This window comes from Chthonobacter albigriseus (genome assembly GCF_013839445.1).
Lineage (GTDB): Bacteria > Pseudomonadota > Alphaproteobacteria > Rhizobiales > Pleomorphomonadaceae > Chthonobacter > Chthonobacter albigriseus.
Genome location: NZ_JACDIT010000001.1, coordinates 1078056 through 1133444, shown reverse-complemented (window position 1 = coordinate 1133444; position 55389 = coordinate 1078056). Strand labels below are relative to the sequence as shown.

The following is a 55389-nucleotide window of genomic DNA, read 5'->3' as shown; positions in this document are numbered from 1 at the left end:
CGTAGGCGCTCATCAGGAAGACGAAGTCGCGGTCGACCCGGCGGAAGGCGGGGTCCTTCGGATGCACCACGAAGAAGCCCATCATGCCCATGGCCATCTGGACCATCTCGTCAGCATGGGGGTGGTACATGAAGGTGCCGCTCTTCTGCAGCACGAACTCGTAGACGAAGGTCTTGCCCGGCTTGATGTGCGGCTGGGTGAGGCCGCCGACGCCGTCCATGCCGCAGGGCAAGAGCTGGCCGTGCCAGTGGATGGTGGTGTGCTCCGGCAGCTTGTTGGTCACGAAGATGCGGACCTTGTCGCCCTCCACCGCTTCGATGGTCGGCCCCGGCGACTGGCCGTTGTAGCCCCAGAGGTGGGCTACCATCCCGGGGGCGAACTCGCGGACGACGGGCTCAGCGACGAGATGGAACTCCTTCCAGTCGCCGTTCATGCGCCAGGGCAGCGTCCAGCCGTTGAGCGTGACCACCGGGTTGTAGTCAGGGCCGGTGGTCGGCACGAGCGGCGGCTGCATGGTGGGCTCGGCCATGGTCGGGGCCTCGGGTATCGAGGCGGCCTGGACGCGCCCGGAGACGACGCCCGCGCCGACGAGGGCGCCCGCGCCTGAGCCCCCGAGGAGGGACCTGGGGGATAGGGCCTTGGGTTCGTCCCCCCCCAGTGTCCGCCGGGGTCGGCGACGGCGCCCGCGCCGCCGGTCTCCGCCCCGGAGCGGCCGCCGCTTCCCCCGCCGCCGATCAGCGCGGCCTGGAAGTCAACCTCTGCGATGAAGAAGTCGCGCTTGGCTTCGATGGCCGCGACGTTGCTATCGATCGTCTCACGCTCCGTGTTCAGGAGGTCGAGGATGTCGATCAGCATGCCGTTGTATTCGAGGAGAGACTCCTCCTCGATCAAGTTGCGGAGCGGGATCACCCGGTTTTGGTACTGACGGGCAATGTCGTGGGTGGCCCGGTAGGCGCGGTAAGCCTCGCGCGCTTCGGATCGGACGTTGACGGCCTGCTCCACCAGGCGATTGACCGCCTGCATGTAGGTTTCCACTGCGCGGCGGCGGCCGGTCTCACCAAAGTCCCAGATCGGGATCTCGACGTGGAGCTCGAGCGAACCGGTCTCCTCCCGCTCCGTCTCGCCGTCGTCCCGCACCCATTCCGTGGTGCCCGTCCCGGTAAGTTCCAGCACCGAGAGGAAGCGTGTGGCGTTGGTAAGGCCGAGCTCCTTGGCCGTGGCGTCGAGCTCCAGCCGCGCCGCGATCAGATCGACCCGCCTGCGAACCGCATCGGCCTCGACCTCGGCGACGCTGCGGATCTTCGGCAGCTTCGGAAGGCTCGACGGCAGCTTGAAGTCGGCTGCGGCGGTTCCCCAGAGCCCCATCTGCCGCGTCAACGTCTCCCGGGCTCGGTCGGCGTCGAGCCGGGCCTTGGCGAGTTCCGCCGAGACCTCGGCGTAGAAGGCGCTCGCGCGGGCCTGGGCGCCCCTCGTCGCGGCCCCGGTCTCGCCGAGCTTGGTGGTGAGCTCCGCGGCGAGCGAGGCCGTCTGGCGCGCCCGCTCCAGGAAGCCCGCCCGCTGCCGCGCGCCGACGGCCTCGTAGAAGGCCCGCCGGGTGTCGGCGGCCGTCCGGAAGGTCGCCTCGATCGCGCGGTACTGGGCCGCCTCGAAGCTCGTGGCCGCGATCGCCCTGCGCTTCGGCCAGGTGGCGAGCTTGACGAGTCCGACCGCGAGACTGCGCTCGATGCCGAACTCCCACTCCGTCAGCGCTCGTTCGAGCGAAACGGCCGGGTTGATCGGCGGCAGCGTGGCGGCGACATAGTCCGCCTCCGAAATGCCCAGCGCGTTGTACTCCGCTTGCAGACCGCGGTTGTTGAGGAGCGCGACCTGGACGGCCGCGTCCACCGTCAGCGGCTTGGCGAGGAGCGCCTGGACGCGCTCGCCGGCGCCGAGCTCGTCGGCGGCGGACGTGATCTTGACGGTGTCCTTGCCGAGTTCGAGCGACACGCGGCTCGCCACCGGGGCCATGCCGCCGTCGGGCGTGAAGGAGGCGCAGGCGCCGAGCAGCAGCGCGGCGGCAAGGCCGGGGAAGATCCGGAAGGTCGTCGGACGGGGGATCATTCATCCCCTCCCGGCGCCACGCGCATGTTCACGTCGCCCCAAGGGCGTGGATCGACAGGGCGGTGGTCCGCGGTCCCTGACATCACCGGAACGGCAGCAACGGCGGGAACGGGGGCGAACGGATCGGCGACAGCGAGCGTCGCAGCACCTGGCGGCTCGGCGGCACAGGCGGACAGCATGGCGGCGGCTGCCACCACGATCGGAAGCTTCATGGAATCCTCGAGGGCGAGGAGGGATCGGTCGGACCGTCGTTGGAGGCGATCGGCGTCGAGGCCGGAAGGCTTCGCACGCGATCGACGGACGCGGTCATAGGGCGACGGGTGTCGGCAGGTCTCCGCCGACGGGAGGCGTCAGGCCGTTCTCGGCGGACGATCGGGCTCGACCGGCACCGAGCCCAGGAGGGCGGCCGGATCATCAACACGATGCCGCCAAGCCTCGGCGGAATGGCTCAGGACCGCACCGCAGGGAAGGTTTGCAACGACGTGGCACGCGAACGCGCAGCATGCGGATTCTGCATCGTGACCGTGTCCCGCGAGGTCCGAGCAGCCATCCGCGTCAAGACAGACGGCGTCCGCATGCGAATGCACGTGATCGCCATGGTCTGCCGAAGCGGCAGCGGTGGCGGGCTGTAAGGGATCTCCGTAGCCCGCCCAAGCGACGGACGCCACCGCGAAGAACGCGGCGACGAACCAGGTCGTCAGGAGGCGGGCGAATCCGTGCATGTACGTACCTAATGCCGAAGAAGCACGCGCGATGCAAGGGCCGACTCGTCTCGCTTCCCGAATGGAGCGGTCCCTGAAAAGGAAACACGCGGCGCTCGGAGGAATGGTTGGCCGGGTCCACCACGGGCGGCAGCATTTGGGGCATCATCAGGCTATGCGAGCCATTGTCGAGCACCTCACTATCGGAGGTGGAATTGAGGGCGGCCGCATAACGCCATCAGGTATTGGACGAAAGCCCCGAGCTGGTGCTTGCGACGTTTGCTAAGCTTGTAACAGCTGGGATTCATGACCGATAGAGAGCCGTTCTCGTAGCGAGCTCTCGATGACCAACCCGTCCAATCCGATGTCGGCCTCCTACCTCTAAGGTTCATGTGGGGACAGACCTGCGCCGGCCCGAAGATGGCGCTGACTACAGTCTCGCTCTAGCCGTGAGGAACGCCCGCACAGTGCGATCGCCTTCAAGCCTCCGATCACCTGCCGAGATTGATAACGGCAATAGACCTCAGTAGACGTGTGGGGCCCAGATTGGGGCCGCAAGAGCCCCCTTCCGGAAAGGCCTTTATTCGCAATATGTTAGCAAGGGGAGTTGGTGGAGCCAAGGGGAGTCGAACCCCTGACCTCTTGAATGCCATTCAAGCGCTCTCCCAACTGAGCTATGGCCCCACACGAGGTCGCCGGCTTTCGCCGGTGAAATGTCCGCCGTTCGGGGTTTCCGAAGCGGCGCCGGCTTGGGTCCGGCTCGACGCGGCCGGATATACGGGGCATCCGACCGGCGATCAAGTTCTTTTTTCCATGCCTCGCCAACTTCCACGCCGCCGCCCGGCAAAGGCTTGGCCTATAAAGCGGAAACCCCGCCGCGGCGAGGCCGGGCGGGGTTTCTGGAAACAGCCGGCCGGCGCACGGCCGGTCGGCGAAGGGCAGGGCGCCTCAGCGCTCCTCCTCGTCCTCCACGTCGCCGATGATGTCGGAGACGTCGCCTTCGTCGTCTTCCTCTTCCTCCAGGAACGTGTCTTCCACGTCCGCGTCGTCGTCGATGTCGGCCTCTTCGATGTCGGGCACGTCGTCGCCGTCAGCGTCCTCGGCATCTTCCAGCGGCACGAACTCCGGCGCCACCACGTCGTCCTCTTCGTCCTCTTCGTCCTCTTCCTGCACGGCGGCCGCGGGGCGGGCCTTCAGCGCGAGATGCGGATCGAACGGTGCGCCGCAGCGCGGGCACAGGATCGGATTGCGGTTCAGGTCGTAGTACTTGGCGCCGCAGTTGGGGCAGAGGCGCTTGATCCCAAGCTCGGGTTTCGCCACGGGTCCACCTCGTCATCAATGGGTGTAGAAGGACGGGAATTCGGGCACCGGACATAGACGTGAAGCCCGGCCCTGTCAAAGGTGAAATCTCTGGCCGATTCCAGCCGCCGTGCGGCCCGCCGCCACCATGGCGCGCCGGCTTGGCCTGTGCTAGATGCGGCCCCACCGAAGCGACGCCCTCCGGCGGCCACGCAGCGCGCCGCGCGGCGCGACCGGCCGCCCTGAAAACCCGGAGTGACCCGATGGGTTCCCATGCCTCCCGCAGCCGTCCCCTTGCCGCCGGAAAGAGCGGCCCGTTGCAGGGGCGCGTCCGCGTGCCCGGCGACAAGTCGATCTCCCACCGCTCGCTGATGCTGGGTGCCCTGGCCCTCGGCGAGACCACGATCGAGGGGCTTCTGGAAGCCGAGGACGTCCTCAACACCGCCGCCGCCATGCGCGCCCTCGGGGCAACCGTCGTCAAGGGCGCCGACGGCGTCTGGCGCGTCAACGGCCTCGGCGTCGGCGGACTGCTGGAGCCCACCGGCGTGATCGACTTCGGCAACGCCGGAACCGGCGTCCGCCTGACCATGGGCCTCGTCGCCGCCCAGCCGATCGCCGTCACCTTCACCGGCGACGCCTCGCTGGTGAAGCGGCCGATGGGCCGCGTGCTTAACCCCCTGCGCGACATGGGCGTCGAGGTGATCGCCCGCTCCGGTGACCGGCTGCCCCTCACCATGCGCGGCGCGGCGACGCCGGTGCCCGTCACCTACCGCGTTCCGATGGCCTCCGCACAGGTGAAGTCCGCCGTGCTGCTCGCCGGCCTCGGCACCCCCGGCGTCACCACCGTGGTCGAACCGGTCTTCACCCGCGATCACACCGAGCGCATGCTGGCCGGCTTCGGCGCCGCCATCGACATCGCCACCGACGCTGCCGGCGTGCGCACGATCCGCCTGGAAGGTCGGCCGGAGCTGAAGCCCCAGGCCGTCACCGTGCCCTCCGATCCCTCCTCGGCCGCCTTCCCGATCGTCGCCGCAACCGTCGTCCCCGGCTCTGACATCATCGTGGAGGGCGTGCTGATGAACCCGGCGCGCATCGGCCTGATCGAGACGCTGCTGGAGATGGGTGCTTCCATCGAGGTGGTCGCCGAACGCGAGACGGGGGGCGAGCGCCTCGCCGACCTCCGCGTCCGTCATGCCGAACTGAAAGGCGTCGACGTCCCTGCCGTCCGGGCGCCGTCGATGATCGACGAATACCCGATCCTCGCCGTCGCCGCGGCGGTCGCCGAGGGCGAGACGCGGATGAACGGCCTGGAGGAGATGCGCGTGAAGGAATCGGACCGCCTCTCCGCTGTCGCCAACGGCCTGAAGGTCAACGGCGTCGACTGCTCCGAGGGACACGACTGGCTGGTCGTGCGCGGCGGCCCGGTGCCGGGCGGCGGGCTGGTCACCACCCACCTCGACCATCGCATCGCCATGAGCTTCCTGATCCTCGGCTTCGTCGCCAACACGGCGGTTGCGGTCGACGACGCCGCGATGATCGCCACGTCCTTCCCCACCTTCGAAAACCTGATGACCGGCCTCGGCGCGGCCTTCCAGGAGCCGGAGCACCGCGCCGCCTGACCCGGCGGCCGGTCGGGAGCCCTCAGGCCAGCGCTGTCGCCCGCACCCGGTCCCGCGCGGCGGCCTTGGCGATAGCGCGGGCGGCCCGCTCCGCCGCAAAGGCGAGGGCGACGCCGGCCAGCACATCGGCGAGATAGTGCGATCCCTCGATCACGGTCGAGAACAACATCAGCGCGTTGATCGCCACGAAGGGCCAGCGCAGCACCGGCAGGACCAGGCCTGCGCGCATCAGCAGCACCGCCGAAGCCGCGTGAAGGCTGGGCATGCAGATCAATCCTTCGGTGCCGAGCCCGACCAGCGTGCGGATCGATCCGTCGCGCAGTCCTTCGAACACGGCCACATGCTGCGTGCCGGTGGCGGTCTTGAGGGCGAGCCCCAGCGCCTCGATGTTGTAGTGGAGCGGAGGGCCCACGGCCGGCACCACGGCCGAGGCGGCCACGGTCGAAAGGGCCGCCAGCGCGAAGGCCAGGAGAAACAGTCTCAGCTCCAGGTGCCGGCCGAAGAAGCCGAGGGCGAGCGTCATCACCGCGATCTGCGGCAGCATCGAGCCGTAGGGCACCGAGAACAGCGGCTGCAGCGCGCTCCACCGGTCCATCACCTGGAACAGCCACACCCAGTCGAAGCCCAACGCGGCGTCGATCGCGGCGAAGACGTCGTCCTGGAGCGGCAGGCCCGCGGATGCCGCGATGTAGGAGAGTGGCGCGCCCGCCGCGGTGAACGCCACCAGCTGCGCCGTCCCCATGCAGGCGGTCGCCAGCCGCTCGTCGGGGCGCCACCGGCCGTACACCACCGCGCCGGTCAGCGCCGCCGCCGTCGCCAGTGCCGGAATACCGAAGGTCGTCCACTCCACCCGGAAGCCTAGCGCGGCGCCGAGCACGACGTCGAGCGCGATCACCGCCGCGATCAGCGCAGAGATGGCCGCGTCCAGGCGTCGGATCACGCGGGCATCCTGGTCGGTGCGATAGGTCATGGGCGCGGCGGGTCTCGTCCGTTGCGGGGTTGAGGCGGCAGCCTACCCGCGACCCGCTTAACATCGGCTTGCCGCCGCCCGCCCCGCTTGCCGCCCGCCCACCCCGGTGCTAGGTCCCTGCCGAACGGCATACCGACGCGGGACCAGCGCCTCATGATCATCGCCATCGACGGGCCGGCGGCCGCCGGCAAGGGCACCCTCGCCGAGCGCCTCGCCGCCCACTACGGTCTGCCGTATCTCGACACCGGGCTGCTCTACCGCGCCATCGGCCGCCTCGCCCACGACCGCGGCATCGACCTCGACGACGCCGCCGCGACCGGCGCCATCGCCCGCGCCCTGACGTCCGGCGACCTCGCGCGCGACGACCTGCGCGGCCGGGAGGCCGGCGAACTCGCTTCCCGCGTTGCCGTCCACCCGCCGGTCCGCGCCGCGCTCGTCGACTTCCAGCGCGACTTCGCGGCCCGCCCCGGCGGCGCCGTCCTCGATGGCCGCGACATCGGCACCGTCATCTGCCCCGGGGCCGACGTGAAGCTCTTCGTCACCGCCTCGGCGGAAGTCCGCGCCCGCCGCCGCACCGACGAGCTCGCCGCCAAGGGCCGCGACGTCGACTACGCCCGCATCCTCGCCGAGGTCCGCGAGCGCGACGAGCGCGACAGCACCCGCGCCACCGCGCCGCTCCGGCCGGCCGCGGACGCCGTCATCATCGACACCTCCGGCCTAGACCGCGACGGCGCCTTCGCCGCCGCCGTCGCCGCGATCGACGCCCGGCGCTGAAACCGCGCGGATCCGTTCATCAAGCCGTCCGTTCGCGCCGGTTCGCGCCGTTTCGCCTTGCTCCGCGGGCGCTCTTCGCCTATATGAGCGCGTCGCGTGGGCGGTCTCCGTCCGCGCGGCTCCATGGAAAAGCCTGGGTAGTCCCGCCGATCTCTCGCGTCGGCACCCGCCTCTTCGGCGGTCGTCCGGCCATATCGGCCGGCATCGGTGGGATCGCCCGAACGCCAACACGAACCCAGCCGACGCGGCCGGTCATCCGGCATCAGGAGTTTCAATGTCCGCTATCAATCCCTCCCGTGAGGATTTCGCCGCCCTTCTCGCCGAGAGCCTGACCGCCTCGGACGTCATCGAAGGTGCCGTGGTCAAGGGCACCGTCGTCGCCATCGAGAAGGACCTCGCGGTCATCGACGTCGGCCTGAAGGTCGAGGGTCGCGTTCCCCTCAAGGAATTCGGCGCCCGCGCCCGCGACGGCGAGCTGAAGCCCGGCGACATCGTCGAGGTCTACCTGGAGCGCATCGAGAACGCGCTCGGCGAGGCCGTCCTCTCCCGTGACAAGGCCCGCCGCGAAGAGAGCTGGGTCCGCCTGGAAGTCGCCTTCGAAAAGGGCGAGAAGGTCATCGGGCACATCTTCAACCAGGTCAAGGGCGGCTTCACCGTCGATCTCGACGGCGCCACCGCCTTCCTGCCGCGTTCCCAGGTCGACATCCGCCCCGTGCGCGACGTCGCCCCGCTGATGCACTCGCCGCAGCCGTTCCAGATCCTCAAGATGGACAAGCGCCGCGGCAACATCGTCGTCTCGCGCCGCGTCGTGCTTGAAGAGACCCGCGCCGAGCAGCGCTCCGAGCTCGTCCAGAGCCTCGAAGAGGGCCAGGTCGTCGAGGGTGTGGTCAAGAACATCACCGACTACGGCGCCTTCGTCGACCTCGGTGGCATCGACGGCCTCCTGCACGTCACGGACATCGCCTGGCGCCGCATCAACCACCCGACCGAAGTGCTCAACATCGGCCAGCAGGTGCGCGTCCAGATCATCCGCGTCAACCAGGAAACCCACCGCATCTCGCTGGGCATGAAGCAGCTCGAGGCCGATCCCTGGGACGGCATCGAGGCCAAGTACCCGGTCGGCGTCAAGTTCCATGGCCGCGTGACCAACATCACCGACTACGGCGCGTTCGTCGAACTGGAGCCGGGCATCGAAGGCCTGATCCACGTCTCCGAGATGTCCTGGACCAAGAAGAACGTCCACCCGGGCAAGATCGTGTCCACCTCGCAGGAGGTCGACGTGATGGTGCTCGAGGTCGATCCGGTCAAGCGCCGCATCTCGCTCGGCCTCAAGCAGACCCTGCAGAACCCCTGGGAGGCCTTCGTCGAGAAGTATCCCACCGGTTCCGTGGTCGAGGGCGAGGTCAAGAACAAGACCGAGTTCGGTCTGTTCATCGGCCTCGACGGCGACGTCGACGGCATGGTCCACCTCTCCGACCTCGACTGGAACCGTCCGGGCGAACAGGTCATCGAGGAGTTCCAGAAGGGCGACGTGGTCAAGGCGGCCGTGCTCGACGTCGACGTCGAGAAGGAGCGCATCAGCCTCGGCATCAAGCAGCTCGGCAACGACCCGATGGAGAGCGCCGGCGAGATCCGCCGCAACTCCGTGGTCACCACCGAGATCCTTGAAGTCAAGGAAGGCGGCCTCGAGGTCAAGATCGTCGACACCGACATGACGGCCTTCATCCGTCGTGCCGACCTGTCGCGCGATCGCTCCGAGCAGCGTCCGGACCGCTTCGCCGTCGGCGAGAAGGTGGACGCCCGCGTCACCCAGTTCGACCGCAAGACCCGCAAGATCGGTCTCTCCATCAAGGCGCTCGAGATCGCCGAGGAGAAGGAGGCCGTGGCCCAGTTCGGTTCGTCCGACTCGGGTGCCTCGCTCGGCGACATCCTCGGCGCGGCCCTGAAGGCCCGTCAGGACGGCGACGAGTGATCGGCCGGGCGCTGTCCGCAGCGCCCGTCTTCGCAGGATCGGGAAAGGGTCCGCCGCAAGGCGGGCCCTTTTTCTTTGCGCATCGGCGGTCGGCCCTGCGCCGGCGTCGCCTTGATGACCCGCGGCCTCGCCCGCTCGCCCCACCTGCTCCGCGGGGCAGTCCCGTCGAACGGTTGGCTCAAGTAACGCCCGTCACGGACGTTAATCATAACTTTTCATCTTAATAATCGGCAATTTAGGACAAAGCAGAAAGCCCGCTTGAGCCCCGACGGGCTCTCGTGTTTGATGATCTCCATCGGCGGCGGATTTCAAGCCTTCGAGCTGAAGCGAAACTGATACTGACTTGAAATACCAAGACATCGAGATCGTTTGATCCGGGTCGGAATATTTAGGCTCTGTTTTTCGTTGAATTCATCGGGTGTTGTTTTCAAGGACACGAACCCTCCGGGTTCGCGTGAGCGACCGATATTGCCGGTCATTCACGATCCGAATTTAATCACGAAAGCATACTGCGGACCGTTTTGCGTGGACTGACAGACATTGCCGAGCATTCATACTTGACGCGGGTGGGACGAGGAAGGATACTCTCCGAAGTCCCACCCGCACTCGGTTTGGGATACTAGACTGGCTTCTTGATCGAAGCTGGCCGGCTCTCTCGACGACATCGCGCAGAGCCTGAACAGGGGCGTCGCTTCGCGCGGCGCCCTTTCTCTATTACCTCTACCTCTACCTCTACCTCTACCTCTACCTCTGCCTCTACCGCTCGACCCCCGACCGTCATGGTCCGCGCAGGCGGACCACCCACGCCGCCGTCCCGCCGCTCCCCCCTTCCGCCGTCATGGTCCGCGCAGGCGGACCACCCACGCCGTCGTCCCGCCGGTCCCCCTTCCCGCCGTCATGGTCCGCGAAGGCGGACCACCCACGCCGTCGTCCCGCCGCTCCCCCTTCCGCCGTCATGGTCCGCGCAGGCGGACCACCCACGCCATCGTCCTGCTTCCAACCCCTTCCCGCCGTCATGGTCCGCCTTCGCGGACCATGACGGATATTGAACTGCCGAACCCCATCTGCCGACCCCATCGCCGTGCCCCTCACCCCCAGCCCACCCCCACCCATTTGCGGGCGCCGCTCGGTATCCTGCCCACCGACAGTGCGCCGTCCTGACCAAGGCGTGGGTGGTCCGCCTTCGCGGACCATGACCGGGAATGCCGACCCCCGACAGTCGAAGCCCGACCGCCCTGCCTCCCACTCCCTCCCCCTTCGCGCCGTCCGGCCGCGCCCTTTCCCTGGCGCGCGGCTCTCTCCCCGGTGTATACCCACCCCGAGAAGAGACCGGAGGCCCGTGATGTCCCTTGACGCCGACGCGATCGTCGATCGCCGCCGCATCCGCCGCAAGCTTGCCTTCTGGCGCATTGCCGCCTTCCTGCTCGCCGTCCTGGCCGTGCTCGGCGCGATCGCCTACGCCGGCGGCTTCAGCGATCTCGGCCGGTCTTCTCCCCACATCGCCCGCATCACCGTCGACGGCGTCATCATGGAGGACCGGCAGGTCACAGAGATGATCGAGCGCATCGGAGACAGCGACTGGGTGGAAGGCGTGATCGTCGCCATCGACAGCCCCGGGGGCTCCACCACCGGCGGCGAGGCGCTCTACGATTCCCTCCGCAAGCTCGCCGAGAAGAAGCCCACCGTGGCCACTATCGGTACGCTCGCTGCCTCCGCCGGCTACATGACCGCCATCGCCGCCGACCACATCGTCGCCGGCCGTACCTCGATCACCGGCTCGATCGGCGTCTATTTCCAGTACGGCAGCGTGGTGGGCCTGCTCGACAAGATCGGCGTCGAGGTCAAGACGGTGAAGTCGGCGCCGCTCAAGGCCGAGCCTTCGCCCTTCACCGAGCCGGAGGTTCCCGGCGCCCGCGAGATGATCGGCCGGCTCGTAGACGACACCTACCAGTGGTTCGTCGACATCGTCGCAGAACGCCGGGGCCTTGATCGCGCCGAGGCGCTCCGTCTGGCCGACGGGTCCATCTTCAGCGGCCGCCAGGCGCTCGGCCTCAAGCTCGTCGACGAGATCGGCGGCGAGACCGAGGCCGTGGCATGGCTGGAGAAGGAGCGCGGCGTCACCGCCGACCTGCCTGTCGAGGACTGGAAGCCCCGCTCGGCGACGGATCGGCTCGGTCTCGGCTCGCGTGCCGTGCTGGCTGCCGGTCGCGCCGTCGGTCTCGATCTCTCCTTCCTCGTCACGGTCCCGACGCTTGACGGTCTGGTCTCCGTTTGGCACCCTCAACTATCGGACACGGAATAGGAATTGGCGGAGAGCAAGGGCCGGGCCTGCGAGCGGGTTCGGTTCGGTGGGCAGCTGCTCCAAGACCCGGAGCGGCTTGTCCCAAGCGCCGGACGGCAGGGCGCCATGCATCTCCGTTGCGGCGGTCCGACACCAGGGGGGCCCGATGATCAAGTCAGAACTCGTCAGCCGGATCGCGACGCAGAATCCGCATCTCTACCAGCGCGACGTCGAGAACATCGTCAACACGATCCTCGACAAGGTCGTCGAGGCGCTTGCCAACGGCGACCGGGTGGAACTGCGCGGTTTCGGCGCCTTTTCCGTCAAGAGCCGGCCGGCCCGCGTCGGTCGCAATCCGCGCACCGGGGAAAAGGTCGAGGTTGACGAGAAGTCCGTCCCGTTCTTCAAGACGGGCAAGGAAATGCGGGAGCGGCTGAACGGCGGCTGATGCGGGCCGGCGGTCGCCGGGGCTGCAACGACCGGCACCCGACCTGCGTTGTGGTGCATCGTCCGGAACGCCCGCTGCGCCGGACACCATGCCCGGCAGGTCAGACTGGCCGGACCTGTCGGCGGACCGGCCGCTTGGCTCGGTAGAGGAGAGACGCGCTTGAGAACCCTCGTGTGGCTGCTGATCGGCGCTCCCGTCGCGCTGGTGATCGTGGCGTTGGCCCTGGTCAACAACCAGTCGGTGACGATCGTGCTCGATCCCTTCACGCCGGCGACGCCCTTCCTCTCCCTGTCGGTGCCCCTCTACGTGGTCTTCTTCGCCGCCCTCTGGGTGGGGGCGCTGCTCGGTGGCGTGGCGGTCTGGGCCAACCAGCATCGCTTCCGTCGCGCCGCCCGCGTCAATCGTCGCGAAGCCCGCCGCTGGCAGGGTGAGGCCGAGCGCCTCAAGGAAGAGGTCCATCCCGCCGGACCCGCCGGCGTTCCCGCCAGTCTCGGGCTGCCGGCGCCTCGCCGCCTCTGATCTTGAACGTTTCCTCCGGCCGCGGGGATTGCCGGCCACCGGGCGGACCGGAACAACCGGCCGCCCGAGCTCCGTTGAGACAGGACCGTCATGCGCATCTTCTCCGCCGCCGATATCGCCGCGGCGCTGACCCCGGCCGCCATGGTCGAAGCTCTCCGCGAGGCCTTCCGCGCCCCCATCGAGACGCCGCTCCGCCATCACCACACGGTTGACCGGCCCCACGGGGAAGCCGCCACGCTCCTCCTGATGCCGGCCTGGGACGCCGCGTCCGAGGTCGCCGCCGGCGGCGGCTGGATGGGTGTCAAGATCGTCACGGTCTTCCCCGGCAATGCCCACCGCGGCCGACCCACCGTGGACGGCATCTATCTGTTGATGCGCGGCGCCACGGGGGAACCCGTCGCCGTGCTCGACGGCCGGGCGCTGACCCTTTGGCGCACGGCGGCGGCCTCCGCGCTCGCCGCCTCCTACCTCGCCCGCCAGGATGCCGCGCGTCATCTGATGGTAGGTGCTGGCGCGCTGTCCCGCTTCCTCATCGAAGCGCACGCAAGCATCCGCCCGATCGCCGAGATCGCGGTCTGGAACCGGGATCCGGCCAAGGCCGAGGCGGTGGTGGAAGGCTTGCCCGCCTCGATCGCCGGTCGGCCGGTACGCGCCGTCGTCGCTCGCGACCTGGAGGCGGCCGTTGGCGAGGCCGACATCGTCTCAGCCGCGACGCTCGCGTCCGAACCGCTCGTCCGCGGCGCCTGGCTGAAGCCAGGGGCCCACGTCGATCTTGTCGGCGGCTTCACGCCCGACATGCGAGAGGCCGACGACGAGGCCGTCCGCCGCTCCAGCGTCTTCGTCGACACCAGGGCCGGCGCCGCCCATGAGGCGGGCGACATCGTCCAGCCCCTGCAGTCCGGCGTGCTCGCGGCAACGGGCATCCGCGCCGATCTCTTCGAGCTCTGCCGCGGCGTCCACCCCGGGCGCGGCTCTGAAACCGAGATCACCTTCTTCAAGTCCGTCGGCACTGCGCTGGAGGACCTCGCCGCGGCGAGCCTCGTCTTCCGCCGCTCATGAGCACGCCCGACCTCCTCGTCACCGAACCGGCCGGCGAACCCGCCGGAACGCTGCTGCTGGCCCACGGGGCCGGCGCCCCGATGGACAGCGCCACGCTCGAAGCCGCCGCCGCCGCGCTGGCGGGGCAGGGCGTCCATGTCGTCCGCTTCGAGTTCCCCTACATGGCCGCCCGCCGCACCGGGTCTCGCCGGCCGCCGCCGAAGGCCGAGACCCTCGTCGACGACTACCGCGCCGCTGTCGACGCGACACTCGCCCGCTTCGGGGGACCGCTCCTGATCGGTGGGAAGTCGCTGGGCGGCAGGGTCTCCGTCCTCGCGGCCGGAACGGTCCTCGACTCCCGCGTGCTCGGCGTCGTCGTCTACGGCTATCCCTTCCATCCGCCCGGCAAGCCCGAGGCGACCCGCCTCGCGCCACTCTCCGACTGCCGCCTGCCGGTCACGATCCTCCAGGGCAGCCGCGATCCCTTCGGCACGGCCGAGGACGTCGCGGCCTATCCGCTCCCGGCCACGGTGACGGTGCGCTGGTTCGAGGACGGCGATCACGACCTCAAGCCTCGCAAGGCGAGCGGCCGAACCCTCTCCGGTCATCTGGAAACAGCCGCAGCCGTCGTGCGCAGGCTCTTCGCATGATCGACACTCCTCTGCGATCCGAGGTCGAACGGTCGACCCGGTGGAGCGCCAATCTAACCCGGCCTGTCGGTGCGGGGATAAACCGTTCGGGCGGTGTCGGCGCGCCGGACGGCGTCGTGGCGCTTTCGGGCGCTACGTAGCCCCGATGCGCCACGAAAAACGCGACTACACCGCGTCGGAGGATTCGAACGGCGCGGGATCGAAGTCGTAGACCGTCGAACAGAACTCGCAGGTCACCGTGATCCGCCCGTCGACGGTCATGTCGCGGCGCTCTTCCCCGGTGAAGCTGCGCAGCATGTCGTCGACCCTCTCCCGCGAGCAGCGGCACTGTTCGTGCAACGGTTGGCGCTCGAAGACCCGCACGCCCCGTTCGTGGAAGAGCCGGTAGAGCAGCCGCTCCGCCGTCACCTCCGGATCGGTTAGCTCAACGTCTTCAATGGTTTCCACAAGGCTGCGGGCTTCCGTCCAGGCGTCGTCCTCGTCGTCGCCGAGGTCGTCCGGCGTCCCCTCCGGGGCATCGCCGGGGTGAAGATCGCGCACCCGGACCCGCTCCGGCGCCTCCGGCAGGAACTGCACCAAGAGCCCGCCGGCCCGCCATTCCCGCCTCAGGCCGTCCTGGTCGCGGGTCATCAACTCCCCGACCGCCAGCCGGACCCGGGTCGGGATCTGCTCCGACTGGGCGAAATACTGGTGCGCCGCATCCTCCAGCGATCGTCCGTCGAGCGGCACAACCCCTTGATATCGCGACATGTTCGTGCCCTGGTCGACGGTCATCGCGAGATGTCCGTTGCCCAGGAGATGCTCCGGCCGGTCCCGCCCTTCCGCCACCGAGGCCTCCACCGCCGCCCGGTCGAAACGGGCGCAAGCCCGGATCCGGTCCGGCGTCTCGAAGTCCACCACCAGCATGTGGACCGGCCCGTCGGACTGCGTCTGGACGATGAAACGTCCCTGGAATTTCAACGAGGTACCGAGCAGCGCGGTCAGCGCCACCGCCTCGCCCAGCAGCCGCGACACCGACGGCGGGTAGTCGTGTCGGCCCAGGATCGTGTCCAGCGCCGGCCCCAGGGTGACCACTCGCCCACGCGCATCCAGCGCCTCCACCTGGAAGGGCAGGACGCTGTCGTCGCCGCCCGGCGCCGCAGCCGCTTCGATATCGTTCATCAGCCGATCGCTCCGAGGCACCACGCCAGGATGCCTTTCTGGGCGTGCAGGCGGTTTTCAGCCTCGTCGAACACCACGGACTGCGGCCCGTCCATCACGCTGGCGGTCACTTCCTCCTCGCGGTGAGCGGGGAGACAATGCATGAAGATGGCATCCTTGGACGCCTGAGACATCAAACGGTCGTTCACCTGATAAGGTTTCAGGAGGTTGTGCCGCCGCTCGCCGTCCTCGTCCCCCATCGACACCCAGGTGTCCGTCACCACGCAGTCGACGCCGTCCACCGCCTCGTAGGGGTCGTTGGTCACGGTCACCTTGCCACCGTTCGCCCGCGCCCAGTCGATCGGCTCCGGCCGCGGCGCCAGTTCCGGCGGCGTCGCGATCCTGAGCTCGAAGTCGAACCGCGCCGCCGCGTGGACCCACGACGCCAGCACGTTGTTGCTGTCGCCGGTCCAAGCCACGGTCCGCCCCGCGATCGGCCCACGGTGCTCCTCGAACGTCAGCACGTCAGCCATGATCTGGCAGGGATGCGACAACCGCGTCAGGCCGTTGATCACCGGTACGGTGGCGTTCTCCGCCAGTTCGGTCAGCGCCGCATGGTCCAGGATGCGGATCATGATCGCGTCCACATAGCGCGACAGCACCCGCGCCGTGTCGGCGATCGTCTCGCCGCGGCCGAGCTGCATCTCGTCGCCGGTCAGCATCAGCGTCTCGCCGCCGAGCTGTCGCATCCCGACGTCGAACGATACCCGGGTCCGCGTCGAGGGACGCTCGAACACCATCGCGAGCACCTTGCCGGCGAGCGGCCCGTCGCGTCGCGCCGTCCCCTTCGCCGCTGCCTTCATTTGGGCGCTGGAGGCCAGGATCGAACGCAGGTCCGCCGTCGAGACGTCGGTCAGGTCGAGGAAGTGCCGGATAGGGCTTTCGCCGTTCAGGGACATGGCCGAACTCTCCTCACGCCTTGCCAGCCGACTGCGCGGCCTCGATCCGGGAGGCTGCCGCCTCGATCCGGCGCACCGCCTCGCGCACTTCATCCTCGCCGACGATCAGAGGCGGCAACAGGCGGACCACGTTGTCGCCGGCTCCGATGCCGATCATCGTCTCCGCCCTGAGCGCGTTGACCACGTCCCCCGACGGCACCTTGCACTTCAGGCCGAGCATCAGCCCTTCCCCGCGCACCGTCTCGAACACGGTCGGATGGTGGTCGACCACCTGGGCGAGGCCCTGCTTCAGCCTGAGGCCGATCTCGCGGACATGCTCCAGGAAGCCCGGCGCCAGCGCAACGTCCAGCACCGCGTTGCCGACGGCCATCGCCAGCGGATTGCCGCCGAAGGTCGTGCCGTGGACGCCGGCAACCATGCCGCTCGCCGCGCTCTCCGTGGCGAGGCAGGCACCGACCGGGAAGCCGCCGCCCAGCCCTTTGGCGGAGGCCAGGATATCGGGCGAAACGCCGGACCACTCGTGGGCGAACAGCTTGCCTGTGCGGCCGATGCCGGTCTGCACCTCGTCGAAGATGAGGAGAATACCCTCCCGGTCGCAGAGCTCCCGGAGCCCCTTCAGGCAGACTGCCGGCACCGGCCGGATGCCGCCTTCACCCTGGATCGGCTCGATCAGGATGGCCGCGGTTTCCGGTCCGACGGCGGCCTTCAGGGCCTCATGGTCGCCGAACGGCACCTGGTCGAAGCCTTCGACCACCGGACCGAAGCCCTCCAGGTACTTCTTCTGCCCGCCGGCGGCGATCGTCGCCAGCGTGCGGCCGTGGAAGGCGCCCTCGAAGGTGATGATGCGGTAGCGCTCCGGGCGACCCGCAGCATAATGGAACCGGCGCGCCGTCTTGATCGCGCACTCCAGCGCCTCGGCGCCAGAGTTCGTGAAGAACACCTTGTCGGCGAAGCTGGCGTCGACCAGCCGTTGCGCCAGGCGCTCCTGCTCGGGGATCTCGAACACGTTGGAGACGTGCCAGAGCTTCTCGGCCTGCGCCTTCAGTGCCTCGACGAGATGCGGATGGGCATGCCCCAGCGCGTTGACGGCGATGCCAGCCCCGAAATCCAGCCATCGCGACCCGTCACTCGCCGTCAGCCACGCACCCTCGCCGCGCTCGAACGCCACGTTCGCACGCGCGAAGGTGGAGAACAGCGGGGAGGACGGGGCCGGGTCGGCAGGCGCCGCGGCCGGGCTCTTGATGGCGGTCATGGTGTCACCCGAGGCACGTTGGTCCGGCATCGGTAAAGCCCGTGCTGGACGTGAAAAAACAGGAGACCGCGCCCCCAAGTCGGCAGGCGCGGCCCTCGTCTCCTATACCATGAACGACGGCTTGACTGTCAATGCTGCAGGTCCCGTCTGGCAACCCCTGGATTCATCTTGTGTGGTTCTACGAACACTCGCGCGAAGAAAAGATGAGCCCACCGATTCGCTGCCCTGCAAGCGCCACGATATTTGGGGAAAAGTTCGCCCGACCGAGCGCCGGGCACCGACGCGGCGTTGCCTGCGAGTCTACCGGTATTGTAGCTTGGTCGAAGCCGCTACGAGATGTCGTAGGGAAATCAGGTACAGGGGAGTTTCGCTGCGTGCGTTTCCGGGCGTTCAGTCCGGGCGAGGCGAGACGGATTCTGCCGCTTTTGCGGCGCGAGCGAAGGATTGGATCATGTCCTGGACGGATGAACGCGTGGAGCGACTGAAGTCGTTGTGGTCGGAAGGCCTTTCGGCTAGCCAGATCGCGGCCGAACTCGGCGGCGTCACGCGCAACGCGGTGATCGGCAAGGTGCACCGCCTCGGTCTTTCCGGCCGGGCCAAGCCGCAGGTCCAAGCCGCGCGCCCGGTGGCCGCACCGCGCCACAAGACGGCGGCGCCGTCGCGCCCTGTCGCCCAGGCGCCGCGCTCGTCGATGCCGATTACCATTGGCAACCTCGTCATCAAGTCCGACGAGAACCTGGAGCTCGCTCCGGCCCCGCGCATCCTGCCGGCCGAACCGGAGACCATCACCTACGAGCGGATGAGCATCCTCAACCTCACGGAATCCACCTGCAAGTGGCCGATCGGAGACCCCGGCCGCCCTGACTTCTTCTTCTGCGGTCGCAAGTCCGACAACGGCATTCCCTATTGCGCCTATCACGCGCGGATCGCCTATCAGCCTTCGGCCGAGCGCAAGCGCGACCGCCGCGTCGCGGGATGATCGACGCCACCGCGGACGCGGACAGGCAGGCCGCCGGCCTGCCGCCGGTCCGCTTGCGCGGCCATCACCTGCTCTGCGTGCTGACCTTCGTCGGCAAGGGCTACTCGCCGGCCTTCGTGGCCGGCATGGTCGGCGTGGTGAACCGGCTCTCGGCGGGTTCGGCGATCCGCATCGTCGATGGCCCAGACGATATCTGCGCCGCTCATGTGGCAGAGGAGAGCGAGCCCCACTGCCTCTTGCCGCGCGCCCAGGCCCGTGACGCGGCCGCGCTCGCCGATGTGGGAGCGCTTTTCGGCGTCGATCTCCGGCCGGGCTCGATCTTCGTGTCGCCTGCCGACTGGATCGAGCGCCTGCGCAAGGCCTTCGTCGAGGGCCGGATTCGTGCAGCCTGCGCCGGATGCGAATGGTCGGACCTTTGCACCGCGATCGCGACCGACGGTTTTCCCGGCGTTCAACTCGCCAGCGGGGCTAAACCTGAACCTTCTGGAACGTGAGATAGGCCGGCACCCGCCCTTCGCGCAGCGCCTTCGCCTCGTAGCGTGTCCCGGGCCAGCCCTCCCACGGCAGCCGCCAGTCTCCAGGGATGGTCGCCGTCCAGCGGAAGGCCGGGTGGCGGCGGACGTGGAACAGCGTCCAGTCCACATAGGTGTCGATATCCGAGGCGAAATGGAACGCCCCGCCCGGCTTAAGGACGCGCGCGAACCGATCGAGGTTGTCCGGACCGACAAACCGCCGCTTCCAGTGCCGTCGCTTCGGCCATGGGTCGGGATAGAGCAGAACGATACGGTCGAGGCTGGCGGTCGGCAGCCAGTCCAGCACCTTCACGGCGTCTTCGCTGCAGAGGCGGACATTGGAAAGCCCGTGTCCTTCCACGGCCGCGAGCGCCTTGGCCATGCCGTTCACGAAGGGCTCCACGCCGATGAAGCCGACGTCGCGCCGTTCCAGGGCGCGATGGATCAGGTGCTCGCCGCCCCCGAACCCGATCTCAAGGCGGATCTCCGCGGGCCGCTCCGCGAAGAGATCGGCCAGATCGGCCGGTGCTTCCGTTTCCAGCGGAAGCGCCAGCCGGGGCAGGAGTTCGCTCATCCTCCCCGCCTGGTCGCGGCGTAGCGGCTTGCCCTTGCGCCGCCCGTAGAAGGCGGCCTGGCGCGCTTCGCCTCCCGGCGATCGGGGTGTATCGCCATCGGAATCCGTCATCGTTGCAATCGCCCTGTCGTCCAAATGAAACGGCGCCGGTTGACCGGCGCCGCATGTTCGTTGCCAAGCCGGTCCGAGGACGGCCTGATCAGGCCAGAGCCGCCTTCAGCGTGTCGACGAGGTCGAGCTTCTCCCAGGAGAAGCCGCCGTCCGCGTCCGGTTCGCGGCCGAAATGGCCGTAGGCGGAGGTCCGGGCGTAGATCGGCTTGTTGAGGCCGAGACGTTCGCGGATGCCGCGTGGCGACAACCGCACGATGTCGGGGTTGGACAGGACCGCTTCGAGCTTCTCCGGATCGACCCGGCCGGTGTCGTGCAGGTCGACGTAGATCGACAGCGGGTCGGCGACCCCGATCGCATAGGAGAGCTGGATGGTCGCCTTGTCGGCAAGACCCGCGGCGACCACGTTCTTGGCCAACCACCGCGCCGCATACGCGGCAGAGCGGTCGACCTTGGTCGGATCTTTGCCGGAGAAGGCGCCGCCGCCGTGCGGAGCCGCGCCGCCATAGGTGTCGACGATGATCTTGCGGCCGGTCAGGCCGGCGTCGCCGTCCGGGCCGCCGATCACGAACTTGCCGGTCGGGTTGACGTGCCAGATGGTCTCGTCGGTGATCCAGCCGGCCGGCAGCGTCTCGCGGATATAGGGCTCCACGATGGCGCGGACGTCGCCCGAGGAGAGCCCGTCGCGATGCTGGGTGGACAGCACGATGGAGGTCGCCTCGACCGGCTTGCCGTCGACATAGCGCAGGGTCACCTGGCTCTTGGCGTCGGGTCCGAGGTCGGCTTCCTGGCCGGACTTGCGCACCTCGGCGAGCCGGCGGAGAATCTGGTGCGCATAGAAGATCGGCGCCGGCATCAGCGTCGGCGTTTCCGTGCAGGCATAACCGAACATGATGCCCTGGTCGCCCGCGCCTTCGTCCTTGTTGCCGGAGGCATCGACGCCCTGCGCGATGTCGGAGGACTGCGCGTGCAGGAGGATCTCGACCTGGGCGGTCCGCCAATGGAAACCGTCCTGCTCGTAGCCGATGTCACGGATGGCTTCGCGCGCCAGCTGCTCGATCAGGTCGGAGGTGATGGAACCGGGGCCGCGCACCTCGCCCGCGATCACGACGCGGTTGGTGGTGGCGAGCGTCTCGGCGGCGACCCGGGCTTCGGGTTCCGCTCCGAGGTAGGCATCGACGATGGTGTCGGAGATGCGATCGCAAACCTTGTCCGGATGACCTTCGGACACGGATTCGCTCGTGAAGAGATAGTTCCGTCGAGACATAGGGTGAACCCCTCAAAGTAGCGTAACGCCACTGTGCGTGCGGCACTGCAGCGTGATCCTTCTCGCAAGGGTTCGGCAAAAGATCAAGCGGCGCGCACGGTCGCGGTAAATGCCGGCGCGCCGCAGGTTGTCGGGGCCGCAGCCTCAGGTGACGGGCTCTTCCTCGCCGGCCAGCGACTGCACGAGATCCACGATCCGACGGCGGACGCGGGCATCCTTGATGCGCACGAAGGCCTTGTTTAGCGAAAGGCCTTCGGAGGAGGAGAGAAAATCGACGACATAGGAATGCGGCTGGTTTTCCGCGAATCCAAAGGCTTCATCCGGCGTTCCAGGAGCATCTTCGAAGAAGAAGGAGACCGGGACCTTCAGCACGGTGGCGATATGCTGAAGCCGGCTCGCGCCAACGCGGTTTGTTCCCTTTTCATACTTCTGGATCTGCTGAAAGGTGATGCCGAGAGCCTCACCCAACTTTTCCTGGCTCATCCCCAACATCATACGGCGAAGACGAACGCGACTGCCGACATGAATGTCGATCGGGTTTGGTGATTTTTTGCTGGCCATTTTGTTTCTCGTTCGCGGTTTGACCTGTGAGTCTCTTTTTTTTTTACCGAAGGCGCGGTCTTTTTCTGTCCATCCGGTAGTGTCGAGTTGAAACAACCAGTAGTTATTTCTCGACTGTTCGGATAATCAGCCTGGGTTTAGTGGTTGTCAACTCTTCCACGGTTACTTGCGCGCGCCTGCGGCTATGAAGATGGCCGAAAACAGGTAGAACGTTAATAAGAAATATGAGCCATAGTCGGAAAAAACAGTCGCAAGGATAGGACTGGGAACGGTGGAATCGACTGTTCCGCGATTGCCGAGTCCTTCCTGCGCAACCACACGGCCGTAAGGATCGACCACCGCGGAAATGCCGGTATTTGCTGCCCGTAGAACGGGTATTCCTTCTTCGATTGCACGAAGCCGCGCCTGGTCCAGGTGCTGGTACGGCCCGGAGGTTGCACCGAACCACCCATCGTTCGTCACATTGATGAGAATGGACGGCCGATCTTCGGCCGCGGTGGCCGCGCCGGGAAAGATGATCTCGTAGCAGATCAGGAAACCGACCTTGATCGCGCCGGGAATCACCAGTGTTCGCAAGCCAGGCCCGGAGGAAAAACCTCCGACGGATTGCACCAGTTGCTTCAGGCCGATGCGGCCGAGGACATCCTCCATGGGCAGGTATTCGCCGAACGGCACGAGGTGCGCCTTGTCATAGGCGTCCACGATCCGGCCGCGATCGTCCACCACGTAGACGCTGTTGAAATACTGTTTCGCCCCGTCGCCGCCCGGCACGACGCGCGGCGCCCCGGTGATCAGGGTCGTGCCGACCGGCAGCATGTCGCCGATCTGCGACAGCGCCTGCGGCTCCTCGGTCAGGAAGAAGGGGACCGCCGTCTCCGGCCAGATGATGTGCGTGAAGCTGATCGCGCCGAGTGTCTCCGGGCCGGTCTTCAGGTCGGAGAGCTCGACCAGCGTGTCGAGCGTCTTCTTGGCCTCGTCCGGATCCCACTTCAGCGATTGCGCGATCGCCGGCTGCACGATCCGCACCCGCATGTCCGGGATCACCGCGTCTCCGGGCGCACCCGCATGGGCGAGCCGCAGCACGCCATAGCCGACATCCGCGGCCAGGAGGAGCGCCGCGATGCCGAGCGCCGCCTGCCGGGTCCAGCGTCGCCGAGGGGCGTCGAGCAGCACGACAGGGGCAGCGGCGACCACCAGCGTAAGGGCGGTGAGGCCATAGACGCCCACCACGCTCGCTGCCTGGGCCGTCACGTCGGTGAAGCCGGCAGCCTGGCCGAGGAGGTTCCACGGAAACCCGGTGAGCACATGCCCCCGCAGCCACTCCGCCGTGGTGAGGCCGACGGCCAGTGCGAAGATCCGCATCGGGCTCTCCACCCAGAGGAACCGGGCGATCAGCGTGCCGAACGCGAAGAACAGAGCCAGACCCGCGGGCAGGGCGACCACCGCGAACGGCATCATCCACCCGAAGGCCTCGGCGTCGACCAGGAAGGCTGCTCCGACCCACCAGAGGCCGGCCAGGAAGTAGCCGAACCCGAACCACCAGCCGACCGCCGCCGCCGGTCGGGCCCGCCGGACGCCGTGCGCCGCTGGCGCGATCGCCCCGTCTAGGAGCAGCACCAGCACCGGGATCGTCAGGAGCAGGATCGGCGCCGCGTGGATCGGGGCCAGCGACAGGGCGGAGAGGGCTCCGGCGACGAAGGCGACGAGAAACCGCCGCCACCCCCAGGACAGGATCACGGCATCCGCGACCGATCGCATCGTCTCTCCTTCAGGAAGCAACCCACCTCGTCCGCCCCCGGGCTGGTCGAAGCCGAATCAGCGGATTCGACCGGAGCGTGGTCGGCTCCGATCGGTCAGGTCAAGCTTGGGTCGCTCGGGAAACGGTTTGTCCGCCGGTTCTGCGAAAAACCGGCTGGTCCGCGTCACCCCGGATGGGGCGGGACCGCGTCCAGCACATGGCTGCGGCCGCTTACCTCGCCGTCGGCGAGCTTCAGGATCCGCACCTTCTGCAGGCGCCGCGGATCTGCTTCCACCACCTCGATCTCGAAGCCCGGCAGCTCGTCCGCCGTCACCACCTCGCCCCGGGCCGGGATCCTGCCGAGCAGCGCGAACAGCAGGCCGCCAAGCGTGTCCACTTCGTCGTCGTAGTCGTCGACCTTGAACTCGGGCCCGATCACCGCCACCACGTCGTCGAGGTCTGCGCGCGCGTCGGCGAGATAGACGCCCTCGCCGGTCTCCGTGACCATCGGCGCGTCCTCTTCGTCGTGCTCGTCGTCGATCTCCCCGACGATGGTCTCCACCACGTCTTCGATGGAGACGATGCCGTCCGTTCCGCCGTACTCGTCGATCACCAGGGCCATCTGGATCCGCGCCGCCTGCATCTTCGCCAGCAGGTCGGTGGCCGGCATCGAGGGCGGCACGAAGAGCACCGGCCTGACCAGTTCGGCCTGCACCAGCGGCAACGACAGGTCCACCAGCCCGAGGTCGAGGGAGATGTCCTCTCCTTCGCCTGTCTGGCGCCGGCCCCGCGTGGTCACGTAGGCCATCAGGTCCTTGATGTGGACCATGCCCACCGCGTCGTCGAGCGTCTTGCGGTAGACCGGCATGCGCGAATGGCCGGACTGTTCGAAGGTCAGGAGCAGGTCGGACAGCGGGATCTCCTCGGACACGGCCTCGATATCCGCCCGCGGCACCATCACGTCGTCGACGCGCGTTTCGCGCAGCCGGAGGATGTTGCGGATCATCGCCCGCTCTTCCGGCGAGAAGGCCGCGTCGAGCGCGTCCTCCTGGCTGAGCGCCGTCTCCAGGTTCTGCCTGAGCGAGGCAGGTCGGAAGCCGAAGGCCTCCCGCAGCCGGTCCAGCCAGCTGACGATCGGAAGCGGCGTCCCGTTCGTGTCCACGCCGGTGCCTGCTGGGGGCATGCCGGGAGCCACGAAGGAGGCCGCGCTGCTACTCTGTGTGTCGCTGTCGCTCATCGGTCCAAAGAATCCCGCCCCGGTCCCTCAGTGGCCTGCCCCGTCCATCGGCGGCTCGGCGTAAGGGTCGGGGATGTCGAGCGCCGCGAGGATGTCGGTTTCCAGCCGCTCCATCTCCTCGGCCTCGTCGTCCTGCATGTGATCGTAGCCGACCAGATGCAGAAAACCATGCACGATCATGTGGGTCAGATGATGACTGAAAGGAAGCCCGCCGTCGATGGCCTCCCGCACGACGGTCTCATGCGCCACGACGATGTCGCCCAGAAGCGGGCCATAGGCGTCCGCATCCGGATCGTCTTGGGGGAAGGAAAGCACATTGGTGGGTTTGTCGATGCCGCGGTGCTCGCGGTTGAGCACCCGCACGCTCGCATCGTCGGTGAGAAGCACCGAAACCTCCGAGCCCGGCATGATCTCCGCGTCGGCTCTGGAGGCGGCCAGCGCCACCGCCCCGGAGATCATCGCCTCCAGGATCTCCGGATCACCCCAGTCGCCCGCTTCGATCCGAATGTCGGCGATCACCTCGGACCCGATCACGCGCCGCCTTCCTTGCGCGCCAGCTTGTCGCGCGAGTCGTCGTCGTAGGCCTTGACGATGCGGGCGACCAGTTCGTGGCGCACCACGTCCTCGTGGGTGAAGCGCACCTGCACGACGCCCGGCGTCTCCTTCAGGATCCGCGTCGCCTCGACCAGGCCGGACACCTGGCCGGGCGGCAGGTCCACCTGCGTCGGGTCGCCGGTGACGATCATCTTGGAGCCATCGCCGAGGCGGGTCAGGAACATCTTCATCTGCATCGACGTGGTGTTCTGCGCCTCGTCCAGGATCACCGCGGCGTTGGCGAGCGTGCGCCCGCGCATGAAGGCGAGCGGCGCCACTTCGATCGCTCCGGAGGTGAGCGCGCGCTCCACCTTTTCCGGCTGCATCATGTCGTAGAGTGCGTCATAGAGCGGCCTGAGGTAGGGGTCGATCTTCTCCCGCATGTCACCGGGCAGGAAGCCGAGCCGCTCCCCCGCCTCGACCGCCGGCCGGGACAGGATCAGCCGCGCGACATCGCCCCGCTCCAGCAGGGCGGCCGCGTAGGCGACGGCGAGATAGGTCTTGCCAGTGCCGGCCGGACCCAGCCCGAACACCAACGACGAACGATCCATCGCACGGATGTAGGCGTCCTGTGCCGGGTTGCGGGCGACCACCGTCTTACGGCGTGTGGCGATCTGCGCCAGCTTCAGCCGCGTCTTCGGCTCCAACGTCGGCAGCGCCAGCTGTCCCTCGACGGCGATGGCCATGCGGATCGCTCCTTCCACGTCGCCGGTCCCGACTTCCTCCCCGGCCTGCAGCCGACCGTAGAGCGCCTCCAGAACGTCCCGGGCCCGTGCGCAGGCGTCATGGGGCCCGCGGATGGTGACCTGGTTGCCCCTGGCGGTGGCGTCCACTCCGAGCCTCTGCTCCACGAGGGCGAGGTTCTGGTCGAACTGACCGTAGAGATCGCCGATCAGACGGTTGTCGTCGAAAACGAGCACCACGTGGGTCATGTCCGAGGCGTGGGTCATTCGAGCTCCGGAACGGCGAGGAAGGGAAGGTCGGCCGCCGTCATGCCGATTTCCGAACGGGGTCCTGGGCGGCCGGTTCCAGCCGCCCGAACAGGCTGTGATGACCGGTGCCTTCGATCAGCACCGGAGCGATGGTGCCGATCAGGTCGGGAGAGCCCTGCACGTGGACGGGCTGCAGGTAGGGCGACCGGCCGACCATCTGCCCCGGCATGCGTCCGGGTTTCTCGAACAGCACATCCAGCGTACGGCCGACGAGACTGGCCGAGAAGGCCGCTTCCTGTGCGTTGATGAGGGCTTGGAGACGCTGCAGACGCTCGTCCTTCACCGCCTCGGGGACTTGAGCCTCGATCTCCGCGGCCGGCGTCCCTGGCCTCGGCGAGTACTTGAACGAGAAGGACGCGGCATAGCCGGCCTGCCGGATGATCTCCAGCGAGGCTTCGAAATCGGCGTCGGTCTCGCCGGGGAAGCCGACGATGAAGTCGCCGGACAGCGCCAGATCCGGCCGCGCAGCGCGGATCCGATCGACCAGGCGCAGATAGTCGCTCGCCGTATGCCGCCGGTTCATCGCCGCCAGGATGGTGTCCGATCCCGACTGCACCGGCAGGTGAAGGTAGGGCATCAGCTGCGGCATGTCCCGATGCGCGGCGATCAGCTCGTCGTCCATGTCGCGAGGGTGGCTGGTCGTGTAGCGCAGCCGGTCGAGCCCCGGAATGTCAGCGATGCGGGCGAGCAGGCGGGCAAGGTTCACCGGCCGCCCGTCAGCCCCCTCACCGTGGTAGGCGTTGACGTTCTGGCCGAGCAGGGTCACTTCCCGGACGCCTGCGTCAGCCAGCCGGCGCGCTTCCTCAAGGATCTTGTCGGCCGGTCGGGAGACTTCCGAGCCACGTGTGTAGGGCACCACGCAGAAGGTGCAGAACTTGTCGCAGCCTTCCTGGACGGTGAGGAACGCCGAAACGCCGCGAGACCGTGTCCGGGCGGCGGTCGCCGGCGTGAGGTGGTCGAACTTGTCCTCCGCAGGGAATTCCGTCTCCACCACGCGGGACCGGCGCGCGGGCTTCGGCGCCTCGGTTTCCGACGGCCGTTCGCCGCCCGCGACCCTGTCGAGCAGCGCAGGCAGGCGGTGATAGGTCTGCGGTCCGAACACCATGTCCACCACGGGCGCCCGGCGGATGATCTCTTCGCCCTCCGCCTGGGCGACGCAGCCGGCGACGGCAACCACCGTTTCGCGGCCGGTCTGGGCCCGTTCGGCCTTCATCACGCGGATCCGGCCGAGTTCGGAATAGACTTTCTCGGCCGCCTTCTCGCGGATGTGGCAGGTGTTGAGGATCACCAGATCGGCGTCGGCCATCTCGGTGGTGGGCACATAGCCGAGCGGCGCCAACGTGTCCGACATCCGTTCGGAGTCGTAGACGTTCATCTGGCAGCCGTAGGTCTTGATGAAGACAGTCTTCTGCGCCGTCACGTGATGGAACCATTGCTCCTGGACCCGGCCGCAAGGGCCGGAGGTTTTCTGAAGGGCAGACGTCTATCCGGTTTCGCCTCCCTTGAGAATAGCGCCTCCTTCAACCCCGCGCGACTGGCTTGTCCCGTCATCCCCCGGTGCGAAGGGTTTCGGCGAGAAGCAGCCGGACGCTGGCCTCGGCTTGGGCGGTCACCCGCTTGCGGTCGCCGTCGCGGTCGAACGAGATCGGCTCGCCGAACAGCACGGTGACGTCGACTGCACCCTCGCGGGCGATCTGCATCAGGTGGGGCGGCAGCTCGATGTCCCCGATCCACGAGACCAGCGGACGCCACTGGCGCCCCATCGGCAGGCCTTGCAGCCGCGTGTAGGCCACCGCGACCGGCTGGACGAGCACGTGGCTGTGGCCGCCTGCATCGATGGCGGCCCGGGCTGCGCCGATCAAGGACGACCGGAACGGCAGCAGCATGTTGCCGTCCCCCGTGGTGCCCTCCGCGAACAGCACCATCGCATCGCCGTCGGACAGCCGTTCGGCGATCTCGCGCGCCTGGTCCTGCGTCTTGCTTCGGCGTTCGCGCTCCACGAACACGGTACGCTGCAGTCTGGCCAGCGACCCGAACAGCGGCCAGGTCGCGACTTCGCTCTTGGCGATGAAGCACACCGGAAACAGCGAGCCGATCACCACGATGTCGAGCCAGGAGACGTGGTTGGCCGCGATCAGCAGCGGGCGGCCGGTTTCCGGCGTGCCCCGGACCGTGACGCGCACGCCGAGCACACGGCAGGCGAACCGGTGGAAAAAAATCGGCAGGCGATGGCTGAGCCGCCAGCCGAAGCGCAGCGCCAGCATCTGCACGGGGATGACCAGCAGCGCCACGAGCACGAAGGGCGGCAGGACGACGAAAGGTCTGAGCCGCGCCCAAGTCACCCCGGTCAGGCCCTTTTCTTGGGATCGTCGAGCGGCACCGCGTAGAGCTCCAGGCGATGATCCACCAGGCGGTAGCCGAGCCGCTTGGCGATCAGATCCTGCAGCGCCTCGATCTCTTCGTTGCGGAACTCGATCACCTGTCCGGACCGGAGATCGATCAGGTGGTCGTGGTGCTCGTCCGGAACGGTCTCGTAGCGCGAACGCCCGTCGCGGAAGTCGTGCCGGGCGATGATGCCCGCATCCTCGAACAGCTTGACCGTGCGATACACCGTGGAGATCGAGATCTTGTCGTCGATTGCCGAGGCGCGCCGGTAGACCTCCTCCACGTCGGGGTGGTCGGTCGAGTTCTCCAGAACGCGCGCGATCACCCGGCGCTGCTCGGTCATGCGCATGCCCTTCGACACGCACTGGTCTTCCAAGGTCGCAGGCTTCGGATCGTGGTTCACGGGCATCTGTCTCGACTGGCGCCGTTCGGCCTCGGGAAATGCGATTAGGTGAGATCGGCTCGCATGACAAGGGCCGCGGAGGCCTTGGCGCCCGGCGCCGCATAGTACTGGCCGCGTCGCCCGACCTGCAAGAAGCCGAGCCGGCCGTAGAGCGTCAGGGCCGGGACGTTGCCCTCGTCCACCTCGAGGAACAGGGCCTTGACGCGGTCGTGGTAGAGCCGACGGATCGCCTCGTCCATCAGCCGGCGGGCATGGCCCTTCCCGCGATGGCGCGGGTTCACCGCAAGCGTCAACACTTCCGCCTCGTCGGCGGTGGCGCGGACCATCACGAAGCCGATCGGGCTCCGCGTTCCGAACGGCGAACTGCGACGGAGCACGACCGTGATCACCCGGTCTTGGACCAGCAGCGCCTCGATCTCGGCAGGTGACCAGCCGCGATGGAAGGACGCCGCATGGATCTCGGCGAGATCGTCGACGTCGCTGAGCTTGGCGCTGTCCAGCATGGCGGGATGAGGTTCATACCAGAAGATCATCGTCAACCGGCCTCTTGTCGGAGGAGGCCCGCGATGCCGGCCTGCGGTTTGGCGTCAGGGGGCCGGAGGTAGAGCGGTGCCGGCGGACGAGACTCGGGTGTGAGGCCGGCGGCAAGCCGCGCGATCGCTCGCGGATCGGGGCCCGCGAGGTCCACCGTTGGCGGAACACGAAGCCCGGAGGCGACCGCGTGATGGGCGAGAATGGCGGCACCGGAGCCGACAATCACGCTCGCCCGATCGCCGACCGCCTGGAAAACGCCGTCCGCATCGGCTGCAAACGGCGGAATGAGCACCCTGCCGTGCGCATCGAACAGCCCGGCGTAGACTTCGCCGCGCCGGGCGTCGACCGCGGCAAGGACGGGGCCGTTCGGTTTCTCGGCCAGCGAAGCGGCAAGAGCGGTCAGCGTATCGACCCCGACCACGGGCTTGCCGGTGGCCAGCGCGAAGCCGCGTGCCGCTGCAATCGCAACGCGGATCCCGGTGAAGCTGCCGGGACCGATCCCGACGGCGAACCGGTCGACGTCGCCGATCGCAAGGCCCGCCTCGCGAAGCACCGCGTCGACGAGAGCGAACAGGCGTTCCGAATGGCCGCGTTCCATCGGCTCCGACCGGGCGGCATCGACGCGTCCGCCGTCGCAGAGCGCGACGGAGGTCTGGCTGAGGGCGGTGTCGAGGGCGAGGACCAGCATGGTCGGAGCGCTTATCCCAAAGGCGGTCGCCGTGTCGAGCCGGCGGGTTCACTCCGACCCTCGTCCGTGTATAACGGCTGCAAGTTAATGTTCCGCGCAATGCGCCGTTTGGGGAACCGACCCGTGGCGAAGAACCGTCCGCCCGCCCGTGGCGGCAAAACCAGCCGGCCGACCCGGACCGACGAGCCCTGGCGAACGCGCAGCGAGCCCGCGCGGCCCGAGCGTCCGGCGCAGGGCCGCGTTGAGCCCGACCGCCGCCCGCGTCCCGATCCCGCACGCGGCCCGGCCCGCCCCTCCGCGGCGGCGCCGCCGGTTCGCCCGATGCCGCTACCGGAGGGTCCGCGGCGAGTGACGGAGGTCGTCGGCACGCTCCTGGAGACCACGGGCTGGACCGACTACGCCCTGCTCGACATGGGCGCCGGCGAGAAGCTGGAACGCTACGGCGAACTCACGGTCGTCCGGCCCGAACCGCAGGCCATGGGTCCGCGACGCCTGTCGGCCGAGACCTGGGCAGCCGCCGGCGCCGCCTTCACCGGCGACACCGAGGAGGAGGGCCCCGGCCGCTGGCGCACCACGACGCGCCTCTCCACCTGGGAGATGTCGGTGCTCGGCCTTCCCTTCATCTGCCAGCTCACCTCCTTCCGCCATGTCGGTGTGTTCCCCGAGCAGATCGTCCACTGGTCCTGGATGGCCGACCGGATCCGCGCCCGCGTCTCGGCGGGCGGCGACAGGCCCCGGCTTCTGAACCTGTTCGGCTACACCGGCCTCGCCTCGCTGGTCGCGGCATCCGCGGGCGCCGAGGTCACCCACGTCGACGCTTCCAAGAAGGCCGTCCAGTGGGCGCGCGACAATCAGGCGCTCGCCGGTCTCGACGCCGCGCCGATCCGCTGGATCGTCGACGACGCCGTCAAGTTCTGCGAGCGCGAGGTCCGTCGCGGCAAGGCCTACGACGGGATCCTGCTCGATCCGCCGCGCTTCGGCCGTGGCCCGGAGGGCGAGGTCTGGAGCCTCAACGAGGACCTTCCGCACATGCTGGACCTCGTCCGCCGCATCCTGGCGCCGGGCCCGTCCTTCATGATCCTCACCGCCTACGCGATCCGCGCCTCCTTCCTGTCCATCCACGAACTGGCGGCCGATCTCGTCGGCCACCGGCAGGGACGGCTGGAGTCCGGCGAACTCGTTCTCGTCGAGACCGGCGACCCCACCCGCCCGGGCCGCCGCCTCTCCACCTCCATGTTCTCCCGCTTCGAAGGCGCGTCATGACCGATCGGCCCGACAAGGCCCCGCCCCGCCGGCCCGACATCGCCGCCCCCGGCGCCGTCAAGCAGATCACGTCGCTCGCCAATCCGATCGTCAAGGACATCCGCGGGCTGGCGCTGAAGAAGCACCGCGACGAGACCGGGCTTTTCCTCGGCGAGGGGCTGAAGCTCGTCACCGATGCCCTCGAGGAGGCCTGGCCGGTCCACACCATCTGCTTCGCCGGCTCGGTTCGCGCCCAGAACGTGGTCGCCCAGGCGGCCGCCACGGTCCACGCCCGCGGCGGGACTGTACTGGAGGTGTCCGAGCAGGTGCTCGGCAAGATCACCCGGCGCGACAATCCCCAGATGGTCGTCGGCGTGTTCAAGCAGCGCCTGACCCCGCTCGCCGACATGAAACCGGGGAAGGGCGACGTCTGGGTCGCCCTGGAGCAGGTCCGCGATCCCGGCAACCTCGGCACGGTGATCCGCACGATCGACAGCGTCGGCGCCAGGGGAGTCATCCTGGTCGGCGAGACCTGCGATCCCTTCTCCATGGAGGCCGTGCGGGCCACCATGGGCTCGCTCTTCCACGTCCCGCTGGTGCGCGCGTCGCGCGACGCCTTCATCGCCTGGAGCCGGACCTCCGGCGCGCGTCTGGTCGGTACTCACCTCAAGGCCACAGCCGACTACCGCGCCGTTGCTTCCGACGCGCCGACCGTTCTTGTGATGGGCAACGAGCAGCAGGGGCTGAGCGAGCCGATGGCGGAAGCCTGCGCCGTCCGCGTCAAGATCCCGATGGCCGGCCGTGCCGACAGCCTCAACCTCGCCGTTGCGACCGGCGTGATGCTCTACGAACTGCGCCGGGCAGCGCTCTAGCCGTCGGACGGGCGTGTGACCTCGGCCAGTGCTTCGCGATCGTCGATGTCGATCGCAACCGCCGAACCGATCTCAACCTCCGCGATCGCCTCCGGATGGCGCTTCAGGATCTCGCGCCCGCCCTTGTCGCCTTCGATCTCCGCAAGCGCGCGGAAGTAGCGCCGGGACCAGAGCACCGGATTGCCGCGCTGGCCGCCGTTGGTGGGGATCACGATCAGGCTGCCGCTCTGCGGCCGATATCCGTCGATCACGCGGTCGACCACGTCGGCGGTGACGAAGGGCATGTCCGCCAAGAGGACCACCGCCGCTTCGCAGGTGTCCGGAACGGCGGCGAGCCCGGCCTTCAGCGACGTGGACTGCCCCTCCGCGAAAGCCGGATTGTGGACGAGGCGGAGATCGTCCAGCCCGGAGAGGGCGGCCGTCACGTCCTCTCGCCGATGACCGGTGACGACGATGACGCTGTCCGCCTTGGAACCGAGCGCGGCTTCGGCGGCGCGCCGCACCATCGGCGATCCCTCCACGGCAGTGGTCAGCTTGTCCCCACCGGCAAACCGGCTGGACCGCCCGGCCGCGAGCACGATGGCCGCCACCTTCGGCTGGTCGGGATCCTCGCGCAGGGCCTCGCCGCTCCGCGGCGCCGGGCGGCTGACGATGTCCATCAGCAGGCCGCCGACCCCCATCGACACGATGTCGTCGGCAGTGACGGTGCGGCCCGCGAGCAACCTCTCCAGCACGAAATCGAAGCCGTTCTCGCGCGGACTTCGCGCACAACCAGGCGCTCCGAGCACGGGCTTGCCCCCGTGCTCCCCGAGGATCAGCAGGTTGCCGGGGTCCACCGGCATGCCGAGGTGCACGACACGGCCGCCCGCCAGCCTTACCGCTGCGGGGATCACGTCCTCGTCGTCCACCACGGCCGAGGCGCCGAACACGATCGTGATGTCCGACCCGGGTTCGGCCTGCCGGATCGCCTCGGCAACCGCGCCTTCGGCATGCGGCACCCGGACGTCGGCGACAATGGTGGCTCCGGACGGCGCGATCCGCTCCGCCATCACTTTCAGCGTCTTGTCCACCACTGTCGGCTTCAGGGTTGGAAGCAGCGTCGAGATCACCGAGATCCGAAGCGGCCGGAACGGCTCCACCGAGAGAACGGCTTTCCCACCGGCGTAGGCGAGCGCCCGCTCCAGAACGGCGCGCGGCACGGCAAAGGGGATGATCTTCACCGTCGCGATCATCCGGCCGGCTTCGACGCCACGCAGGGCAGGGCGGGTGGCGACGGTAATCGCCGGATCGATCCGGTTGATGGCGTCGACGACGGTCGGATCGACGGCAAACAGGCCCGCGGTCACGGCGAACAGGTTCGACCGGCCGGTTGCGGGCGGTTCCACCCGCACGTTGGGACCGGCCAGTGCGGAGGCGAGAAGACCCGCAGCCTCGTCTTCATGGACGTCGTCCGCCTCGAGCCGGGCGGCGATCACGCTGTGATGGCCGGCATCCCGGATCGCCGCGATCGCCTCCGCGTCGAGCCGCGTGCCCTTTCGAAGCGTCCCGCGCGCCGACGCCACCGCATGCGCGAGATAGGCGCCCTCGGCTTCGGTGATCGGCGTCGGACCGAATTTCAACGGGGCGTCCCCGTCACGTCGATCGGCCGCCGGCGATAGGCCTCAATGATCTCGGCCATCACGGCCACGGCGATCTCCGCTGGCGTGGAGGCGCCGATGTCCATCCCGATCGGGGCGCGGATCGCCTCGATGTCCGCTTCCGGAACGCCCGCGCCGATCAGCCGCTCCCGCCGCTTGGCATGGGTCTTCCGGCTGCCGAGCGCACCGACGTAGAAACATCCGCGCTCCAGCGCGTGGCGCAGCGCGAAGTCGTCGATCTTCGGATCGTGCGTCACCGCCGCCACCGCGGTGTGCGGATCGAGGCCGAGGCCGGGAAGCACGTCCTCGGGCCACTCGGCGAACAGCCGGCAGCCAGCGAAGCGCTCCGGTGTCGCGAAAGCGGTTCGCGGGTCCACCACGATCAGGTCGAAGTCGGCGACCGCGGCGATCGGGATCAGCGCCTGCGTGATGTGGACGGCGCCGATCGCGACGATCCGCGGCGGCGGCAGGTGCGCAGTGAGGAAGTACTCCTCGGTGTCGTGAACCACGACGCCTGATTTGCCGGAGCGGAAGGCGCTGGCGATCTCCACGCGGAGCGGGTCGCCGTCCAGGCCGTCCCCTTCGGCGACGAGCCGATTGGAGGCGTCTGAGACGCGCGTCACGACCACTCCCGCCTTGCGGGCGCGCCGAAGTCCGTTGAGCCGTTGCAGCAGAGCGATGTCCATCGGGTCAGCCGATCCGCTCGACCATTACGCGGATCCGTCCCCCGCATGACAGCCCGACGCGCCAGGCGGTCTCGTCGGCGACGCCGAATGAGAGCACCCGCGGCTTGCCGTCGGCGATCACCTCGGCGGCCTCCGAAACGACCGCGCCTTCCACACAGCCGCCCGATACGGAGCCCTCGAAGTTGCCGTCGGCGTCGATCACCAGATGGCTGCCGACCGGACGAGGGGCCGAACCCCACGTTTCGATCACCGTGGCAAGCGCGAGCGGCCGACCGGCCGCGGCCCAGGCTTCCGCCGTGGCCAGAACGTCGATCGGGGAGGACGAGGGGGATGCAGTGGTCATGGGCTCTTTTCCTTGTCCGGCTATTGTCGACCGAAGTGCCGGGTTCCGCCATGGCACTTTCGTCAAGCTCAACTCTTGAGGCCCACGGTCTCCCGTCCCGAGAGCCGCCGGCGCGCCCGGACGTCCTTGTAGACGTGGACCATGAAGGCGGTGGCGAACAGCGGCGTCAGGATGTTGAGGATGGGGATCGCCAGCAGGGCCGCGATCACCAGGCCGGCGAAGAACACCCGAGGCGCCGACTCCTCGCGCAGCACGCGCACGCCGTCCGCGTCATGAAAGCGGAAGGCGACCAGCTCGAAGTACTCGCGCCCGAGCAGGTAGGCGTTCGCCACGAAGAACAGCAGGATGTTGACCCCGGGCAGAAGGATCAGCAGCAGCACCACGATGTTCACGGCGATCACCAGCAGCGTGAACCGGATCGCCGACAGCACCGACGGCAGCATCGCCATCGGCCGACCTGGCGGATCGCCGGGGTAATGGACCCGCTCGACTTCCGCGGCGATTTCGTCCAGGAAAAGGCCGGCGAACAGCGCGGTCACGGGCGCGACGAGGAAACCGAGGCCGATGACGAGGCCGATGCCGGTCACCACGTCGACCAAAGTCTGCGCCCAGGGCGTGTCCACGGTGACATAATGGGTGATGCCGCCGTAGATGATGGCCCAGACGAAGGCGAGCATCGCCAGCGTCAGGCCGAGCGACTTGAAGAAGACCCCTCTGAAGGGGGGCGACAGGACCTGGGAGAGGGCGCGGGACGCCGCAGAGAGCATGAACGGGCTCCGTTGGAGCGGGTGTGGGACGATCGTCCCGCGGATCGCTCGAGGTGACGCGCTCATGAGATAGTCACGATCGGCGTCCGTGACGAGAGCCAATTGGAGAACGGTCCCGGTCGGACGTCGTTCGCTTCAGGGGAACTGGTGGGTATGGCGAAGACCTTTGATGTGCTGACGATCGGAAACGCGATCGTCGACATTCTCTCGCGCACCGAGGACGACGTGATCGTCCGCAATGGCTTGACCAAGGGCATGATGCGCCTGATCGACGCGGCGGAGGCCGACCGGCTCTACGAGTTCATGGGCCCGGCCGTCGAGGCTTCGGGCGGCTCCTCGGCCAACACGGCGGCGGGCGTCGCGTCCTTCGGAGCGCGTGCGGCTTACATCGGCAAGGTCGCCACCGACCAGTTCGGCGCGATCTTCCGGCATGACATCCGCGCCCAAGGCGTCCACTTCGAAACGACGCCGCTGATCGGCGGGGCGCCTACCGCGCGCTGCATGATTCTCATCACGCCCGACGGCGAGCGCACGATGAACACCTTCCTCGGCGCCTGCCAGGCCCTGAGCGAAGCCGACATTGACGAGGCGACCGTCGCCGCCGCGGCCATCACTTACCTGGAGGGCTACCTCTGGGATCCGCCGGAGGCCAAACAGGCCTTCCGCAAGGCCGCGGCGATCGCCCATGCCAACGGCAACAAGGTCGCCATCACGCTGTCCGACAGCTTCTGCGTCGACCGGTGGCGCGGCGAGTTCCTGGAGCTCATGCGCTCGCGCACGGTGGACATCGTCTTCGCCAACGACAGCGAGGTGAAGGCCCTCTACGAGACCGGCGACCTGGATACCGCGGTCGCGGCCTTGCGCGCCGACTGCGAGCTTGCCGCCGTCACCCTCGGGGAGGACGGTGCTCTGGCCGCGAGCGGCAGCGACGTCGCCAAGGTGCCGGCCTTCCCGATCGAAGTGCTTCAGGACCTGACCGGGGCCGGCGATCAGTTCGCCGCGGGCTTCATGGTCGGCTTAACGCGCCGGCTTTCGTTGGCCGAGTCCGCCACGCTCGGGTGCCTTGCGGCCGCCGAGGTGATCCAGCACATCGGACCCCGCCCGTCGGTGTCGCTGAAGGATCTGGCCGCGGCGGAAGGAATCGAGCTCGGCGTGCCGGCCTGACGATCACCAGACCGCCGAGATGGCGAGTGCGGCGAGCGAGATCGCCACGATCCACGCGGGCCAGACTAGGCGTTCCAGGCTCCAGCGCTGCCGTTCCAGGTACAGATTCCGGTCGCGCTCTGCCGCGGCCGCCCGCTCCAGGTCGACCGCCAGCATCGGCAGCGTCGAGACGAGCTTGACGAGCGAGGACAGCGTCCGTCCGGCGTCCTCGATCCGGCCAACCGGTCCAAGGTTCCGGGTGATCCATTCGGTCACGACCGGTTCCGCCGTGCGCCACATGTCGAGCTGCGGATCCAGCGTGCGCGCCACGCCCTCCACCACGACCATGGTCTTCTGCAGCATGATCAGTTCGGGCCGCGTCTGCATGTCGAAGAGTTCGGTCACTTCGAACAGCTGCGTCAGGAGCCGGGCCATCGAGATCTCCGAGGCCGTGTGTCCCTGCAGCGGTTCGCCGATCGCCCGCAGCGCCTGGGCGAAGGTGTTGACGTCGTGCTGTGCCGGCACGTAGCCCGCCTCGAAATGGACCTCGGCAACCCGACGGTAGTCGCGCCGGATGAAGCCGAACAGGATTTCGGCGAGGAAGCGGCGCTCCTTGGCCCCGAGCCGACCCATGATGCCGAAGTCCACCGCCACCACCGATCCGGCTGGATCGATGAAGAGGTTGCCCTGGTGCATGTCGGCATGGAAGAAGCCGTCACGCATGGCATGGCGGAGGAACGACTGGATCAGCGTCGCTGCCAGCCGCTTGAGGTCGTGCCCTTCGGAGGCGATGCCGGCGACATCGGAGAGCTTGCGCCCGTCGATCCACTCCATGGTGAGCACGGTCTTCGCAGATCTCTCCCAGTCCACGGACGGAACCCGGAAGCCTTCGTCGGCCCGCGTGTTCTCGGCCATCTCCGAAAGCGCGGCCGCTTCCAGGCGGAAGTCCATCTCCAGCGACACCGATCGGGCGAGCGTATCCACCACCGCGAGCGGCTTCAGCCGTCGGGAGGGCGGATGGAAGCGCTCGATCAGGCGCGCGACAATATAGAACGCGCGCAGGTCGCGCGCGAAGCGCCGGGCGACCCCCGGACGAAGCACCTTTACGGCCACCACGCGGGTGTCGCCGGTCAGCAGGTCGGTGACCTCCGCGCGGTGCACCTGGGCGATCGAGGCGGCGGCGATCGGCGGGCCGAAGACGGTGAAGACCTGCTCGGCGGGCAGCCCGAAGGCCGCCAGCACCTCGGCGCGCGCACCGACGTCGCCGAACGGCGGTACGTTGTCCTGCAGCGCCGACAGGTCGTTGGCCATCCGCCTCCCGACCACGTCCGGACGGGTGGCGAGGAACTGGCCGAGTTTCACGTAGGACGGTCCGAGCCGGTTGACGGCCCGCGTCAACCGCTCCGCCCCGCCCCGGTCCCCCGCGGCCCGCCGCTCGATCAGCCGCGCGAAGCCGAGCAGCATCCGGATCGGCAGGGGGATCGGCTCCGGCAGTGGAAACGCCGTCGCCACGCCTTCCCGCGCCAGGACGTATCCGGCACGCGCCAGTCTGAGGAGATCGCCGATGGCCATTCCGGTTCGCGTCTTTCGTCAGATCTTCACGCCCACGTGGAGGCAGGCGACCCCCATCGTGAGGTTCGTATAGGTCACGCGGGAAAATCCGGCGTCCTCGATCATCGCCTTGAACCGCTCCTGGTTCGGAAAGCGGCGGATCGATTCCACGAGATAGCGGTAGCTGTCCTCGTCCTTGGCGACCACCTTGCCCATCAGCGGGATGAGATTGAAGGAGTAGAGGTCGTAGAGGCGGTCCACCACGGGGGCTTCGACTGCGGAGAACTCCAGGCAAAGGAACCGTCCGCCCGGACGGAGCACCCGGTACGCCTCCTTGAGCGCCTGATCGATTCGCGGGACGTTCCGAATGCCGAAGGCGATCGTGTAGGCGTCGAACTCGCCGTCCTCGAAGGGCAGGGCCTCCGCGTTGGCTTCGATGAAGGTGACGCCCCGCACACCCTTGGCCTCCGCCCGCTCCCGGCCGACCGCCAGCATCGACGCGTTGATGTCCGCCACTGTCACGGTGGCGTGCCCGTCCGACCGGTCGACGATGCGGAAGGCGATGTCGCCCGTCCCGCCGGCGACGTCGACCACCTTGTAGGGCCGGCGTCCGTTGCGGGGCGGCGCCAGCCGGGACACCATGGCGTCCTTCCAGACCCGGTGCAGGCCGGCGGACATGACGTCGTTCATCACGTCGTAGCGCCGGGCGACCCGGTGGAAGACGTCGTCGACGAGATCCTGCTTTTCCGTCAGCCCCACGGTGCGGAACCCGAAGGAAGCGTCGGATGGGTCGGTCATGGCGGTCTACTCCTGCGGCCGGGTCTGCCGGTGCGGCGGGACCATAGCCGAACGTCGGGGCCCGCGCTATTCTCCGCGCGGGCGTAGACAAGGTGGTCGGCGCAGCCCCGCCCGGATGCCGTCGCAAGCAGGATCCCGATGCCCGAACTCCCCGAAGTGGAAACGGTCCGACGCGGCCTTGCCCCGGTCATGGAAGGCGCGATCATCCAGACGGTAGACCTGCGCCGCCCGGATCTCCGGTTCCCGTTTCCGGCAGACTTCGCCGCCAGGTTGATCGGCCGCCGCATCGACGGCCTGGGCCGCCGGGCCAAATACCTGGTCGCCGACCTCGACGACGGGGCCGTGCTGCTGATGCACCTCGGCATGTCCGGGTCCTTCCGCATCGAACGCGCCGACGATACCGCGTCGCCGGGCGTCTTCCACCGCGCCCGGTCCCGCGACATTGCCCACGACCATGTGACCTTCCACCTCTCCGGCGGCGTCGACGTCGTCTACAACGACCCGCGGCGCTTCGGCTTCATGGCGCTGACCGACCGCGAGCACTTGCCCGATCATCCGCTGATGCGGCATCTGGGGCGCGAGCCGACCGGCAACGACCTTGATGCCGCTTTTCTGGCCGGCGCCTTCCGAGGCAAGGGAACCAGCCTGAAGGCTGCGCTGCTCGACCAGACGCTGGTCGCCGGCCTCGGCAACATCTACGTCTGCGAGGCGCTCTGGCGCGCCCGCCTGTCGCCCAACCGCACGGCGGGCACGCTGGTCCGCAAGGACGGCCGCGCCACCGAGCGATTGGACCGGCTGGCGGTGGCGATCCGCGCGGTGATCGCCGACGCCATCGCCGCCGGCGGCTCGAGCCTGCGCGACTACATGCAGGCGGACGGGGCGCTCGGCTACTTCCAGCACCGCTTCGCGGTCTACGACCGGGAGGGCGATCCCTGTCCTAGAGAGGACTGTTCCGGCGTGGTGCGCCGGATCGTGCAGTCCGGTCGATCGACCTTCCACTGCCCCGTCTGCCAGAAATGAGCCTCCACGTCGAAACCGCGCGCGATGCGTCGTTGACGAACCTGCCCGGACGGACTATAAGCCCGACCCGAAGATGGCGGCGGACAACGGTTCCGACGCTGACATTTTTCGTCCGCAGCTCAGGATAGGCGTGGAGATCGCCACACGCGATCGCCTCTCTCCTTCGTTTCGGACCGCAAACGACCGGGCTGAAGCCCGACAAGGAAAGGCGCGTTCATGGCCAACACTCCTTCGGCCAAAAAGGCGACGCGAAAGATCGCGGCGCGTACCGAGGTGAACAAGTCCCGCCGCAGCCGCGTGCGGACCTTCCTGCGCAAGGTCGAAGAAGCGATCGCCAGCGGCGATGCGACGGCCGCCAAGCAGGCCTTCAGCGCCGCCGAGCCGGAGCTGATGCGCGCAGTCACAAAGGGCATCGTTCACAAGAACACCGCGTCCCGCAAGGTCTCGCGCCTGGCGAGCCGCGTGAAGGCGATCGCCACCTCTGCGTGAGCCTGCCCGGCGCGTAAGGGTTCATCCGGATATTTGACAAGGCCCGGTCTCACGACCGGGCTTTTTGTTTTCTTTTGGCTTCGCCGGCTAACGTCGGCAGGTGTTTCCCATCTGTTTCCGTGTCAAAAAAATGCGAACGGAAACAAAGACTTGTGGATACGTCGCCGGAGTCGCCCGAATGCGGAGGCGGCAGCAGCCGGTTTTTCGCCGCCGTGACGAACCGGTGTCGAAATGATGTCGATTCGCCACACCGGGAGGTTCCCGATCCTGAATCTGAGGAATCCCAAAAGCTTCCAACAACCCTTCCCCGCCTGTCGGCCGGGATTGCCCAATCGGGTTAAGATCGGGTTACGGAGACCCGGAGATTCACGTCTTGCCCGCTCTTAGGGGGCTGTGTATGGTCTGAACACCGTCGGCCGGGGGGCAGTAAACGACGGTCAGCGTTCGAGAGAAGTCTGGCGAAGTTGCAGGCGTAGGCCAAAATCTTGAGTTTACGTGAAGTAAAGTCACCGGTTATCTCGTTGGATCGCTCAGGCCGATCGAACTTCCTCCTGGAAGTGGCATCTCGGATCTGAAGTTCACACATTGTGTTGTTGGCAGGACGAACAGGCCAATCAGGCTTGTCGATGGGGTGCTTATGTCTTCAGCATTCGGTTCCTATCGGGGCGACATTGATGTGCGCGATGCGTGGTCGATGCTCCAATCAAACCCGCGAGCCGTCCTAGTCGATGTCCGGACTCGCGCCGAATGGACCTTTGTTGGTATCCCCGACCTCCAGCCGGTCCAGCACAAGCCTGTCCTGTTGGAGTGGCAGACCTACCCCGCCATGGCGGTGAACGGGGCGTTTGTTGACCAGCTGGCCAGTGAGTTGAAGGCGCGCGGTCTCGACGAGAGCGTACCGGTTCTCTTCCTGTGCAGGTCGGGCGTGCGCAGCCAGGCAGCGGCCATGGCGGCGGTGGCCGCGGGCTTCACGGAAACCTACAACATAGCGGGCGGCTTTGAAGGCCCTCTGAGTTCCGGCGGCCACCGCGGCGAGGTTGGCGGCTGGAAGGCGAGCGGGCTTCCTTGGATCCAAAATTGACGGCAGGTCCTCAAGGGATCACGGCAGACCGAACCCTCGTGGTTCGGATGGGGACGGTGTTGTCCCCTGAAGGTGGGAGCAGCGGCGTTCGTGCGGCGAAGCGCTGTTGCAGTGGCAGAGGTAAGGGCGATGAGGAGGCAAGAGATGCTGGACGCGGACTTCGGTGGACAAGAAGGAGACAAGCCGCGCCAACGGGACGCCTGGACGCGTGTTCGCAATCGTCTGAAGGCTGAACTGGGCGACGAGGTCTTCTCCTGCTGGTTCGCCGGCATGAACCTGGAAGGTCTGGACGGCGGTACGGTGATGCTGTCGGTCCCGAGCCGGTTTCTCAAGTCCTGGATCGCCACCCACTATCGGGATCGTCTCACCGCCCTCTGGCAGAGCGAGAGCGGCAGTGTCCGCAAGATCGAGGTGACCGTCCGCAGCGCCATCCGCGCCCGTACCGATGGACCGACGCGCTATGTGCCGCCCCAGTCCGGTTCGTCGACGCCGCCGATGATCGCCTCCACCATCCGCGTCGAAACCGACGCGCCGCGCCGCGAAGCGCCTCGCCCCACGCAGACTCCCGCTGCACCGGCGGTCTCCAACGTTTTCGAGGAGTGCTCCTCGCCGCTGGATCCGCGTTTCACATTCGCGACCTTCGTGGAAGGCTCGGCCAACCGCTTCGCGCTCGCCGCCGCCCGCCAGGTGGCCGATGGACCGAGCGCTGGCGGCGTCAAGTTCAACCCGCTCTTCATCCATGCAGCGGTCGGGCTGGGCAAGACCCATATTCTCCAGGCCGTCGCGCATCAGTTCCGGTCCGAACACCACGGCAAGAAGGTGCTCTACCTCACCGCCGAGCACTTCATGTACCGCTTCGTCCATGCCCTGCAGACGCAGAGCGCGATCGCCTTCAAGGAGGCGCTGCGCACCATCGACCTCTTGATCATCGACGACATGCAGTTTCTGCATGGCAAGCAGGTTCAGCAGGAGTTCTGCCACACCGTCAACTCGCTGATCGACGGGGCCCGGCAGGTGGTGGTGGCAGCCGACCGGCCGCCGATCGAACTGGAGATGCTCGACGAACGCGTGCGCTCCCGGCTTGCCGGCGGGCTTCTCGTCGAGATCGCCGCCCCTGACGTTGCGCTGCGCCGCCAGATCGTGGAACGGCGTATCGAGATCGCCCGCGGCCAGCACCCGGCTTTCCAGGTGCCGGAGGACGTGGTCGACTTCATCGCCCGCAACGTCGCCACCAACGGCCGCGACCTTGAGGGCGCCATCACCCGCCTGATCGGCCACAACCAGCTGACGGGGCTGGCGGTCTCGCTGGCTATGGCCGAAACCACCCTGAAGGACCTGATCCGCGCCCCTGACAGCCGCCGGGTCAAGATCGAGGACATCCAGCGCATCGTCGCCAAGCACTACAACGTGTCCAAGCAGGACCTGCTGTCGAGCCGGCGCACCCGCTCCATCGTCTGGCCCCGGCAGATCGCCATGTACCTGTCCAAGGTGCTGACGCCGCGTTCGCTGCCGGAGATCGGCCGCCGTTTCGGGGGCAGGGATCACACCACCGTGCTCCACGCCGTCCGCAAGGTCGAGGAGAACCTGACCACCGACGAGGCGCTTGCCCAGGAGATCGAAGTCCTGAAGCGCATGCTCGAAGCCTGATCGGGTCGGGCGACGCGCGAAAGGCCGGTCCGATGAAACGGCCGGCCTTTTTGACGTTCAACGACCGGCTTTGCGCAGCCGGTTGTGGATGTCGGTTCCCGCAATCGCCGCATGGCCTGCCGCCACCGCGATCTGGTTGAGCTCGTTGACGACGTCGCCGACGGCATAGGCTCCGTCCACCACGGTCCGCTGATGGGGATCCGTGACCAGGCATCCGGCCTCGTTGACCGCAAGCCCCAATCGGATCGCCAGCTCGGAACGAGGCGCGGTGCCGAGGGCGGGGTAGATCGTGTCGAACGCGTACTCCGCACCCGTGTCCGTTCCGACCCGCACCTTGCGACCGATGGTTTCGATGAAGGTCAGCAGCCCGTGCCCGAGTTTGACCGGGGGCTCGGGGGCGACGACATCGGCCGGCTCGGTGAAAACCACCGTTACATCGCTGCTGAACGTGGTCAGATAGGACGCCTCGGGGAGGGCCCGCCCGGCCGGACCGATCACGCCGACGGCCTTGTCGATGGCTTCGAAGCCGTCACAGACGGGACAGAACCGGAGCAGGCCCGCATCGACCGCTTGCTCAGGTCGGGTCATGTCGGGAAAGCAGTCGACGACCCCGGTTGCGAAAACGACCGTGGCGGCCCGGATGTCGAATCCCGGCCCACGGACCACGAAGTCAGTGCCGTCCCGCTCGACGGAGTGTACCCGCCCCGTCCGAAGATCGGCTCCATACCGCACCGCCTGGGCCCGTAGGCGGTCCAGGAACTCCGGCCCGCCGATCCCGTCCGGAAAGCCGGGCAGATTGTGGCTGGTCGGGATCCATCGTGCGCGGCTCTCGCCTGCATCGATCACAACCGCCCGTCGTCGGAACCGACCGAGATAGACGGCGGTGACCAGACCGGCTGGTCCACCGCCGACGATGACGCAATCGCCCCCCGCCTCGGTCATCCGCCGGAGCCGGAGCCGCCGGCCCCCGCGCCGCCCGCGCCGGCGCCGCCCGCTCCCGCCCCGGTCGAGCCGGCGCCCTCGGAACCCGCACCTTCGGAGCCGACGCCCTGCGATCCGACTCCTTGCGACCCGAGGCCGGACGATCCTGCCCCGGTCGTCACCAGGCCGGTGGAGCCGGTGTCGCCCATCGTCCCGGACCGGACGCCTGTCTGCTGACCGTCCGTACCCACGACACCGCTGTTTGCGCCACTGTTGGCGGCCGCGCCGGGCGCATTGGCTCCTGCGCGGCAATCCACGTCATCGGTCATCACTTGAGCGCGGTTTTCCACCAGGGGCCGGTTGCCGCTGCCGGTCTGATAGGGGCAATCCGCGCCGGTGGCCCCCGGTGCTCCAGCGTTCGAGCCGATGGCGCTTGCGCCGCCGGCATTGTTCTGTGACAGCGCCGGACCGGCGCCGGCCAGGAGAAGGGCGGCTGCGAACGCACCGCCGACAACGGGGGATATCTTCATGGTGATGTCTCCGAAGGCGCCGCGCGTGCGTCGCCGTGTGGCTATGGATCAACGGATGGTCGGAACGCCGGGAATGACACCCGGCACGAGATCTGGAAGCGGGCTGGGGATGTCGCTGTCCGGGTCGTCTTCGAGGAACTTCTCCAACTCCAGGTCGGATGCGTCCTCCGGATGCTTTTCGGTGCCCGGGTTGATCGGCTTTGGCGCCCGCGGCGGAAGTTCGGTCGGCATGACGGCCTCCTCGCTGATTTCTTTGGTCGCAAGGTCAACGGACGGCTGCACGGAAGGGTTCCCCGCGGGGGTGGCTTGCTGCAAAACTGCCGGGGCGAATCGAACTGCTGGAAGGATCGGCCCTTGGCCTACGAGACGATCACCACGGAGAACCGCGGCCCGGTTCTCCTCGTCCGCATCGAGCGCCCCAAGGTGCTCAACGCGCTGAATGCCACCGTGATGACCGAGTTGGCCTTGGAAATGGCCCGGGCCGACGCCGATCCGGCGGTCCGTGCGATCGTGCTCACGGGGTCCGACAAGGCCTTCGCCGCTGGCGCGGATATTGCGGAGATGGCCGGCCGCACCTACGCCGACATGTACGGGACGGAGGCGTTTGCGGGCTGGGACCGTTTCGCCGCAACCCGGAAGCCGGTGATCGCGGCCGTCTCGGGCTACGCCCTCGGGGGCGGGTGCGAAGTCGTGATGATGTGCGACATCGTCGTGGCGTCCGACACGGCCAAATTCGGACAACCCGAGATCAAGCTCGGCATCATGCCGGGCATGGGTGGCACCCAGCGCCTGACCCGTGCCATGGGCAAGGCGAAGGCCATGGACCTCATCCTGACAGGTCGAATGATGGATGCGGCGGAGGCCGAGCGCTGCGGCCTGGTCTCGCGCATCGTGGCTCCGGAGAAGGTGCTCGACGAGGCCATGTCCATCGCCGAGACGATCGGGGCCTATTCCTTGCCTGCTGTGATGATGGCCAAGGAGACGATCGGCCAGGCCTTCGAGACCGGGCTGGAGGCGGGAATCCGGTTCGAGCGGCGGCTTTTCCACGCCATGTTCGCCACAGAGGACCAGAAGGAGGGCATGGCCGCCTTCCTGGAAAAGCGCAAGCCTGGCTTCAAGGACAGCTGACGGGGCGCCCGGTCAGCTCTGCTGGATCAGTTCGCGACCGATCAGCATGCGTCTGATCTCGCTCGTTCCGGCGCCGATCTCGTAGAGCTTGGCGTCCCGCAGCAACCGCCCTGTCGCGTAGTCGTTGATGTAGCCGTTTCCGCCGAGGAGCTGGATCGCATCGAGCGCGACCGCGGTGGCCTTCTCCGCCGCGAAGAGGATGGCGCCCGCGGCGTCCTCCCGCGTGACCCGGCCGGCGTCGCACGCCCGCGCCACGGCGTAGACATAGGCCCTGGCCGCGTTCAGCCGCACGTACATGTCCGCGACCTTGCCCTGCACCAGCTGGAAGGTGCCGATCGCCGCTCCGAACTGCTTGCGCTCGCGCACGTAGGGGAGGGCGATGTCGAGCGCGGCCTGCATGATCCCGAGCGGCCCGGCGGCGAGCACCGCGCGCTCGTAGTCCAGGCCGGACATCAAAACCGACACGCCGCGATCGACCGTGCCGAGCACGTTCTCCTCCGGAACCTCGCAATCCTGGAACACCAGCTCCGAGGTGTCCGATCCCCGCATGCCGAGCTTGTCCAGCTTCTGCGCCGTGGAGAAGCCGGCAAAGCCCTTCTCCACCAGAAATGCCGTGATGCCCTTCGGACCGGCGGCCGGATCCGTCTTTGCGTAGACCACCAGCGTCTCGGCGTGCGGGCCGTTGGTGATCCACATCTTGGTGCCGTTCAGGATGAAACGATCGCCCCGTCGTTCAGCGCGGGTTCGCATCGACACGACGTCCGACCCCGCGCCGGGCTCCGACATGGCGAGCGCGCCCACGTGCTCGCCGGAGAGCAGCTTCGGCAGATAGCGGCGCTTCTGGTCCGCCGTGCCGTTGCGTCGGATCTGGTTGACGCAGAGATTAGAATGCGCGCCGTAGGACAGTCCCACCGAGGCCGACGCCCGGCTGATCTCCTCCATCGCGATGCAGTGTTCCAGATAGCCGAGCCCCGACCCGCCGTCGGCCTCCTCCACGGTGATGCCGAGCAGGCCCATGGCCCCGAGCTTCGGCCAGATCTCGCGGGGAAACTGGTTGCTCCGGTCGATGTCCTCGGCACGGGGGGCGATTTCGCGCGCGGCGAAGGTCGCAACCGCATCGCGCATCATGTCGGCGGTCTCGCCGAGGCCGAAGTCCAATCCAGCGGTCGCCATGGGTCGTCCTCCCAGGATGCGGATCCTTGCCGGCCCGCCTTCCCTCTCTTCATAATCGAACGATAGTTCGATTAAAAGACCCTCCCGCTAGGATGCGATCCGCCCGCCGTCGACGGCAGGCGCATGCGTCTCGGCAAAGCGGCGAATCCTGCGGCATCCCTCCAGGATGGTCGCTTCCGACGCCGCGAACGAAAGCCGCACGAATCCGTCCGTCGGCGGCCCGAAGGCCCCGCCGTCCAGCACCGAAACGCCGGTCTCCCGATAGAGCCGCTCGACGAACGCCTGGCTGGTGAAGCCGACCCCGCGAACATCGATCATCATGAACATGCCCGCTGCAGGGGCTTTCGCGTCGAGGCCCGGCGCTCCGTCCAACGCCTGCATGGCAAGTCGGCTCCGGCGATGGTAGATGGCGGTCATCTCCGCAGGGGTGTCTGCGGCCTCCCGCAGCGCCGCTTCCGCCGCCTCCATGACGAACCCGGGCATGCCGTAGAGCATGGCCAGGGACAGGCGTTCCACATGGTCCGTGAACGCCGGCGGGCCGATCGTCCAGCCACTTCGCCATCCCGTCATCGCATGCGACTTGGAGAGACTGCCGACGGTGATCACCCGGTCCGGCGTTTCCTCCAGCGCACCCATGGGAATGAAGGCGCCGTCATAGACCAGATCCCCGTAGACTTCGTCGGAGATGATCCAGAGGTCGTGTTGTTCGGCGATCGCGTAGATCGCCGACAGCTCGTCCCGGTTCAGGACGACTCCGGTAGGATTGTTGGGATTGGCGAGGACAATTGCCCGCGTCTCGGGGCGGATCGCTGCGGCAAGGGCGTCGACCTCGAGCCGGAAGCCGGCTTCGGCGGACGCCGTGACGTAGTCGATGACGGCGCCGGTCTGTTCCACCGTGGCAGGGTAGGTGACGTAGGCCGGTTCGATCACCGCCACCCGGTCCCCAGGCGATACGAGGCAGGACACGGCGAAATAGAGTGCGTTCTGCGCGCCGCTGCAGCAGGCGACGTGTTCGGCCCCGACCCGTTGGCCGGCAAGCCGCGCCTGCCTCTCGGCGACGGCAGCCCGCAAACCCGGACGGCCGATCACCGGCGTATAGTGCGTGTCGCCCGCCCGGATCGCCGCGATGGCGCGTTCGGCGATGACGGTCGGGGTGTCGAGGTCGGGATCACCGACGCTGAGCACGATCACGTCTTCGCCGCGCTGCGCTGCATCCTTGGCCTGCGCATGGATCAGCCATGCATCGGCCCCGCGGCCGGCGATACGGCCTGTCAGTTCGGAATAGTTGCGGCTCATCAAGGCCATCCTGCAAAAGGTGTACGGGAAGCGGCGCGGTCTCAGTCGATTGGTATGCCGGCTTCACGGATCTCGATCAGCGTCGGTCCGTTTCGCCCCAAGGCGACGCGGATCGCCTCTTCCACATCCGCCAGCCCCCCGGGCGCCTCATAGGCAATGCCGTAGGCGGCGGCGAGCAGCGCGAAGCTCGGGTTCTTCAGCGAAACGCCGATCTCCTGGATGCCGCTGGCCACCATGTCGTCGCGGATCTGACCGAGCCGGTCGTTGTTCCAGACCAGGATCGGCAGGCACAACCGTTCCTCGGCAGCCGTCCCGAGATCCTGCAGCGTGAACTGGAACCCGTAGTCGCCGGCCAGAGCGAGAACCGGGCGCTCGGGCGCGGCAAGCTTCGCACCGATCGCCGCCGGCAGCGCGTAGCCGAGCGTCCCGAACCCGGAAGGATGGAACCAAGACCGGATGGCCCCGGCGGGGAACAGCCCGTTCCCGCTGTAGGCGATCTGCGTCATGTCCGTCGCAATGGCGCCGTCGGGCGGCAGCGCCCGCCGCACGGCGGACAGCACGGCCCGGTGTCTGCGGGTCTTCTCATCGAGGTCGCGTACCACGGAGGCCCGCAGGGCGCCGACATCGCACCACGCCGTCCGCTCACCGCCGATACGGGCCGCGAACGCTTCGAGGGCGGCGGCGCCGTCCGCGAGGACAGGGATCGCGGCCTGATAGCGGTCCGACAGCTTGACCGGATCGATGTCCACCCGGATCAGCGTTCCCGTGATCCGCAGCGTGTCGACATAGCTGTCCGTTTCGCCAAGCTCGGTCCCCACAGCGAGCACCACGTCGGCTTCCGCCAGACGCGCATGCACCTGCGGATATTGAAGGCCGGCGCCGACGGCGAGCGGATGATCTTCCGGCACGGCGCCCTTGGCCGCCACAGTGGTCGCGACAGGTGCACCGAGGGCGGTCGCCAGCCGCGCCGCGGCTTCCCCTCCGCCGATGGCCCCGCCCCCGATGATGATGAACGGGCGATGGGCCTGCTCCAATGCAGCGACAACGGCGGAGATCGCCTCTGTCCCAGGGCTTGGCCGCCCATGCACCCGCGGGAACCGGACCGGCTCCAGATCCGTCGGCACGGTCAGCCGATCGATCGGCACCTCGATGTGAACCGGCCGGGGGCGACCGGCGGCAAACAGCGAAAAGGCCCGGTGCAGGGCGTCGCGCACATCCTCGGCCGTCAGGCACGTCGTGCTGAAGGCGGTGACCGTGGCGGCCATAGCCCTCTGGTCGGTCATCTCATGCAGAACGCCGCGCTCCTTGCCCAGCGTATCCGACGCGGCGACAGAGGACACGACGATCATCGGGACGCTGTCGGTGTAGGCTTGGCCGATTGCGGTCATCGCGTTGGCAAGGCCCGGACCGGAGATCAGGAAACAAGCCGCCGGGCGGCCGGAGATGCGCGCATAACCGTCCGCCGCGAAGGCCGCGCCCTGTTCGTGCCGGGTCAGCACGTGGCGGACGGGGGCGCCGACCAGTCCACGGTAGAGTTCCAGCGTATGGACACCCGGAATGCCGAACACGGTGTCGACGCCGTTCGCCACCAGCAGGTCGACCAGATACTGCCCGAGCGGTCGGGATGTCGGCATAAAGGACCCTCCTGCGAGATAGCTATACGACCGTATAGCTAATTGGCTCGGCCCGGCAAGGGTCCAATGTCGGTCTTGAGTACCGAAGTGAGAAGTCTAGGCGGACATCGCGGCCGAATCCCGCATCCGTCCGATCGTGAAGCCGAAAGCGGCGTAGAAGTCGTCGAGCCGCTCCCGGTTCAGCCGGTAGTGGACGGCCTTGCCGCGACGTTCGCCGATCACCAGGCCATGATCCTTGAGGACGCTCAGCTGCTGGGAGACCGCGGGTTGGCTGAGCGCCAGCGCGTCGCAGATCTGCGTGACGTTGCGATCGCCCTGCGCCAGCACACCGATGATCGACAGCCTCTTCTCGCAGGTGAACGCCTTGAAGGCTTCACTGAGGGGGCGGGCGGAACCCAGCGCCTCGGAGGTCAGAATTTCGAAGTCGGCGGGAGAGAGGGCATCGAGGGAAGAGAGCGTGCTGTCCATGGCAAAGCCCCGTCAGGAAAGAGCGGCGACGCGCAAGGACTCACGCAGCCTGTCCGGAACCGGCAGGTCTGCCGCCTCTGGAGCGATCTTCAGGCCACCGAGCCTGGAGGTGAGGATCGTCAGATCCGTCTCGCTGGCGCGCAGTTTGCGGCGGATATTGGAAATGTGAACGTCGATCCGGCGATCGAATTTGTCGTAGGCCTTGCCGAACACCGACTCGGAAATCAGCTCCTTGGCAACGAACCGGCCCGGTCGGCTCATCAGCACGCCCAGGATCTTCGCTTCCACTTCGGTGAAGGCGATCTCCCGGCGATCCCCCAGGAACAAGGTCTTCCGGTCCTCGTCGAGACGGACATCCCCGAACGACACGGTGCGGCGCTGGCCCTGTTCCAGTTCCAGGAAATAGCGGCACTGCAGGAACAAGTGGAACGGGTCTACCGGTTGGGGGAACACCACTGCGGCTCCGGCGGAGTAGAGCCGGTTCACCGCCGCTTCGTCAGCGTCCGGCAGCACCACCATCGTGTGGCAGCGATCCCGTGTCGTGATGGCGTTGACCATCTGCTCCGCGCTGTCGATCTCCCCGGGAGCGACGATGGCCAGGTCGTAGGCCTGACCGTCCGCCCGCGGCTGCGCTGCGCTGCCGACCTCCGCATCGGCGCCCCGGGCCCGCAGCAGGGGACAAAGGCTCGTGTACTTCGGATCGTCTGAAAGGATCAGGATCTTCTGCATCGCGACGGACGCTTCCATGCCGTTGCCAAGGGGGAACCGGAAGGACCGAGCGGGGTGGTGCACGCTCCTTCCGGCCACTCTGGAGGTCGGATCAACAGATCCGAATATGTTGTAACGGCCTTGTGATTAGTGTGCAAATATTGACATGTAAAGAGATGTAAACTGAATATAGGTGCTTACTTCGGTCGGAGTGCCGTTCAACCAAAGCGGGAGAAATGGAAGGCCACTAGATTTAAAAAAATAATATCTACGCCAGGCCGCCAAACGAATCGCATCAAGAAAATAAAAAGGGCCCGGTTTCCCGGGCCCCTTTCAAACCACCATGAAGGTGGATCTTACCACTCGCGCGAGAGGCGGAGCAGGCCGCTGAGCTCTTCGTCGCCGTTCTCTTCGTCGTCGTAGCTGAGTTCAGCCGTCGCGACGAGGCCCGGAACGACCGTGTAGTCAACACCGGCGGTGACACCGAAGTTGTCCGAGTCGTCCTGGAAGCCGTATTCGGCGCCCACGTTGATCGTGAGGGCATCGGTGGCGGCGAACGAGACGCCAGCGCCGATGTTCCACAGCGAGTCCGCACCGTCGGTGTCGACGTAGTAGGTGCGGGCGACAACGGTCAAAGAGTCCGTCGCCTTGATGCGGGCGTCGGCCTTGACGGCCCAGAAGCCATCACCTTCGTTGGCGGTGTTGCCTTCGTCGCTGTACCACACGCCGAGGGCAGCGCTGCCCCAGGGCTGGCCGCTGATGCCGACGATCGCCTGGATGTCGGGGATCGAAGCCGGGCCGCCGGTGTCGTCGTCGCCTTCGAAGGCTTCGGCAAGGCCGTTGTCCGGAGCGAAGGCGCCGATGCCGGCATAGAAGCCGCCGCCGAGGTTGTCGAACAGGACCGACGCCTGGACGCGGGTCTCGCCACCGAAGTTGCGATCGTTGTCGCCGACCAGGGCGCCGAAGCTGTCGAAGTAGGTCGCCGCATAACCGCCGGTGAAGTACCCGAGCTGGATGAAGGCCTTGTCGATGCCGACGTCGCTCTGGCCGGTGCCGTCAGACGTGATGCGGAAGAAGGTCCGCAGCGTGCCGTACTCGGTCGCCGAACGGGTGTCGAAGTCGACGCGGCCGCTGGCGAAGAGTTCGATGTTGTCGGTGCCGGTTGCAGAATAGGCAGGGCCGGACGCAGCGCCGAAGCGAACGCGACCGCCGATCTTGAGGCAGGTGTCGCCACCCGGGATGTAGAAGAAGCCGGCGCCGAAAGCGTCGCAAACCTTCACGTAGTCGACGGCAGCCGGGACAGCTTCACCCGGAAGGTCGGCAGCCTGGGCGCCCGTAACGGCGAACAGGCCAGCGGCCGTGCCGAGAAGATAACCGCGAATCGTCATAGTAGACTCTCCATTTCTAAGTCTGCGTGAGGGGCCCTCTGCCATCCGCCGCCGTTTGCGACACGAAGACCTTAGAGATTTCACCCGCCCGCCATTCACACACACGCCGCAGTCTTTGGACGACCTGGAGGCCATGCGCTGACAAGGACATCATCAATTTTAAGGTCGCTGGTTCAATTGGAATGCATGTAAAGAAATGTAAAGCAGAACCCCGTGTGGCGTCATTACAACAGGTATTGCTCGCATTAAGACCTAATTTATTTTTGCAAAGGTTGGAAAATAGAAGAAATACGCGAATAGAAGGCGTCTATTCGAGCGGCATAGCTTACTAAGCAGCTATTGCACATCGAACAGCGTGTGAAAACTGAGAGAAGACAGTGCACCCCAGGCCGGTAGAGCCTTAGCTCAGGCGCCAAGACTCCTTCGCCGAAGCGGGCCTTGACGGTAATTCCATGCCGTATCGTGCAAATGTTCCGACTAAAGGCGCGTCCGCACGCTGCCAAGTCCACGCCGGGCAAGGCGAACTTGGTTTTTATCAACGCGCTGCCAAACCGACGTTGGTGCAATTCGCAATCCACAAGGCGGAGCGCCGGGACGGGCATTCCAGGCTTGAAATTCGCGGCAACCGCTCGATTCCGCCGCCGCCCCTCGTCCGGTTGCGACTTTCAGCTTTTGATTCGATGGGCTGTGGAGACGCGGATTCTGAAAGTGCAAGCCTGTCGCCTTCGAACAAGCGTAGGACTTCCAGGGCGCCGCGGGGCTTTCGCTCAGCCCAGTATCTGCCGGGGAAAGGTCAACGCGACCGTCAGGCCAGGGGATGCGTTGGAGAGGCTCACGGATGCTTCGTGCAAACCCGCGATGGCCTTGACGAGGGCCAGGCCCAGTCCGTTGCCAGACGCCGTGCGGCTTGGATCCAAGCGGTGAAACGGCTTCAGGACATCCTCGCGCTGATCCGCCGGAATTCCGGGTCCGTCGTCCGTCACGCTGAACCGGACCTGGCGGTCGTCCGCCTGAAGGCCGAGGACGATCCGGGTACCCGCTGGCGTGTGACGGAGCGCGTTCTCGATCAGGTTCGCCGCCGCCTGCGCCACCAGTGCCCTGTCGCCCGTGAGCATCACGCCAGGCGGCACCTCCAACGCGAACCGGTGGCCGGCTTCCTCCGCGACGGCCGCGTAGGTCTCGCCGAGATCGACGAGGAGCGCGCTGACGTCGAAGGGCGCGAAGGCCTCCCGCCGCGCCTTGGATTCGATCTCCGCGATCCGCATCAGTCCGGCGAAGACGTCGAGCAGACGGTCGATCTCGCTGATCGCCGCTTCGTTCACGCCCCGGAACTGCTCCGCGCTGGTCATGCTCTCCTGGGCCTCCTCCAGCTGCTGGCGGAGCCGCCCGAGCGGCGTGCGGAGGTCGTGGGCGATGTCCACCGTAACGTGGCGAAGGTCGCCCATCAGCGTCTGGATCCGTTCCAGCATGCCGTTGATGCTTTGCGTCAACCGGTCGATCTCGTCGTTGGCGCCGCGTAGGGGCACCCGGGCGCTGAGATCGCCGGTCATGATCTGCCGCGTGGTTGCGTGGATGCGCGCGATCCGCCCGAGCGCCGCGCGGCTGACCGCGACGCCTCCGAGGAGCGCGACGGCAGCTGCGATGCCGCTTGCGATAAAGAAGGCGTCGCGGATTGCCTTGCTCGTTCGCGCTGCCGCCACGTCGCTCTGCCCGGCGGCGATATAGGTTCCGTCGTCCACGCGCAGGCCCGCCCCGACGAGCCGGACCGGCTCGCCATTCTCCTCCGTTGTGACTAGGAACGCCCCTTGCCGGCCCAGGACCGCGGTAGGCAGGTCGCCCGCAATCGCCCGACCGACGCCGTCGACCACCAGGAAGCGGATCGTTTCGCCACCGATCGAGGGCGCCTGGCCCGAGGTCGCCGCCGCGAGCCCGGGAACGCCGAACCGCTCGTGGACCCGCGCGAGCCGCGTGACTTCGGAGGCGACGATCGCGACCACTTCGCGACGGACGGCGTTGACCGCGATTTCGTGCACGGCGAATCCGAGTGCAGCGAAGGACGCAAGAAACAGAACCGTGTAGCCCACGGCGATGCGGAAGCTGGTGGAGCGAAGGATCTCACCGAGGCGCGCGAAGGACATACCCGGCTCCGCGCACGGTGTGGATCAGCTCGGCATCGAAGCCGCGGTCGACCTTGCCGCGCAGGCGCGACATGTGAGTCTCCACGATGTTGGTCTTCGGGTCGAAATGGAAGTCCCAGACATTCTCCAGCAGCATCGTCCGGGTGACCACTTCCCCGGCCCTCGACATTAGGTACTCGAGCAGGCGGAATTCCTGGTTCTGCAGAGTAATCGGCTGGCCGGCCCGCTCCACCGTACGTTTGAGACGGTCGAGCGCGAGGTCGTGCACACGCAGAACGGTATCCTGGACCGGCCGGCTGGCGCGCCGCCCGAGGGCGTTCACCCGCGCTGCGAGTTCGGCGAAGGCGAACGGTTTGACCAGGTAGTCGTCCGCTCCGGCTTCCAGCCCCGCGACCCGGTCGTCGAGGCCGCCGAGAGTGGTGAGAAACAGGACTG

Annotated in this window: 55 protein-coding genes and 1 tRNA gene (2 of these 56 running past the window's edge); 18 read left to right on the top strand and 38 right to left on the bottom strand. The window is 67.6% G+C overall.

From position 1 onward, the window contains the following. The 5 genes from HZ321_RS05080 to HZ321_RS05060 form a co-directional block, all read right to left on the bottom strand. Positions 1-529: the start of a multicopper oxidase family protein gene (locus HZ321_RS05080; RefSeq protein WP_244635574.1), read on the bottom strand. Its footprint begins 755 nt before the window's first position; only the first 529 of its 1284 coding nucleotides appear in the window; it begins with the start codon at positions 527-529; its stop codon lies off the left edge, out of view. Next, complete coding sequence (locus tag HZ321_RS05075; RefSeq protein ID WP_244635573.1) at positions 430-2100, bottom strand: TolC family protein; 1671 nt, start codon at positions 2098-2100, stop codon at positions 430-432. The genes HZ321_RS05080 and HZ321_RS05075 overlap by 100 nt, the downstream gene beginning before the upstream one ends. Further along, on the bottom strand, positions 2097-2312 hold the full coding sequence (locus tag HZ321_RS05070) for a hypothetical protein (protein WP_181700826.1): 216 nt from the start codon (positions 2310-2312) through the stop codon (positions 2097-2099). Before HZ321_RS05070 ends, HZ321_RS05075 begins: the two co-directional genes overlap by 4 nt. A gap of 1097 nt (positions 2313-3409) precedes the next feature. Beyond that, a tRNA-Ala gene (locus HZ321_RS05065) sits at positions 3410-3485 on the bottom strand. A gap of 264 nt (positions 3486-3749) precedes the next feature. Further along, the gene (locus tag HZ321_RS05060) at positions 3750-4121 is read right to left on the bottom strand and encodes a TIGR02300 family protein (RefSeq protein ID WP_181700823.1); all 372 of its coding nucleotides are present in this window, start codon (positions 4119-4121) and stop codon (positions 3750-3752) included. 242 nt (positions 4122-4363) lie between these two features. Between HZ321_RS05060 and aroA the strand changes: the two genes are divergently transcribed. After that, entirely contained in the window at positions 4364-5719 is a 1356-nt protein-coding gene (aroA, locus tag HZ321_RS05055; protein WP_181700821.1) for a 3-phosphoshikimate 1-carboxyvinyltransferase, read from the top strand. A gap of 22 nt (positions 5720-5741) precedes the next feature. On the opposite strand, the gene HZ321_RS05050 is transcribed toward aroA, so the two are convergent. Beyond that, on the bottom strand, positions 5742-6689 hold the full coding sequence (locus HZ321_RS05050) for a phosphatase PAP2 family protein (protein ID WP_181700819.1): 948 nt from the start codon (positions 6687-6689) through the stop codon (positions 5742-5744). Positions 6690-6842: 153 nt separating this feature from the next. On the opposite strand from HZ321_RS05050, the gene cmk reads away from it, so the two are divergent. From cmk to HZ321_RS05015, 7 genes are all read left to right on the top strand, one after another. After that, positions 6843-7463, top strand: coding sequence for a (d)CMP kinase (gene cmk, locus HZ321_RS05045; RefSeq protein WP_181700818.1), 621 nt, complete (start codon positions 6843-6845; stop codon positions 7461-7463). A 274-nt stretch (positions 7464-7737) separates the two neighbouring features. Beyond that, entirely contained in the window at positions 7738-9435 is a 1698-nt protein-coding gene (gene rpsA, locus HZ321_RS05040) for a 30S ribosomal protein S1 (protein WP_181700816.1), read from the top strand. A 1342-nt stretch (positions 9436-10777) separates the two neighbouring features. After that, the gene (gene sppA / locus HZ321_RS05035) at positions 10778-11737 is read left to right on the top strand and encodes a signal peptide peptidase SppA (protein ID WP_181700814.1); all 960 of its coding nucleotides are present in this window, start codon (positions 10778-10780) and stop codon (positions 11735-11737) included. A gap of 145 nt (positions 11738-11882) precedes the next feature. Next, positions 11883-12164: an integration host factor subunit beta gene (ihfB, locus tag HZ321_RS05030; protein ID WP_181700812.1), complete on the top strand. Its 282-nt coding sequence runs from the start codon at positions 11883-11885 to the stop codon at positions 12162-12164. 159 nt (positions 12165-12323) lie between these two features. Further along, a complete protein-coding gene (locus tag HZ321_RS05025) occupies positions 12324-12683 on the top strand; it encodes a LapA family protein (RefSeq protein WP_181700805.1) in 360 nt (119 codons plus the stop codon). 90 nt (positions 12684-12773) lie between these two features. After that, a complete protein-coding gene (gene lhpI, locus HZ321_RS05020) occupies positions 12774-13742 on the top strand; it encodes a bifunctional Delta(1)-pyrroline-2-carboxylate/Delta(1)-piperideine-2-carboxylate reductase (RefSeq protein ID WP_181700803.1) in 969 nt (322 codons plus the stop codon). Beyond that, entirely contained in the window at positions 13739-14371 is a 633-nt protein-coding gene (locus HZ321_RS05015) for an alpha/beta family hydrolase (protein WP_181700801.1), read from the top strand. Before lhpI ends, HZ321_RS05015 begins: the two co-directional genes overlap by 4 nt. Before the next feature lie 165 nt (positions 14372-14536). On the opposite strand, the gene HZ321_RS05010 is transcribed toward HZ321_RS05015, so the two are convergent. From HZ321_RS05010 to HZ321_RS05000, 3 genes are read right to left on the bottom strand one after another with little or no spacing between them, the layout of a single operon-like run. Next, the gene (locus HZ321_RS05010) at positions 14537-15532 is read right to left on the bottom strand and encodes an Hsp33 family molecular chaperone (protein ID WP_181700799.1); all 996 of its coding nucleotides are present in this window, start codon (positions 15530-15532) and stop codon (positions 14537-14539) included. Then, positions 15532-16470, bottom strand: coding sequence for an ornithine carbamoyltransferase (gene argF, locus HZ321_RS05005; RefSeq protein ID WP_181700797.1), 939 nt, complete (start codon positions 16468-16470; stop codon positions 15532-15534). Before argF ends, HZ321_RS05010 begins: the two co-directional genes overlap by 1 nt. A gap of 13 nt (positions 16471-16483) precedes the next feature. Beyond that, the gene (locus HZ321_RS05000) at positions 16484-17722 is read right to left on the bottom strand and encodes an aspartate aminotransferase family protein (protein WP_181700795.1); all 1239 of its coding nucleotides are present in this window, start codon (positions 17720-17722) and stop codon (positions 16484-16486) included. Positions 17723-18173: 451 nt separating this feature from the next. On the opposite strand from HZ321_RS05000, the gene HZ321_RS04995 reads away from it, so the two are divergent. Together HZ321_RS04995 and HZ321_RS04990 are read left to right on the top strand one after the other, a co-directional pair. After that, positions 18174-18701 carry a GcrA family cell cycle regulator gene (locus tag HZ321_RS04995; protein WP_181700793.1) on the top strand — a complete coding sequence of 176 codons (528 nt, stop codon included), beginning with the start codon at positions 18174-18176 and terminating at the stop codon, positions 18699-18701. Next, positions 18698-19195 carry a DUF1284 domain-containing protein gene (locus tag HZ321_RS04990; protein ID WP_181700791.1) on the top strand — a complete coding sequence of 166 codons (498 nt, stop codon included), beginning with the start codon at positions 18698-18700 and terminating at the stop codon, positions 19193-19195. Before HZ321_RS04995 ends, HZ321_RS04990 begins: the two co-directional genes overlap by 4 nt. Here the strand turns inward: HZ321_RS04990 and trmB are convergent. The 12 genes from trmB to tsaB all read right to left on the bottom strand — a co-directional run bounded on the left by trmB (position 19170) and on the right by tsaB (position 30294). Next, positions 19170-19898, bottom strand: a complete 729-nt coding sequence (gene trmB, locus HZ321_RS04985) for a tRNA (guanosine(46)-N7)-methyltransferase TrmB (RefSeq protein WP_181700789.1) — start codon at positions 19896-19898, stop codon at positions 19170-19172. The genes HZ321_RS04990 and trmB overlap by 26 nt on opposite strands. A gap of 88 nt (positions 19899-19986) precedes the next feature. Continuing rightward, positions 19987-21162, bottom strand: coding sequence for a methionine adenosyltransferase (gene metK / locus HZ321_RS04980; RefSeq protein WP_181700787.1), 1176 nt, complete (start codon positions 21160-21162; stop codon positions 19987-19989). A gap of 144 nt (positions 21163-21306) precedes the next feature. Then, a complete protein-coding gene (locus HZ321_RS04975) occupies positions 21307-21723 on the bottom strand; it encodes a helix-turn-helix domain-containing protein (protein ID WP_181700785.1) in 417 nt (138 codons plus the stop codon). A 162-nt stretch (positions 21724-21885) separates the two neighbouring features. Then, a complete protein-coding gene (gene lnt / locus HZ321_RS04970) occupies positions 21886-23481 on the bottom strand; it encodes an apolipoprotein N-acyltransferase (RefSeq protein ID WP_181700783.1) in 1596 nt (531 codons plus the stop codon). Between the two features lie 164 nt (positions 23482-23645). Continuing rightward, the gene (locus tag HZ321_RS04965) at positions 23646-24698 is read right to left on the bottom strand and encodes a hemolysin family protein (protein ID WP_244635572.1); all 1053 of its coding nucleotides are present in this window, start codon (positions 24696-24698) and stop codon (positions 23646-23648) included. A gap of 27 nt (positions 24699-24725) precedes the next feature. After that, positions 24726-25232, bottom strand: a complete 507-nt coding sequence (gene ybeY / locus HZ321_RS04960) for an rRNA maturation RNase YbeY (RefSeq protein ID WP_425305370.1) — start codon at positions 25230-25232, stop codon at positions 24726-24728. After that, the gene (locus HZ321_RS04955; protein WP_206682718.1) at positions 25229-26242 is read right to left on the bottom strand and encodes a PhoH family protein; all 1014 of its coding nucleotides are present in this window, start codon (positions 26240-26242) and stop codon (positions 25229-25231) included. The genes ybeY and HZ321_RS04955 overlap by 4 nt, the downstream gene beginning before the upstream one ends. A 40-nt stretch (positions 26243-26282) precedes the next feature. Further along, positions 26283-27704, bottom strand: a complete 1422-nt coding sequence (gene miaB, locus HZ321_RS04950; protein ID WP_342343806.1) for a tRNA (N6-isopentenyl adenosine(37)-C2)-methylthiotransferase MiaB — start codon at positions 27702-27704, stop codon at positions 26283-26285. Positions 27705-27831: 127 nt separating this feature from the next. Then, the gene (gene olsA / locus HZ321_RS04945) at positions 27832-28626 is read right to left on the bottom strand and encodes a lyso-ornithine lipid O-acyltransferase (RefSeq protein ID WP_342343805.1); all 795 of its coding nucleotides are present in this window, start codon (positions 28624-28626) and stop codon (positions 27832-27834) included. 5 nt (positions 28627-28631) lie between these two features. Then, positions 28632-29018, bottom strand: coding sequence for a Fur family transcriptional regulator (locus HZ321_RS04940; RefSeq protein WP_244635673.1), 387 nt, complete (start codon positions 29016-29018; stop codon positions 28632-28634). Positions 29019-29116: 98 nt separating this feature from the next. Beyond that, entirely contained in the window at positions 29117-29605 is a 489-nt protein-coding gene (locus HZ321_RS04935; protein WP_181700779.1) for a GNAT family N-acetyltransferase, read from the bottom strand. 2 nt (positions 29606-29607) lie between these two features. Continuing rightward, positions 29608-30294, bottom strand: a complete 687-nt coding sequence (tsaB, locus tag HZ321_RS04930) for a tRNA (adenosine(37)-N6)-threonylcarbamoyltransferase complex dimerization subunit type 1 TsaB (protein WP_181700777.1) — start codon at positions 30292-30294, stop codon at positions 29608-29610. A gap of 348 nt (positions 30295-30642) precedes the next feature. Here tsaB and HZ321_RS04925 point away from each other — a divergent pair, with 348 nt between their 5' ends. Next, positions 30643-31557 carry a class I SAM-dependent methyltransferase gene (locus HZ321_RS04925; RefSeq protein ID WP_425305369.1) on the top strand — a complete coding sequence of 305 codons (915 nt, stop codon included), beginning with the start codon at positions 30643-30645 and terminating at the stop codon, positions 31555-31557. Then, positions 31554-32408 (top strand): TrmH family RNA methyltransferase, encoded by an 855-nt coding sequence (locus HZ321_RS04920; RefSeq protein ID WP_181700773.1) that lies wholly within the window; start codon positions 31554-31556, stop codon positions 32406-32408. The genes HZ321_RS04925 and HZ321_RS04920 overlap by 4 nt, the downstream gene beginning before the upstream one ends. On the opposite strand, the gene HZ321_RS04915 is transcribed toward HZ321_RS04920, so the two are convergent. From HZ321_RS04915 to HZ321_RS04900, 4 genes are all read right to left on the bottom strand, one after another. Then, positions 32405-34027 (bottom strand): NTP transferase domain-containing protein, encoded by a 1623-nt coding sequence (locus tag HZ321_RS04915; protein WP_181700771.1) that lies wholly within the window; start codon positions 34025-34027, stop codon positions 32405-32407. The genes HZ321_RS04920 and HZ321_RS04915 overlap by 4 nt on opposite strands. Beyond that, positions 34024-34731: an XdhC family protein gene (locus HZ321_RS04910; RefSeq protein ID WP_181700769.1), complete on the bottom strand. Its 708-nt coding sequence runs from the start codon at positions 34729-34731 to the stop codon at positions 34024-34026. Before HZ321_RS04910 ends, HZ321_RS04915 begins: the two co-directional genes overlap by 4 nt. A gap of 4 nt (positions 34732-34735) precedes the next feature. Then, positions 34736-35074: an XdhC family protein gene (locus tag HZ321_RS04905; RefSeq protein ID WP_181700767.1), complete on the bottom strand. Its 339-nt coding sequence runs from the start codon at positions 35072-35074 to the stop codon at positions 34736-34738. Positions 35075-35142: 68 nt separating this feature from the next. Continuing rightward, on the bottom strand, positions 35143-35841 hold the full coding sequence (locus HZ321_RS04900) for a sulfate transporter family protein (protein ID WP_181700765.1): 699 nt from the start codon (positions 35839-35841) through the stop codon (positions 35143-35145). A 153-nt stretch (positions 35842-35994) separates the two neighbouring features. Between HZ321_RS04900 and HZ321_RS04895 the strand changes: the two genes are divergently transcribed. After that, the gene (locus HZ321_RS04895) at positions 35995-37005 is read left to right on the top strand and encodes an adenosine kinase (protein ID WP_181700764.1); all 1011 of its coding nucleotides are present in this window, start codon (positions 35995-35997) and stop codon (positions 37003-37005) included. 3 nt (positions 37006-37008) lie between these two features. Here the strand turns inward: HZ321_RS04895 and ubiB are convergent, their stop codons facing one another. Then, a complete protein-coding gene (gene ubiB, locus HZ321_RS04890; RefSeq protein WP_181700762.1) occupies positions 37009-38556 on the bottom strand; it encodes a 2-polyprenylphenol 6-hydroxylase in 1548 nt (515 codons plus the stop codon). An 18-nt stretch (positions 38557-38574) separates the two neighbouring features. After that, positions 38575-39333, bottom strand: a complete 759-nt coding sequence (gene ubiE / locus HZ321_RS04885; RefSeq protein ID WP_181700759.1) for a bifunctional demethylmenaquinone methyltransferase/2-methoxy-6-polyprenyl-1,4-benzoquinol methylase UbiE — start codon at positions 39331-39333, stop codon at positions 38575-38577. A 138-nt stretch (positions 39334-39471) separates the two neighbouring features. Between ubiE and mutM the strand changes: the two genes are divergently transcribed. From mutM to dnaA, 4 genes are all read left to right on the top strand, one after another. Further along, on the top strand, positions 39472-40353 hold the full coding sequence (mutM, locus tag HZ321_RS04880; protein WP_181700757.1) for a bifunctional DNA-formamidopyrimidine glycosylase/DNA-(apurinic or apyrimidinic site) lyase: 882 nt from the start codon (positions 39472-39474) through the stop codon (positions 40351-40353). 216 nt (positions 40354-40569) lie between these two features. Further along, on the top strand, positions 40570-40842 hold the full coding sequence (rpsT, locus tag HZ321_RS04875) for a 30S ribosomal protein S20 (protein WP_181700755.1): 273 nt from the start codon (positions 40570-40572) through the stop codon (positions 40840-40842). A 637-nt stretch (positions 40843-41479) separates the two neighbouring features. Then, positions 41480-41923 (top strand): rhodanese-like domain-containing protein, encoded by a 444-nt coding sequence (locus HZ321_RS04870; protein ID WP_181700754.1) that lies wholly within the window; start codon positions 41480-41482, stop codon positions 41921-41923. A gap of 144 nt (positions 41924-42067) precedes the next feature. After that, a complete protein-coding gene (gene dnaA / locus HZ321_RS04865; RefSeq protein WP_181700752.1) occupies positions 42068-43570 on the top strand; it encodes a chromosomal replication initiator protein DnaA in 1503 nt (500 codons plus the stop codon). Between the two features lie 57 nt (positions 43571-43627). On the opposite strand, the gene HZ321_RS04860 is transcribed toward dnaA, so the two are convergent. From HZ321_RS04860 to HZ321_RS04850, 3 genes are read right to left on the bottom strand one after another with little or no spacing between them, the layout of a single operon-like run. Beyond that, positions 43628-44512 carry an NAD(P)/FAD-dependent oxidoreductase gene (locus tag HZ321_RS04860; RefSeq protein ID WP_181700750.1) on the bottom strand — a complete coding sequence of 295 codons (885 nt, stop codon included), beginning with the start codon at positions 44510-44512 and terminating at the stop codon, positions 43628-43630. After that, positions 44509-45021, bottom strand: a complete 513-nt coding sequence (locus HZ321_RS04855) for a hypothetical protein (protein ID WP_181700749.1) — start codon at positions 45019-45021, stop codon at positions 44509-44511. Before HZ321_RS04855 ends, HZ321_RS04860 begins: the two co-directional genes overlap by 4 nt. 48 nt (positions 45022-45069) lie before the next feature. Continuing rightward, entirely contained in the window at positions 45070-45252 is a 183-nt protein-coding gene (locus HZ321_RS04850) for a hypothetical protein (protein ID WP_181700747.1), read from the bottom strand. Between the two features lie 123 nt (positions 45253-45375). Between HZ321_RS04850 and HZ321_RS04845 the strand changes: the two genes are divergently transcribed. Further along, entirely contained in the window at positions 45376-46149 is a 774-nt protein-coding gene (locus HZ321_RS04845) for an enoyl-CoA hydratase (RefSeq protein ID WP_181700745.1), read from the top strand. 12 nt (positions 46150-46161) lie between these two features. On the opposite strand, the gene HZ321_RS04840 is transcribed toward HZ321_RS04845, so the two are convergent. The 8 genes from HZ321_RS04840 to HZ321_RS04805 form a co-directional block, all read right to left on the bottom strand. Then, the gene (locus HZ321_RS04840) at positions 46162-47322 is read right to left on the bottom strand and encodes an isovaleryl-CoA dehydrogenase (RefSeq protein ID WP_181700743.1); all 1161 of its coding nucleotides are present in this window, start codon (positions 47320-47322) and stop codon (positions 46162-46164) included. Between the two features lie 87 nt (positions 47323-47409). Next, the gene (locus HZ321_RS04835) at positions 47410-48618 is read right to left on the bottom strand and encodes a pyridoxal phosphate-dependent aminotransferase (RefSeq protein WP_181700741.1); all 1209 of its coding nucleotides are present in this window, start codon (positions 48616-48618) and stop codon (positions 47410-47412) included. A 41-nt stretch (positions 48619-48659) separates the two neighbouring features. Then, positions 48660-50252, bottom strand: a complete 1593-nt coding sequence (locus HZ321_RS04830; protein ID WP_181700739.1) for a 5-guanidino-2-oxopentanoate decarboxylase — start codon at positions 50250-50252, stop codon at positions 48660-48662. Between the two features lie 96 nt (positions 50253-50348). Then, positions 50349-50720, bottom strand: a complete 372-nt coding sequence (locus HZ321_RS04825; protein WP_181700737.1) for an ArsR/SmtB family transcription factor — start codon at positions 50718-50720, stop codon at positions 50349-50351. Between the two features lie 12 nt (positions 50721-50732). After that, positions 50733-51467 carry a winged helix-turn-helix transcriptional regulator gene (locus HZ321_RS04820; protein ID WP_181700735.1) on the bottom strand — a complete coding sequence of 245 codons (735 nt, stop codon included), beginning with the start codon at positions 51465-51467 and terminating at the stop codon, positions 50733-50735. Positions 51468-51784: 317 nt separating this feature from the next. After that, entirely contained in the window at positions 51785-52816 is a 1032-nt protein-coding gene (locus HZ321_RS04815) for a porin (RefSeq protein ID WP_181700734.1), read from the bottom strand. A 767-nt stretch (positions 52817-53583) separates the two neighbouring features. Next, entirely contained in the window at positions 53584-54954 is a 1371-nt protein-coding gene (locus HZ321_RS04810; protein ID WP_181700732.1) for a sensor histidine kinase, read from the bottom strand. Continuing rightward, positions 54932-55389, bottom strand: the 3' portion of a protein-coding gene (locus HZ321_RS04805) for a winged helix-turn-helix domain-containing protein (protein ID WP_181700731.1). 220 nt of this gene lie beyond the right edge of the window; the window shows 458 of its 678 coding nt (coding positions 221-678); its start codon lies beyond the right edge, outside the window — the gene reads right to left on this strand; its stop codon occupies positions 54932-54934. Before HZ321_RS04805 ends, HZ321_RS04810 begins: the two co-directional genes overlap by 23 nt.

Excerpts from the sequence above, each read along its gene's own strand:
- HZ321_RS05050 (WP_181700819.1), bottom strand. The coding sequence starts at position 6,689 with ATGACCTATCGCACCGACCAGGATGCCCGCGTGATCCGACGCCTGGAC.
- HZ321_RS04810 (WP_181700732.1), bottom strand. The coding sequence starts at position 54,954 with ATGTCCTTCGCGCGCCTCGGTGAGATCCTTCGCTCCACCAGCTTCCGC.
- tsaB (WP_181700777.1), bottom strand. The coding sequence starts at position 30,294 with ATGCTGGTCCTCGCCCTCGACACCGCCCTCAGCCAGACCTCCGTCGCG.
- HZ321_RS04910 (WP_181700769.1), bottom strand. The coding sequence starts at position 34,731 with ATGGACATCGCTCTGCTGCAACGGCTCAACGGACTTCGGCGCGCCCGC.
- HZ321_RS04905 (WP_181700767.1), bottom strand. The coding sequence starts at position 35,074 with ATGACCACTGCATCCCCCTCGTCCTCCCCGATCGACGTTCTGGCCACG.
- HZ321_RS05075 (WP_244635573.1), bottom strand. The coding sequence starts at position 2,100 with ATGATCCCCCGTCCGACGACCTTCCGGATCTTCCCCGGCCTTGCCGCC.
- HZ321_RS04975 (WP_181700785.1), bottom strand. The coding sequence starts at position 21,723 with ATGGCCAGCAAAAAATCACCAAACCCGATCGACATTCATGTCGGCAGT.
- metK (WP_181700787.1), bottom strand. The coding sequence starts at position 21,162 with ATGTCTCGACGGAACTATCTCTTCACGAGCGAATCCGTGTCCGAAGGT.
- HZ321_RS04815 (WP_181700734.1), bottom strand. The coding sequence starts at position 52,816 with ATGACGATTCGCGGTTATCTTCTCGGCACGGCCGCTGGCCTGTTCGCC.
- ihfB (WP_181700812.1), top strand. The coding sequence starts at position 11,883 with ATGATCAAGTCAGAACTCGTCAGCCGGATCGCGACGCAGAATCCGCAT.
- HZ321_RS04940 (WP_244635673.1), bottom strand. The coding sequence starts at position 29,018 with ATGCGCATGACCGAGCAGCGCCGGGTGATCGCGCGCGTTCTGGAGAAC.
- HZ321_RS04895 (WP_181700764.1), top strand. The coding sequence starts at position 35,995 with ATGGCGAAGACCTTTGATGTGCTGACGATCGGAAACGCGATCGTCGAC.
- HZ321_RS04920 (WP_181700773.1), top strand. The coding sequence starts at position 31,554 with ATGACCGATCGGCCCGACAAGGCCCCGCCCCGCCGGCCCGACATCGCC.
- rpsT (WP_181700755.1), top strand. The coding sequence starts at position 40,570 with ATGGCCAACACTCCTTCGGCCAAAAAGGCGACGCGAAAGATCGCGGCG.
- HZ321_RS04850 (WP_181700747.1), bottom strand. The coding sequence starts at position 45,252 with ATGCCGACCGAACTTCCGCCGCGGGCGCCAAAGCCGATCAACCCGGGC.
- HZ321_RS04840 (WP_181700743.1), bottom strand. The coding sequence starts at position 47,322 with ATGGCGACCGCTGGATTGGACTTCGGCCTCGGCGAGACCGCCGACATG.
- HZ321_RS04820 (WP_181700735.1), bottom strand. The coding sequence starts at position 51,467 with ATGGAAGCGTCCGTCGCGATGCAGAAGATCCTGATCCTTTCAGACGAT.
- HZ321_RS04830 (WP_181700739.1), bottom strand. The coding sequence starts at position 50,252 with ATGCCGACATCCCGACCGCTCGGGCAGTATCTGGTCGACCTGCTGGTG.
- trmB (WP_181700789.1), bottom strand. The coding sequence starts at position 19,898 with ATGACGGATTCCGATGGCGATACACCCCGATCGCCGGGAGGCGAAGCG.
- lnt (WP_181700783.1), bottom strand. The coding sequence starts at position 23,481 with ATGCGATCGGTCGCGGATGCCGTGATCCTGTCCTGGGGGTGGCGGCGG.
- aroA (WP_181700821.1), top strand. The coding sequence starts at position 4,364 with ATGGGTTCCCATGCCTCCCGCAGCCGTCCCCTTGCCGCCGGAAAGAGC.
- HZ321_RS04825 (WP_181700737.1), bottom strand. The coding sequence starts at position 50,720 with ATGGACAGCACGCTCTCTTCCCTCGATGCCCTCTCTCCCGCCGACTTC.
- HZ321_RS04965 (WP_244635572.1), bottom strand. The coding sequence starts at position 24,698 with ATGAGCGACAGCGACACACAGAGTAGCAGCGCGGCCTCCTTCGTGGCT.
- HZ321_RS04935 (WP_181700779.1), bottom strand. The coding sequence starts at position 29,605 with ATGATCTTCTGGTATGAACCTCATCCCGCCATGCTGGACAGCGCCAAG.
- HZ321_RS04835 (WP_181700741.1), bottom strand. The coding sequence starts at position 48,618 with ATGAGCCGCAACTATTCCGAACTGACAGGCCGTATCGCCGGCCGCGGG.
- HZ321_RS04870 (WP_181700754.1), top strand. The coding sequence starts at position 41,480 with ATGTCTTCAGCATTCGGTTCCTATCGGGGCGACATTGATGTGCGCGAT.
- HZ321_RS04990 (WP_181700791.1), top strand. The coding sequence starts at position 18,698 with ATGATCGACGCCACCGCGGACGCGGACAGGCAGGCCGCCGGCCTGCCG.
- HZ321_RS05015 (WP_181700801.1), top strand. The coding sequence starts at position 13,739 with ATGAGCACGCCCGACCTCCTCGTCACCGAACCGGCCGGCGAACCCGCC.
- dnaA (WP_181700752.1), top strand. The coding sequence starts at position 42,068 with ATGCTGGACGCGGACTTCGGTGGACAAGAAGGAGACAAGCCGCGCCAA.
- HZ321_RS05000 (WP_181700795.1), bottom strand. The coding sequence starts at position 17,722 with ATGACCGCCATCAAGAGCCCGGCCGCGGCGCCTGCCGACCCGGCCCCG.
- HZ321_RS04860 (WP_181700750.1), bottom strand. The coding sequence starts at position 44,512 with ATGACCGAGGCGGGGGGCGATTGCGTCATCGTCGGCGGTGGACCAGCC.
- sppA (WP_181700814.1), top strand. The coding sequence starts at position 10,778 with ATGTCCCTTGACGCCGACGCGATCGTCGATCGCCGCCGCATCCGCCGC.
- cmk (WP_181700818.1), top strand. The coding sequence starts at position 6,843 with ATGATCATCGCCATCGACGGGCCGGCGGCCGCCGGCAAGGGCACCCTC.
- HZ321_RS05010 (WP_181700799.1), bottom strand. The coding sequence starts at position 15,532 with ATGAACGATATCGAAGCGGCTGCGGCGCCGGGCGGCGACGACAGCGTC.
- HZ321_RS04995 (WP_181700793.1), top strand. The coding sequence starts at position 18,174 with ATGTCCTGGACGGATGAACGCGTGGAGCGACTGAAGTCGTTGTGGTCG.
- argF (WP_181700797.1), bottom strand. The coding sequence starts at position 16,470 with ATGTCCCTGAACGGCGAAAGCCCTATCCGGCACTTCCTCGACCTGACC.
- lhpI (WP_181700803.1), top strand. The coding sequence starts at position 12,774 with ATGCGCATCTTCTCCGCCGCCGATATCGCCGCGGCGCTGACCCCGGCC.
- rpsA (WP_181700816.1), top strand. The coding sequence starts at position 7,738 with ATGTCCGCTATCAATCCCTCCCGTGAGGATTTCGCCGCCCTTCTCGCC.
- ubiB (WP_181700762.1), bottom strand. The coding sequence starts at position 38,556 with ATGGCCATCGGCGATCTCCTCAGACTGGCGCGTGCCGGATACGTCCTG.
- HZ321_RS04900 (WP_181700765.1), bottom strand. The coding sequence starts at position 35,841 with ATGCTCTCTGCGGCGTCCCGCGCCCTCTCCCAGGTCCTGTCGCCCCCC.
- mutM (WP_181700757.1), top strand. The coding sequence starts at position 39,472 with ATGCCCGAACTCCCCGAAGTGGAAACGGTCCGACGCGGCCTTGCCCCG.
- ubiE (WP_181700759.1), bottom strand. The coding sequence starts at position 39,333 with ATGACCGACCCATCCGACGCTTCCTTCGGGTTCCGCACCGTGGGGCTG.
- HZ321_RS05070 (WP_181700826.1), bottom strand. The coding sequence starts at position 2,312 with ATGAAGCTTCCGATCGTGGTGGCAGCCGCCGCCATGCTGTCCGCCTGT.
- HZ321_RS04855 (WP_181700749.1), bottom strand. The coding sequence starts at position 45,021 with ATGAAGATATCCCCCGTTGTCGGCGGTGCGTTCGCAGCCGCCCTTCTC.
- HZ321_RS04955 (WP_206682718.1), bottom strand. The coding sequence starts at position 26,242 with ATGACCCACGCCTCGGACATGACCCACGTGGTGCTCGTTTTCGACGAC.